Source organism: Psychrobacter sp. ASPA161_6 (assembly GCF_051970285.1).
In the GTDB taxonomy this organism is placed as follows: Bacteria; Pseudomonadota; Gammaproteobacteria; order Pseudomonadales; family Moraxellaceae; genus Psychrobacter; species Psychrobacter glaciei.
This window is the reverse complement of record NZ_JBEFNJ010000005.1, coordinates 57,672-113,740: the sequence shown is the minus strand read 5'-3', so window position 1 is coordinate 113,740 and position 56,069 is coordinate 57,672. Positions and strand designations below refer to the sequence as shown.

General features: G+C 43.0%; 66 protein-coding genes and 1 tRNA gene (1 of these 67 only partly in view). 56 read left to right on the top strand and 11 right to left on the bottom strand.

The genetic code is table 11. From position 1 onward, the window contains the following. Positions 1 to 162: 162 nt before the first annotated feature. The 8 genes from ACTQ9T_RS13315 to ACTQ9T_RS13280 all read left to right on the top strand — a co-directional run bounded on the left by ACTQ9T_RS13315 (position 163) and on the right by ACTQ9T_RS13280 (position 7,159). Positions 163 to 843, top strand: a complete 681-nt coding sequence (locus ACTQ9T_RS13315) for a c-type cytochrome (RefSeq protein ID WP_194621045.1) — start codon at positions 163 to 165, stop codon at positions 841 to 843. 426 nt (positions 844 to 1,269) lie between these two features. After that, on the top strand, positions 1,270 to 2,232 hold the full coding sequence (locus ACTQ9T_RS13310) for an ABC transporter ATP-binding protein (RefSeq protein WP_189586204.1): 963 nt from the start codon (positions 1,270 to 1,272) through the stop codon (positions 2,230 to 2,232). Positions 2,233 to 2,264: 32 nt separating this feature from the next. Next, positions 2,265 to 3,038 carry an ABC transporter permease gene (locus tag ACTQ9T_RS13305; protein ID WP_189586377.1) on the top strand — a complete coding sequence of 258 codons (774 nt, stop codon included), beginning with the start codon at positions 2,265 to 2,267 and terminating at the stop codon, positions 3,036 to 3,038. 90 nt (positions 3,039 to 3,128) lie between these two features. Next, on the top strand, positions 3,129 to 4,004 hold the full coding sequence (locus ACTQ9T_RS13300) for a hypothetical protein (protein ID WP_440465372.1): 876 nt from the start codon (positions 3,129 to 3,131) through the stop codon (positions 4,002 to 4,004). Between the two features lie 279 nt (positions 4,005 to 4,283). Next, complete coding sequence (locus ACTQ9T_RS13295; RefSeq protein ID WP_440465371.1) at positions 4,284 to 4,604, top strand: hypothetical protein; 321 nt, start codon at positions 4,284 to 4,286, stop codon at positions 4,602 to 4,604. Positions 4,605 to 4,901: 297 nt separating this feature from the next. After that, positions 4,902 to 5,732 (top strand): hypothetical protein, encoded by an 831-nt coding sequence (locus ACTQ9T_RS13290; protein WP_440465370.1) that lies wholly within the window; start codon positions 4,902 to 4,904, stop codon positions 5,730 to 5,732. A gap of 63 nt (positions 5,733 to 5,795) precedes the next feature. Continuing rightward, entirely contained in the window at positions 5,796 to 6,671 is an 876-nt protein-coding gene (queF, locus tag ACTQ9T_RS13285; protein ID WP_440465369.1) for an NADPH-dependent 7-cyano-7-deazaguanine reductase QueF, read from the top strand. Between the two features lie 86 nt (positions 6,672 to 6,757). Beyond that, entirely contained in the window at positions 6,758 to 7,159 is a 402-nt protein-coding gene (locus tag ACTQ9T_RS13280; protein WP_440465368.1) for a lysozyme inhibitor LprI family protein, read from the top strand. 87 nt (positions 7,160 to 7,246) lie between these two features. Here the strand turns inward: ACTQ9T_RS13280 and ACTQ9T_RS13275 are convergent, their stop codons facing one another. Continuing rightward, on the bottom strand, positions 7,247 to 8,965 hold the full coding sequence (locus tag ACTQ9T_RS13275; RefSeq protein WP_010196605.1) for a proline--tRNA ligase: 1,719 nt from the start codon (positions 8,963 to 8,965) through the stop codon (positions 7,247 to 7,249). A 613-nt stretch (positions 8,966 to 9,578) separates the two neighbouring features. Here ACTQ9T_RS13275 and ACTQ9T_RS13270 point away from each other — a divergent pair. Together ACTQ9T_RS13270 and ACTQ9T_RS13265 are read left to right on the top strand one after the other, a co-directional pair. Further along, positions 9,579 to 10,346 carry a DUF4230 domain-containing protein gene (locus ACTQ9T_RS13270; protein ID WP_201592946.1) on the top strand — a complete coding sequence of 256 codons (768 nt, stop codon included), beginning with the start codon at positions 9,579 to 9,581 and terminating at the stop codon, positions 10,344 to 10,346. A 295-nt stretch (positions 10,347 to 10,641) separates the two neighbouring features. After that, the gene (locus ACTQ9T_RS13265; protein WP_010196611.1) at positions 10,642 to 10,866 is read left to right on the top strand and encodes a hypothetical protein; all 225 of its coding nucleotides are present in this window, start codon (positions 10,642 to 10,644) and stop codon (positions 10,864 to 10,866) included. 82 nt (positions 10,867 to 10,948) lie between these two features. Here the strand turns inward: ACTQ9T_RS13265 and ACTQ9T_RS13260 are convergent, their stop codons facing one another. Next, a complete protein-coding gene (locus tag ACTQ9T_RS13260; protein WP_440465367.1) occupies positions 10,949 to 12,571 on the bottom strand; it encodes a cryptochrome/photolyase family protein in 1,623 nt (540 codons plus the stop codon). A gap of 171 nt (positions 12,572 to 12,742) precedes the next feature. Between ACTQ9T_RS13260 and ACTQ9T_RS13255 the strand changes: the two genes are divergently transcribed. The 10 genes from ACTQ9T_RS13255 to ACTQ9T_RS13210 all read left to right on the top strand — a co-directional run bounded on the left by ACTQ9T_RS13255 (position 12,743) and on the right by ACTQ9T_RS13210 (position 24,970). Further along, positions 12,743 to 13,414 (top strand): phosphoribosylanthranilate isomerase, encoded by a 672-nt coding sequence (locus ACTQ9T_RS13255; RefSeq protein WP_440465366.1) that lies wholly within the window; start codon positions 12,743 to 12,745, stop codon positions 13,412 to 13,414. 192 nt (positions 13,415 to 13,606) lie between these two features. After that, a complete protein-coding gene (gene trpB, locus ACTQ9T_RS13250) occupies positions 13,607 to 14,809 on the top strand; it encodes a tryptophan synthase subunit beta (protein WP_025652166.1) in 1,203 nt (400 codons plus the stop codon). A gap of 84 nt (positions 14,810 to 14,893) precedes the next feature. Beyond that, the gene (locus tag ACTQ9T_RS13245; protein WP_189586233.1) at positions 14,894 to 15,595 is read left to right on the top strand and encodes a hypothetical protein; all 702 of its coding nucleotides are present in this window, start codon (positions 14,894 to 14,896) and stop codon (positions 15,593 to 15,595) included. 117 nt (positions 15,596 to 15,712) lie between these two features. Further along, positions 15,713 to 16,537, top strand: a complete 825-nt coding sequence (trpA, locus tag ACTQ9T_RS13240) for a tryptophan synthase subunit alpha (protein ID WP_440465365.1) — start codon at positions 15,713 to 15,715, stop codon at positions 16,535 to 16,537. A 500-nt stretch (positions 16,538 to 17,037) separates the two neighbouring features. Further along, entirely contained in the window at positions 17,038 to 18,000 is a 963-nt protein-coding gene (accD, locus tag ACTQ9T_RS13235) for an acetyl-CoA carboxylase, carboxyltransferase subunit beta (protein ID WP_440465377.1), read from the top strand. 182 nt (positions 18,001 to 18,182) lie between these two features. Beyond that, entirely contained in the window at positions 18,183 to 19,538 is a 1,356-nt protein-coding gene (gene folC, locus ACTQ9T_RS13230) for a bifunctional tetrahydrofolate synthase/dihydrofolate synthase (protein ID WP_440465364.1), read from the top strand. Positions 19,539 to 19,873: 335 nt separating this feature from the next. Beyond that, positions 19,874 to 21,049: a LysM peptidoglycan-binding domain-containing protein gene (locus tag ACTQ9T_RS13225; protein ID WP_440465363.1), complete on the top strand. Its 1,176-nt coding sequence runs from the start codon at positions 19,874 to 19,876 to the stop codon at positions 21,047 to 21,049. Between the two features lie 295 nt (positions 21,050 to 21,344). Next, positions 21,345 to 21,875, top strand: a complete 531-nt coding sequence (locus ACTQ9T_RS13220; RefSeq protein WP_194621033.1) for a DUF2726 domain-containing protein — start codon at positions 21,345 to 21,347, stop codon at positions 21,873 to 21,875. A gap of 262 nt (positions 21,876 to 22,137) precedes the next feature. Continuing rightward, positions 22,138 to 23,598, top strand: a complete 1,461-nt coding sequence (locus ACTQ9T_RS13215; protein WP_440465362.1) for a hypothetical protein — start codon at positions 22,138 to 22,140, stop codon at positions 23,596 to 23,598. Between the two features lie 118 nt (positions 23,599 to 23,716). Further along, positions 23,717 to 24,970 (top strand): hypothetical protein, encoded by a 1,254-nt coding sequence (locus ACTQ9T_RS13210; RefSeq protein WP_440465361.1) that lies wholly within the window; start codon positions 23,717 to 23,719, stop codon positions 24,968 to 24,970. A 75-nt stretch (positions 24,971 to 25,045) separates the two neighbouring features. On the opposite strand, the gene ACTQ9T_RS13205 is transcribed toward ACTQ9T_RS13210, so the two are convergent. From ACTQ9T_RS13205 to gatC, 7 genes are all read right to left on the bottom strand, one after another. Further along, positions 25,046 to 26,002, bottom strand: coding sequence for a DUF1853 family protein (locus ACTQ9T_RS13205; RefSeq protein WP_440465360.1), 957 nt, complete (start codon positions 26,000 to 26,002; stop codon positions 25,046 to 25,048). A gap of 102 nt (positions 26,003 to 26,104) precedes the next feature. Next, entirely contained in the window at positions 26,105 to 26,263 is a 159-nt protein-coding gene (locus ACTQ9T_RS13200; RefSeq protein ID WP_440465359.1) for a hypothetical protein, read from the bottom strand. A gap of 127 nt (positions 26,264 to 26,390) precedes the next feature. Further along, a complete protein-coding gene (locus ACTQ9T_RS13195) occupies positions 26,391 to 27,431 on the bottom strand; it encodes a hypothetical protein (protein WP_144061743.1) in 1,041 nt (346 codons plus the stop codon). Between the two features lie 215 nt (positions 27,432 to 27,646). Further along, positions 27,647 to 27,723 (bottom strand) — tRNA-Pro (locus tag ACTQ9T_RS13190). A 114-nt stretch (positions 27,724 to 27,837) separates the two neighbouring features. Then, positions 27,838 to 29,364, bottom strand: a complete 1,527-nt coding sequence (gatB, locus tag ACTQ9T_RS13185; protein ID WP_189586262.1) for an Asp-tRNA(Asn)/Glu-tRNA(Gln) amidotransferase subunit GatB — start codon at positions 29,362 to 29,364, stop codon at positions 27,838 to 27,840. Beyond that, the gene (gene gatA, locus ACTQ9T_RS13180; RefSeq protein ID WP_440465358.1) at positions 29,364 to 30,860 is read right to left on the bottom strand and encodes an Asp-tRNA(Asn)/Glu-tRNA(Gln) amidotransferase subunit GatA; all 1,497 of its coding nucleotides are present in this window, start codon (positions 30,858 to 30,860) and stop codon (positions 29,364 to 29,366) included. Before gatA ends, gatB begins: the two co-directional genes overlap by 1 nt. Positions 30,861 to 30,930: 70 nt before the next feature. Next, positions 30,931 to 31,245, bottom strand: a complete 315-nt coding sequence (gene gatC, locus ACTQ9T_RS13175) for an Asp-tRNA(Asn)/Glu-tRNA(Gln) amidotransferase subunit GatC (protein WP_440465357.1) — start codon at positions 31,243 to 31,245, stop codon at positions 30,931 to 30,933. 662 nt (positions 31,246 to 31,907) lie between these two features. On the opposite strand from gatC, the gene ACTQ9T_RS13170 reads away from it, so the two are divergent. From ACTQ9T_RS13170 to rplQ, 33 genes are all read left to right on the top strand, one after another. Continuing rightward, complete coding sequence (locus ACTQ9T_RS13170) at positions 31,908 to 32,945, top strand: rod shape-determining protein (protein WP_026037076.1); 1,038 nt, start codon at positions 31,908 to 31,910, stop codon at positions 32,943 to 32,945. Between the two features lie 284 nt (positions 32,946 to 33,229). Then, positions 33,230 to 34,096: a rod shape-determining protein MreC gene (gene mreC / locus ACTQ9T_RS13165; protein ID WP_440465356.1), complete on the top strand. Its 867-nt coding sequence runs from the start codon at positions 33,230 to 33,232 to the stop codon at positions 34,094 to 34,096. A gap of 136 nt (positions 34,097 to 34,232) precedes the next feature. After that, complete coding sequence (gene mreD / locus ACTQ9T_RS13160) at positions 34,233 to 34,718, top strand: rod shape-determining protein MreD (RefSeq protein ID WP_440465355.1); 486 nt, start codon at positions 34,233 to 34,235, stop codon at positions 34,716 to 34,718. Between the two features lie 159 nt (positions 34,719 to 34,877). Beyond that, entirely contained in the window at positions 34,878 to 35,543 is a 666-nt protein-coding gene (locus ACTQ9T_RS13155; protein ID WP_440465354.1) for a Maf family protein, read from the top strand. Between the two features lie 171 nt (positions 35,544 to 35,714). Next, a complete protein-coding gene (locus ACTQ9T_RS13150) occupies positions 35,715 to 37,325 on the top strand; it encodes an Rne/Rng family ribonuclease (protein WP_440465353.1) in 1,611 nt (536 codons plus the stop codon). A gap of 407 nt (positions 37,326 to 37,732) precedes the next feature. Next, positions 37,733 to 38,044: a 30S ribosomal protein S10 gene (gene rpsJ / locus ACTQ9T_RS13145; RefSeq protein ID WP_010196670.1), complete on the top strand. Its 312-nt coding sequence runs from the start codon at positions 37,733 to 37,735 to the stop codon at positions 38,042 to 38,044. A gap of 48 nt (positions 38,045 to 38,092) precedes the next feature. Continuing rightward, positions 38,093 to 38,731, top strand: coding sequence for a 50S ribosomal protein L3 (gene rplC / locus ACTQ9T_RS13140; RefSeq protein ID WP_010196672.1), 639 nt, complete (start codon positions 38,093 to 38,095; stop codon positions 38,729 to 38,731). Between the two features lie 14 nt (positions 38,732 to 38,745). Then, a complete protein-coding gene (gene rplD, locus ACTQ9T_RS13135) occupies positions 38,746 to 39,348 on the top strand; it encodes a 50S ribosomal protein L4 (protein ID WP_010196673.1) in 603 nt (200 codons plus the stop codon). After that, complete coding sequence (gene rplW, locus ACTQ9T_RS13130) at positions 39,345 to 39,695, top strand: 50S ribosomal protein L23 (protein ID WP_010196677.1); 351 nt, start codon at positions 39,345 to 39,347, stop codon at positions 39,693 to 39,695. Before rplD ends, rplW begins: the two co-directional genes overlap by 4 nt. Before the next feature lie 11 nt (positions 39,696 to 39,706). Next, on the top strand, positions 39,707 to 40,534 hold the full coding sequence (gene rplB, locus ACTQ9T_RS13125; protein WP_010196679.1) for a 50S ribosomal protein L2: 828 nt from the start codon (positions 39,707 to 39,709) through the stop codon (positions 40,532 to 40,534). Between the two features lie 12 nt (positions 40,535 to 40,546). Next, positions 40,547 to 40,822 carry a 30S ribosomal protein S19 gene (rpsS, locus tag ACTQ9T_RS13120; protein WP_010196682.1) on the top strand — a complete coding sequence of 92 codons (276 nt, stop codon included), beginning with the start codon at positions 40,547 to 40,549 and terminating at the stop codon, positions 40,820 to 40,822. 10 nt (positions 40,823 to 40,832) lie between these two features. Continuing rightward, complete coding sequence (gene rplV / locus ACTQ9T_RS13115; RefSeq protein ID WP_010196689.1) at positions 40,833 to 41,162, top strand: 50S ribosomal protein L22; 330 nt, start codon at positions 40,833 to 40,835, stop codon at positions 41,160 to 41,162. A gap of 3 nt (positions 41,163 to 41,165) precedes the next feature. Next, entirely contained in the window at positions 41,166 to 41,894 is a 729-nt protein-coding gene (rpsC, locus tag ACTQ9T_RS13110) for a 30S ribosomal protein S3 (protein ID WP_010196691.1), read from the top strand. A 3-nt stretch (positions 41,895 to 41,897) separates the two neighbouring features. Beyond that, on the top strand, positions 41,898 to 42,311 hold the full coding sequence (gene rplP, locus ACTQ9T_RS13105) for a 50S ribosomal protein L16 (RefSeq protein WP_010196693.1): 414 nt from the start codon (positions 41,898 to 41,900) through the stop codon (positions 42,309 to 42,311). Further along, complete coding sequence (rpmC, locus tag ACTQ9T_RS13100) at positions 42,311 to 42,508, top strand: 50S ribosomal protein L29 (RefSeq protein WP_010196696.1); 198 nt, start codon at positions 42,311 to 42,313, stop codon at positions 42,506 to 42,508. The genes rplP and rpmC overlap by 1 nt, the downstream gene beginning before the upstream one ends. Continuing rightward, the gene (gene rpsQ / locus ACTQ9T_RS13095; RefSeq protein WP_010196699.1) at positions 42,505 to 42,777 is read left to right on the top strand and encodes a 30S ribosomal protein S17; all 273 of its coding nucleotides are present in this window, start codon (positions 42,505 to 42,507) and stop codon (positions 42,775 to 42,777) included. Before rpmC ends, rpsQ begins: the two co-directional genes overlap by 4 nt. Positions 42,778 to 42,958: 181 nt before the next feature. After that, on the top strand, positions 42,959 to 43,327 hold the full coding sequence (gene rplN / locus ACTQ9T_RS13090; protein ID WP_010196702.1) for a 50S ribosomal protein L14: 369 nt from the start codon (positions 42,959 to 42,961) through the stop codon (positions 43,325 to 43,327). An 8-nt stretch (positions 43,328 to 43,335) separates the two neighbouring features. Beyond that, positions 43,336 to 43,653: a 50S ribosomal protein L24 gene (gene rplX, locus ACTQ9T_RS13085; protein ID WP_010196703.1), complete on the top strand. Its 318-nt coding sequence runs from the start codon at positions 43,336 to 43,338 to the stop codon at positions 43,651 to 43,653. Positions 43,654 to 43,674: 21 nt separating this feature from the next. Next, positions 43,675 to 44,211: a 50S ribosomal protein L5 gene (gene rplE, locus ACTQ9T_RS13080; protein ID WP_010196704.1), complete on the top strand. Its 537-nt coding sequence runs from the start codon at positions 43,675 to 43,677 to the stop codon at positions 44,209 to 44,211. Positions 44,212 to 44,223: 12 nt separating this feature from the next. Then, on the top strand, positions 44,224 to 44,529 hold the full coding sequence (gene rpsN, locus ACTQ9T_RS13075; RefSeq protein WP_010196705.1) for a 30S ribosomal protein S14: 306 nt from the start codon (positions 44,224 to 44,226) through the stop codon (positions 44,527 to 44,529). Positions 44,530 to 44,540: 11 nt separating this feature from the next. After that, entirely contained in the window at positions 44,541 to 44,939 is a 399-nt protein-coding gene (gene rpsH / locus ACTQ9T_RS13070; RefSeq protein ID WP_010196706.1) for a 30S ribosomal protein S8, read from the top strand. Between the two features lie 223 nt (positions 44,940 to 45,162). After that, a complete protein-coding gene (rplF, locus tag ACTQ9T_RS13065) occupies positions 45,163 to 45,696 on the top strand; it encodes a 50S ribosomal protein L6 (protein ID WP_010196707.1) in 534 nt (177 codons plus the stop codon). A gap of 11 nt (positions 45,697 to 45,707) precedes the next feature. After that, positions 45,708 to 46,058 (top strand): 50S ribosomal protein L18, encoded by a 351-nt coding sequence (rplR, locus tag ACTQ9T_RS13060; protein ID WP_010196708.1) that lies wholly within the window; start codon positions 45,708 to 45,710, stop codon positions 46,056 to 46,058. Between the two features lie 2 nt (positions 46,059 to 46,060). Beyond that, a complete protein-coding gene (gene rpsE, locus ACTQ9T_RS13055) occupies positions 46,061 to 46,576 on the top strand; it encodes a 30S ribosomal protein S5 (protein WP_010196711.1) in 516 nt (171 codons plus the stop codon). 20 nt (positions 46,577 to 46,596) lie between these two features. After that, complete coding sequence (gene rpmD, locus ACTQ9T_RS13050) at positions 46,597 to 46,776, top strand: 50S ribosomal protein L30 (protein WP_010196714.1); 180 nt, start codon at positions 46,597 to 46,599, stop codon at positions 46,774 to 46,776. Beyond that, complete coding sequence (gene rplO / locus ACTQ9T_RS13045) at positions 46,776 to 47,216, top strand: 50S ribosomal protein L15 (RefSeq protein ID WP_010196716.1); 441 nt, start codon at positions 46,776 to 46,778, stop codon at positions 47,214 to 47,216. Before rpmD ends, rplO begins: the two co-directional genes overlap by 1 nt. Positions 47,217 to 47,235: 19 nt before the next feature. Next, the gene (secY, locus tag ACTQ9T_RS13040; protein WP_173240232.1) at positions 47,236 to 48,567 is read left to right on the top strand and encodes a preprotein translocase subunit SecY; all 1,332 of its coding nucleotides are present in this window, start codon (positions 47,236 to 47,238) and stop codon (positions 48,565 to 48,567) included. 31 nt (positions 48,568 to 48,598) lie between these two features. Next, positions 48,599 to 48,715, top strand: a complete 117-nt coding sequence (gene rpmJ / locus ACTQ9T_RS13035) for a 50S ribosomal protein L36 (RefSeq protein WP_010196721.1) — start codon at positions 48,599 to 48,601, stop codon at positions 48,713 to 48,715. Positions 48,716 to 48,967: 252 nt separating this feature from the next. Further along, on the top strand, positions 48,968 to 49,324 hold the full coding sequence (gene rpsM, locus ACTQ9T_RS13030) for a 30S ribosomal protein S13 (RefSeq protein WP_010196723.1): 357 nt from the start codon (positions 48,968 to 48,970) through the stop codon (positions 49,322 to 49,324). A gap of 20 nt (positions 49,325 to 49,344) precedes the next feature. Next, entirely contained in the window at positions 49,345 to 49,734 is a 390-nt protein-coding gene (gene rpsK, locus ACTQ9T_RS13025; protein WP_010196728.1) for a 30S ribosomal protein S11, read from the top strand. A gap of 48 nt (positions 49,735 to 49,782) precedes the next feature. Next, positions 49,783 to 50,424: a 30S ribosomal protein S4 gene (rpsD, locus tag ACTQ9T_RS13020; protein WP_010196731.1), complete on the top strand. Its 642-nt coding sequence runs from the start codon at positions 49,783 to 49,785 to the stop codon at positions 50,422 to 50,424. 81 nt (positions 50,425 to 50,505) lie between these two features. Further along, complete coding sequence (locus ACTQ9T_RS13015) at positions 50,506 to 51,513, top strand: DNA-directed RNA polymerase subunit alpha (RefSeq protein WP_021813386.1); 1,008 nt, start codon at positions 50,506 to 50,508, stop codon at positions 51,511 to 51,513. A gap of 19 nt (positions 51,514 to 51,532) precedes the next feature. Continuing rightward, entirely contained in the window at positions 51,533 to 51,892 is a 360-nt protein-coding gene (gene rplQ / locus ACTQ9T_RS13010; RefSeq protein ID WP_010196736.1) for a 50S ribosomal protein L17, read from the top strand. Between the two features lie 74 nt (positions 51,893 to 51,966). Here rplQ and ACTQ9T_RS13005 read toward each other — a convergent pair whose 3' ends face one another. After that, positions 51,967 to 52,587: an L-threonylcarbamoyladenylate synthase gene (locus tag ACTQ9T_RS13005; protein ID WP_010196739.1), complete on the bottom strand. Its 621-nt coding sequence runs from the start codon at positions 52,585 to 52,587 to the stop codon at positions 51,967 to 51,969. A 269-nt stretch (positions 52,588 to 52,856) separates the two neighbouring features. Further along, on the bottom strand, positions 52,857 to 53,480 hold the full coding sequence (locus tag ACTQ9T_RS13000; protein ID WP_440465352.1) for an elongation factor P hydroxylase: 624 nt from the start codon (positions 53,478 to 53,480) through the stop codon (positions 52,857 to 52,859). 296 nt (positions 53,481 to 53,776) lie between these two features. Here ACTQ9T_RS13000 and ACTQ9T_RS12995 point away from each other — a divergent pair, with 296 nt between their 5' ends. The 3 genes from ACTQ9T_RS12995 to fabD all read left to right on the top strand — a co-directional run. Then, complete coding sequence (locus ACTQ9T_RS12995) at positions 53,777 to 54,370, top strand: YceD family protein (protein ID WP_440465351.1); 594 nt, start codon at positions 53,777 to 53,779, stop codon at positions 54,368 to 54,370. Positions 54,371 to 54,689: 319 nt separating this feature from the next. Next, entirely contained in the window at positions 54,690 to 54,872 is a 183-nt protein-coding gene (gene rpmF / locus ACTQ9T_RS12990) for a 50S ribosomal protein L32 (RefSeq protein WP_010196743.1), read from the top strand. Positions 54,873 to 55,300: 428 nt separating this feature from the next. Then, on the top strand, positions 55,301 to 56,069 hold the 5' portion of the coding sequence (gene fabD, locus ACTQ9T_RS12985; protein WP_210541393.1) for an ACP S-malonyltransferase. The gene runs 200 nt beyond the window's last position; the window shows 769 of its 969 coding nt (coding positions 1-769); it begins with the start codon at positions 55,301 to 55,303; its stop codon lies off the right edge, out of view.

The window sequence follows — 56,069 nt, the reverse complement described above, 5'->3', positions numbered from 1 at the left end:
ATAATGTCAGGGAAAATTCATATTTATAATCACCGATTACAAGTGCGCGCGCTGACGGGATGGCTGTTTGCTATTGATGACGAAATGTTTGTCGTCGAAGGAGGATAAACAGAATGTCCAAATCATGCGAGCCCTTGTATCTGTAATAAGAGAACGTGACGAATGAGAAAAGTAGTGATGTTATCGGCAGCTGCCATTCTAGGAATTGCTAGTATCGCGGTGAGCCAAGCGGAAGATGTTGCAGGCACACCTGTAACTGTCTCTGATGTAGCAGAAGCGCAAGATGTGGTCGAAAACGCGCCACAACAGTTAGGTGATGATACCCAAGCTGCCGCCGATACTACAGATGACACTGCTGCGGTCGATGCGAGCGGGCAAGCAGACGGTACTACAGATGACGCTGCGGCAACGGAAGAAGTGGCAGCAGCAGCGCCTGCGGCGGATGAAGAACCCATTCCACAAGATACGCCGCAAGTACAAAAGCTCATTGCTTTGTATCCTAACTTGATTGCTCGTATTCAGCCTGTCGCTACAGTATGTTTCGAAGACGATGAGGTTTGTGATGTAACGGCACGCTCATCAGGTCCTTCGGCAGGTGATGGCCCTCGCGATGGCAAAGCAGTATACAATGCCGTATGTCAGACTTGTCATGCTTCAGGTTTACTTGGTTCACCTATGTTAGGGGATGCAGGGGCTTGGGGACCACGTATAGCAAAAGGTAAAGATACTCTATATACCCATGCGATCAATGGCTTCAACGCGATGCCTGCTAAAGGTGGTGCGGATATCCCTGATGAAGAAGTTCAGAATGCGGTAGATTATATGGTTGGTGAAGCCAGCTAATTATTGCTGAGCCATTACTGACCGTGATGAATAGCTTACTAAGCTTTTAAGATACGCATTGACTAAGCGCTTATTTCATTTAATGAGGTAGGCGCTTTTTTAATGATGAGTATTATTAATATGGTGCTTCTAATAGAACACAGTTGAAATTCGTTGCTAATAGCCTCACCTTAAGACATTAGATTGTCTCTGCCAAATATTAGGGCCTGTCATCAATTAGCGTATTTATACATTTGCTGGTCTTAAAATAACTAAAGCCTGTTAAATTCTATCAGAAATCTTGTCAATATATTTATATCTACGGCGATTTCCTCCTTATTTAGCAGCAGTACTTCTCATTTTAAGCCGCACGATCTAAGTGATGCCACGCCCTAGTATTTTAATAGTCAATTTTCACATAAATTTATAACAAATAAAGAGGTTTGCATGTCTGAGGCACCAGCGCTTACGATAAAAAATTTATCCAAGACTTATGACAATGGCTTTTCGGCATTGAAGGGAGTAGATCTCACAGTACCACAAGGGGGATTCTTTGCGTTACTTGGTCCCAATGGGGCGGGTAAATCAACAATGATTGGCATCATCAGCTCACTTTTTAAGCCCACAACAGGCAGTGTGCATATTTTTGGCAATGACTTGTTAGAGAACCCTTCGGTTGCTAAGCAATATCTTGGCGTAGTACCGCAAGAGTTTAACTTTAATATGTTCGAAAAAGTCGAAGATATTCTGATTACACAAGCAGGCTATTTTGGTATTTCTGCCAAAGAAGCAAAACCTCGGGCCGAGAGGTTATTGACCGCCCTTGGTTTATGGGACAAGCGCGACAGTATGTCACGCGAGCTGTCAGGTGGTATGAAACGTCGTTTGATGATTGCCCGAGCGTTGATCCACAAGCCTAAGCTATTGATTCTCGATGAACCAACCGCAGGGGTAGATATTGAGCTGCGCCGTTCTATGTGGGAATTCATGCAGCAGATTAATATCGAAGAGAACACCACGATTATTCTGACCACTCATTATCTTGAAGAGGCAGAGCAGCTTTGTAAGCGTATCGCTATTTTAGACCATGGTGAGATTCGAATTAATACGGATATGAAGGATTTGCTTGCACAGTTATCGGTTGAGACTTTTGTCTTCGATATCTCTACTCCGCTTGAGCATCCGTTACAATTAACAGGTGTCACCGAAGTGACGCAGCCAGACGATTTTACGCTTGAAGTGACCTTGACAGAAGGTGAGTCATTGAATGGCGTATTTGCGCAATTGTCTGAGCAAGGTATTACGATTGCTAGTATGCGCAATAAATCCAATCGGTTAGAAGAATTGTTTATGCGCCTTGTCGACAAAAATATCCAGAATGGAGACAGTATGAAGGAGTCAGGACTATGAATCAGAAAATAGTAGTAGACCCTAGTGACAGCATGTCATGGTCCAAAAAATGGATTGCTTTTCAGACGATTTTGCTAAAAGAAGTGCGCCGTATTTTACGTATTTGGCCACAGACTTTATTGCCACCCGTGATTACTATGACGCTATACTTCGTTATCTTCGGTAGGATGATAGGCGACAGAGTGGGCGAGATGGGCGGTGTGCCTTATATGCAATTCATCGTTCCTGGTCTTATTATGATGGCGGTGATTACCAATAGTTACTCTAATGTGGTCTCCAGCTTTTTTAGTGCCAAGTTTACTTCGAGTATTGAGGAGCTGTTGGTTTCTCCTGTCTCTAAGCACGCTATCTTGATGGGTTATGTCAGCGGTGGTATCTTCCGCGGCTTGGCCATCGCTATTATCGTCTCCATCGTCGCGCTGTTTTTTACGGATCTTGGCATTGAGCATTTATTTGTGACAGTATTTACTGTGCTTGGCACTTCGATACTCTTTTCGCTTGGCGGCTTTATTAACGCCGTCTTTGCCCGCTCATTTGATGATATTTCTATTATTCCGAGCTTTGTATTAACCCCTTTGACTTTTTTGGGTGGGGTATTTTACTCAATGGAAGGGTTATCAACATTTTGGCAAACCGTCTCCTTACTCAATCCCATTGTCTATATGGTAAACTCGTTTCGCTACGGGATTTTAGGATATTCTGATGTCAATGTCTGGTATTCAATGGCCGCGATTTTTGTATTCTGCGTGGTGTTTTATATCATCTCGTATCGTCTGCTCAGTGATGGCTCGCGTGTGCGATTGTAAATATGATAGCCATCATTTGTCATAGATAGCTTGTAATCAATAGACTGATAACCTTATCATAAGAGCCTAATATTGTTGGGCTCTTTTTTTATGCTTAAAATTTCTGTAAGAAGTATGAGTAAGGCTTTTACAGCCACGTTATTGAGTACAATTACAAGCATTGCCATCGCAGCCCCATTTGCGACAATGGATGATTATGATTGGGTCGTCATGAAGACGCCTTTAGACCCTGCATCGTATAAGTATAATTGCCATAATGACTACAACTATAAAACTTATGATGCTTTACAAAACTGCCTGTATAACTTGAGGGAAGATGCAGATAATGCGCTTAGTAAGCAATGGGGTATCAGCGATAAAGTAATTAGAGAGCGAAATGCAATTTATATTAAAGTCGCTAATCGTAAAAATCCACTAGTATTTGTTGACTATTCCAGTCCTTATGAGGAGGATTTTAATCCTTATTATTCTCTACAAGACTACGATAAATCACGGAAATTACTAACAATACATCAAAGCTTTTATGAAGGAGAGAGCTTGACAGTAGTTAATTTGGCTACTGGGTTTTGGCAAGATTTTAGTCTCAGAAAGCTAAGTGTCTTTCCTGATATGAGATACATAGTCGGTTTTGAAAGTGAAATGGGAGCGACGGAACATGTCAACATTTTGGAGCGACAAGATAGTGGTTACTATGAGGGCTACTATAAACAAGTCTATAGCAGTAGTGAAGATTCAAAAAACTACGACAGTCATAAAAATTTTTATCAAGCAGATAAAGCGCAGCAGGTTTATGATAGCGAAACCTTTACTTGGGTAGATGATACTGAGTTTAATGGTGACAAGCTCTATGTGGATTCTTTTTATAAGTTAAATGAAGCAGATTCAGCGGCTTTTCGAGTACGCTATACCTTTGTACGCGATGACAAAACAGGTACGTGGCAAATGCGCAAAGGTAGCGTCTATTGATTTATATCTCTTTTAATGTAAGGACAACGTTGATTATCACAGGGCTATTTGTCTTGATCATAATAGCGCCCTTAAATGCCCAAGCAGCATCTTCAGCCTTGCCTTCAGCGTTAACGCCATCGACCAACGATGATTTTTGGATAAAAGTTGCTACGCTTGTGGCAGCAGAAAGGTAGTTGTCGATACGGTTACACTGACTATCAAACTTTGACAGATTATAAAAACTGTATTTTTAACTTGTTGGAGCACAATGACAACTTACAAAGTCAAAAGTGGGGCTTGAGTAACCGCGTTATTCGAGAAAAAGATACTATTTATATCAGTACACCCCATCATAAGCAGCCATTGGTATTTAAGGATTACCTTGAACCATTTGAAGAAAATCATAGAATTCATTATGAATTGCAGGATTATGATAAATCACATCATCTGTTACAGTTACTACGTACCTTGTATGAGACACAGTCCACCATTATCGTCGATTTAAATACAGGACATTGGCAAGAGCTCTACGCTACTGACCTTATGTTTTCAGACGATATGACTCATATTGTGGGGTTTAATGGTAGGCAAAGTATGACTAAAGACATCGTAATATGAGAACCTCAAAAAAATAACAATGATAGACGCTATACAACGGTACTTGGTAGCAATGAACTATATGAGCAAAATTATGATAACAGTAAAAAGCATGAAGTATACGAAGCACGAGATATTAGTTGGACAGCCGATAATAAAATCAATGTTGATTTCTTTGATAGGGTGAATCCAACAGATACCGTAGCGTCTAGAGCGCGTTATATTTATGCAACCGATGATAAAGAGGGTACATGGCAGAGAGTTTTACCGAATAGCGATATTAATGATTAAGCAATGATAAAAAGGTCTGATTTTCATATGCAAGTAGCTCAAAAAGTCGTTAAATTAACCCGTGTCTGCATGGTGAGTACATTATTTTTAGTGCTATCAGTGTCAGCGCAAGCAAACCTACCCACAGCAACAATGGATGATTATGTTTGGAAAACGCTAGATCCAATAAGAGGTTCAGGTTATTTTAAGAATGAATGTGAATACGATAGTCTGCCCTCTTATAAGAAATGCCTTGGGGAAAGTTTGGATAAACATGATAACGAGCTTAGTAAAAAATGGGGACTGAGTGATCGCGTCACTAGAGAAAAGGATACTGTATATATCCAAGTACCCAATAGATCCTTGCCGTTAGTTTTTCGTGATGAACTGTTTGCTCCTAATGCTCAGTCTCACTCTTATTTTTCACTTTATGATTATGATAAAAAGAGACAGCTATTATACTTGTTGAGAAGTTTCCCTGAAGGGGAAGGTATTATACTTGTTAATCTCAGAACTGGTTTTAGTCAAGAGTTTGATGGTATCGACTTAAATGTATCACCAGATCAATCATACGTTACTACAGTAGATCGTTATATAGGTGAAGAAAATATTACGATTTGGCAAAAGCAGAAGAAAGGTGACTATAAAATTGTTTACGAGAGTAATCTTAGCGAATTAAAAGCGCATTTGGATTTTTACCAAAATAGAGACCAAAGGCATGATCTTGAAGATATTGATATTGAGTGGGAAGATAAGGATAGCGTTTTGGTCGATTTTTATTATCTTATTAATGGAACCGATGATATAGGCTATCGAGTACGATTTAATTATGTGAAGACAGATCCTACTTCAGGTTGGCAAATGATTCCCATAAAATAACCCATTGCTGTAAAATAACGTGTTTCTGTTTCATTATATTTAAGTATGAAAGGTAAGTGATTTATGAGTATCCACGGTATTTTAGGTGAGCAAACCACCAACTATCCAACTGAGTATAGTCCAGAAACCTTGTATCCTATTGCCCGCAGTATGGGGCGCGCTGCTATTGGCTGGCAAGACGATAAGTTGATGGTTGGCGTCGATTGGTGGCAGGCATTCGAGATGTCTTGGCTTAACCAGCAAGGTATTTCACAGGTTGCCATCGCGCGCTTTAGTATACCCGCTAGTTCTCCATTTATCGTCGAGTCAAAATCACTCAAGCTGTATCTAAACAGTATAAACTTTGCTGAATTTACTAATTGGGTAGAGGTGCAAACGCTAATTGCTAAAGACTTGTCAGCATGTGTGCAAGCAGAAGTAACCGTTGAGTTGTTTGGTCTAAATGATGACCTGAATGATAAAGCAACAGGCTTATTGATTGCTCAGCCTGAAGGTGTTTGTATCGATGATGCCTTAGCAGGTAGTAGTGATAAAGTCGCATTATGCGAGCATCCCGATGCCTCGTTATTGAGTGAGGCTAAAATGCATACTAATCTAGAAATAGACAGCGCTCAGCCTTATAATTTTTATTCAAATCTATTGCGTAGTAATTGTCCGGTGACCAATCAGCCCGATTGGGGCACGCTTGCGGTTTCGATTATCAGTGATAAGACAGTCGACGAAGCTGCAATGCTGCGCTATATTTTAAGTTTCCGTCAGCATAATGGCTTTCATGAGCAATGTGTCGAGCAGATATTTGCTGATCTGAGTCGATATTATGAGCCAAGCGTATTGATGGTTCGCGCATGGTACACGCGCCGAGGCGGTATCGATATCAACCCTTGTCGCGTGAGTGATATAACTCTCCTGCCACAGCCAAGCCGTTTAATTCGTCAGTAGACTATAAGAGTACTTGCTAATATTCATCAAATCCGTTTATATACTTATATAGGCAAATGTTATTTTGCTTTGCTTGGGAGGTCGAGATGAAAGATGCAACTGGTTTTTTGACGGCGCTAGCGGCAGCTGCTTTGTCTGTTTCTCTCATGCAATCGGCACAAGCGGAGTTTATCGAAAATCAATATAACTGTGAAGACGCTTATATGGAAGTGGCTTATGATTGTGGTAACGATGCGATTATAGTCGAAAAAAATCGTCTTAATAAAATTTATATGAGTGCTTATCGTACTTTGAATACGACACAAAAAGAGCAGTTGGATAAAGAGCAGCGTATATGGTTAAAGGATCGTAATGATAAGTGTGACTTTGAATACGAAGGTCCAATGAATAATTCTGTGGTGTACGCCCAGATTTACGCTCATGTCTGTACTGCTAATGAGAGTCAGAAACGTAGTAAGGCGATTGCTAAAAAATATAATATCAAATAACAATTTTCATTTTTTTATAAGTAAAAAAAGCGCCTATCTCATTAATTGAGATAGGCGCTTTTTATGGCACAGTCTGTGCTAATCAGACTATTTGCCGCTTACTTTTGCTATGACTTCTTCACGGCTAAGCATTTGCTTTTCTGCTTCACGGCGATTGACGTACTCGTATTTGTCTTCAGCAAGATTGCGGTCAGAAACCACAATACGATGCGGAATACCAATCAATTCAAGATCAGCAAATTTGACGCCTGGACGCTCGTTACGATCGTCGAGCAACACATTGACACCTTGAGACTTTAGCTCTTCATACAGCGCAGTAGCGGTTTGCATGACGGTTTCTTCTTTTGACTTCATCGGTATGATAGCGACTTCAAAAGGCGCAATCGAGTCAGAAACAGTCGGCGTTTTTGGCCACATGATACCGTTTTCATCGTTGTTCTGTTCGATTGCAGCGGCGATGATGCGACTAACACCAATACCGTAGCAACCCATCATTAGGGTAACTGGCTTGCCATCTTCACCTGAAACCTTGCAGTTCATCGCTTGTGAATACTTATCACCCAGTTGGAAGATATGACCAACTTCGATGCCGCGTTTGATTTTTAGGCTACCTTTACCGTCAGGAGAAGGGTCGCCCTCTTGCACATTTCGAACATCGACGATGCGGGTGAGACGGGTATCTCGTGCCCAATTCATACCAATAGTGTGCTTGTTAACTTCATTCGCACCAGTGACAAAGTCTGACAAGGCTGCTGCCGAGCGATCGACAAACACAGGCATATCTAAGTCAACACCAATATAACCTTTATGCAGACCAGCTGCTTTCAGTTCTTCATCAGAAGCTAGCGTCAACGGCACGTTTGCTTCTTCGATTTTTTCTGCTTTGATGGTGTTTAATTGATGATCACCGCGCAGCACAATCGCAATCAGCTGTGGCTCATCGTCTTCGGTATGACCATGGACGATTAAGGTTTTGACTGTGGTGGAGAGCGGAATGTCTAAGTGTTCTGCAACCATTTTACAGCTGGTCATATCTTCGGTTAAGACGTCTTCGCGTGCCATCTTGGGCGGCTGACGCTCAGCAGTGCTGACAGATTCTGCTAGTTCAACGTTGGCTGCATAGTCAGATGAGTCTGAGAATGCAATATCATCTTCGCCACTGTCTGCCAAGACATGGAATTCATGCGAGGCAAAACCACCGATAGAGCCTGTGTCCGCTTGTACTGCACGGAAATCTAAGCCCAAGCGGGTAAAGATACGCGTATAAGCGTCATACATATCATGATAAGTTTTAGCCAATGAGGCCTGATCAACATGAAATGAATAAGCATCTTTCATGGTGAACTCACGCGCACGCATCACGCCAAAACGTGGACGAATCTCATCACGAAACTTACCTTGAATCTGAAAGAAGGTAATCGGTAGCTGTTTATAACTACGTAGCTCGCCCTGAGCAAGATTGGTGATGACTTCTTCATGGGTTGGACCAAGCACAAAATCGCGATCATGACGGTCTTTAAAGCGCAACAGCTCAGGACCATAATCATCAAAACGTCCGGTCGTTTGCCAGAGTTCTGCTGGCTGAGTCATTGGCATGAGCACTTCTTGTGCACCGACATTTTGCATCTCTTCACGAACAATACGTTCGACTTTTTGTAAGATGCGCAGCCCCATGGGCAACCAAATATATAGTCCAGAAGCGATTTTGCGAATAAGACCGGCGCGCACCATCAATTGGCTAGAGGCGATATCAGCATCACTAGGGGTTTCTTTTAGAGTGGCAAACAAAAATTGACTGGCTTTCATAAATAAAGCGTAACCTTATCAACGATAAAAAAAATAAGAAATAGTAGGATGTTGAGCGTGTGGCTGAGAGTTTCAGAACCGCCGCAAGCTTACCTTTATTACTTGGTAATAGGCTAGGACATCGCCTAGCTAAAGGATGATTTCACAAAAAATACTTCAGTAACTACTTCCTGCATACAGCAGGGGAGTTTTTAATTTATGCATCAATATATCGGGCTATTCAAACACCAATTTTCAGGCTAGAAGCCCGAAAAATAAATATATGCTGACATTTTTGTTCATGCAATCTGACTATGTTAGGTAAAGTTTGCCTAAGACGCAATGACTTTTTGTTTTTTCAGGCCGAACGTGACGTAAACAGGTAAATATCACGACAGTAACCCGATGATTTACTGATTTTAAAGGCATTTGTGTGGAAATGTGCGGAAAGATATCGTGCTTTACATAGAGGTATTCATTAAAAATTATGTAGAGGATTGGTAGTTATTACTTGAAGTCGTTGCTCAAAAATAGCATTTATCATTTAGGACGTAATCTTTTGTATGGTCCTGACTGTGTAGTCCTAAAAGTATGTAGTTATAAAAATAAACGATGAAACTTTAAAGGTGCTTATATGAACCGTCCTGATAATCGCTCTCCTGTTGATAACCGTTCGACTAACACACAAGCGAAAAAACCCATTGCTTTGATGTCGTGGCTGGTGTTACTTATTGGGTTGGTCGCCATCGTTTTTGCTATTTATACTGCGCAAAATATAACTGAAGAAGCGCCGATAGAGACCATCACTCGTGAGGGTGTGGTCACGAAGATTCAGCAGCTCAATCGCCTACAAACGGTCGCCTTTAGCGTAGATACTGTCATCACAAGCCAGCGTCCAGGGAGCTGGATGAAGTTATGGCAAGATGAGCAAAAGGGCTTGTTTATCGCCCGTGGTCGCGTAGAGGCAGGGATTGATCTGAGTGCATTGACGCCTGGAATGGTGCAAGTGATACCACCTACTACAGCGCAAATTAATGCCAGACTAGAGGAGGCGCAGGAAGGCGATAATAATACATCAGCTACTCCGGCTTCTATAATGCCGCAGATTAATATTACTTTGCCGCCTTCAGAGATATTTTCAGTCTATTTGGATGATATCGAGATTTATGATTGGCAGACAGGGGCTTTTGGCATGATGCAAGTGGATCCTAAGATATTTGACCAAGCTCAAAGCATGGCGAAAAAAGAAGTGCTTGAACGTGCCTGCCGTGGTGATGTCATGAATATGGCATTACAGAACGCCCAGACGCAGTTGCAGCAACTGTTTGCGTTGACAGGTGCAATTGTGACGGTTACTACTCAAGGTGCAGGCGCGTGTCAATTGCCAGTAAGTACGTCGTAGATTTTGAGACCTAAATGCTTATTGAGGGCTCTAATCAGGGCGTCTCTTCATTTTTAGCCCACTTAGTCGCTTCCATTCAGATTGAGGACACACCCTAATATTTTTAGTTTAAAATTATCGATAACCACGCTATTATAGTGGTATATAATGAATTTATTCTAAAAAAAGAATAAAGTACTGCTGAAACCAATTTTTCAAAGCCTACGTCTAAATGATGACACGCCCTAGAAAAATTTATACCAGTCTTATAAATATTGATGATAAGAAAACTCATATAATATAAGAGGTGATGCATATGACAATTTTCAATAATCAACCTGCTACTAATGATAAGCGCGATAAATCGAATAAAAACCTCAAGCTGACAGAAAGACTTCCGTTTGCGACATGGATATTGTTAATTATCAGCTTCACCTTATTAGCATTTGCTTTATATAGCATTCTAATAAAAACATTAGAGACGCCAAATAACACTCACAATGTTGATGTTCCCGAAAGCACTATGACGGAAGTTAAGTAGCGAAGCGGTTAGTCAGTCATGTGTTTTTTAGCCAATAGACCTTATTCTATGAATATTCGTCTCCCTATGATGCCGTGCTTCATTATTTTTTAAATTCAGCAATCGCCAGTTGCCGTACTGCTTTGTGTTCGACCATTGGTGCGGGGTAATCTACCTTCCCAAACATATCGTCGGTGTTGATAGCTTTACGTATTTTGTCTTCGCTATGTAAGGTGCTGGCAGGCATATCCTTTAATTCAGGTAACCACTCCTTTATAAATTCCCCATCAGGGTCATGCGTTTTGGCTTGGCTAAAGGGATTCATAATACGGAAGTAGGGTGCAGAGTCCGTACCGGTCGAGGCGCTCCATTGCCAGCCGCCATTATTAGAAGCAAAGTCGCCGTCTATCAGCTGCTGCATGAAATAGCGCTCGCCCCACCGCCAATCAATCAATAAGTCTTTGGTCAAAAACATCGCGGTGACCATGCGCAAGCGATTGTGCATAAACCCCGTGGCATTTAAGCACCGCATCGCGGCATCGACTAAGGGCACACCAGTCCTGCCCGTACACCACGCATCAAAATCATCCTCATTGTATGACCAATTAATCTTAATATCGGTCTCGTGTTTATAAGCCTGATGCTGAATAAGCTTTGGTTTATCCGCTAATACATGACGATAAAAGTCTCGCCACGCCAGCTCACTGATCCAGCGGTTAATATCTTCATTGTCGCCATCATTACCATGCAGTTGTTCTTGTGCTTTAGCCGCTTGCAAGTAGCAAAGTCTGGGACTGATGACCCCAATCGTCAGATATGCTGACAACTGGCTGGTGGCGTGCAAGCTTGGTACATCGCGGCTCACATCGTAGTTATGAATGTCATCCGCAACGAATTGATCTAAGCGGTGACAAGCCGCCACTTCTCCAGCAGGATAGGCGTCACGTGCGTTAGTAAGCTGTGCCTCACTATCAATATGACTGAGCTGGGTATTATCTGCTAATGACTGTTGGTAGTCTTCAACCACTTTTTGGCTTAACGCTTCTATCGCGTCAACGGTGTTTGCTGCCTTTTTTGAGATTTTCAAAGCAGCCTTGTTGCTATCGATAGCTAAAGCTTTATGCATTTGTATGTTGCTAACTTCCAAGGTATGCCGCCACTTTTTATAAAATGGGGTAAATACCTGATACATACTATCGTCATTGGTGGTGATGCTTTTCGGTGGTAAAATGCATTGATCATGCCAGCGTATAAACTCGATGTCATTTTTTGCAAGCAGCTTATTCACTTGTTCATCGCGTTCAATCTCATTGCCCTCGTATTCATGATTGGCCATGACGCCGCTAATATTATTGGCTGCACATAAGGCGCTTAATGAATCCGCACAATCAGAGAAACTATCGCAAACTTGTACATGCAAGGTGATATTTAATTGTTTGTGCAAGTCATTTGTCAATATAGGCAAGGTACGGGCGATATGATCAAGTTGAACCAATGACATATCGTGCGTTTGCCATTGCTCAGGCGTGAGGAAAAATACAGCGCTTACTGATGCGTCATTATCATGGGCACGCTCACAAAGCGCTGCTAAAGCGGTGTTGTCATGTAGGCGTAGATCACGGCGAAACCACATCAAATAATGGGCGGGGCTATTGCTGGTATTATCATTGTTATTGTCAGTGTTGTTATCAATGGTATTGGTAGTTGCCGACGCAGTGTTAGACATTAAGTATCCTCATATTAATCAATCGCAATCATAAACAAAACTATGAATAAAAGTATGCTAGGATAAGTTTTTGGATGCAATTGATTTACTCATTGAGTAACAAATCCTCATCATTTTATGCTCAATCGCTATGACAGCCAATCTATGGCTGCTGTATTTTAAGGTCACACCATGCACGTGAAGTTTTGCGGGTTTACCGACGTAGCTGATATTCATACTGCCACCCAATTGGGTGTAGATGCGGTCGGCTTGGTATTCTATCCGCCCAGTCCACGCGCTGTGACCATGGAACAAGCCAAAACCTTAATCACTGCCGTTCCTGCCTTTGTCAGCGTCGTCGCCTTGGTGGTTAATATGTCACACGAAGCGCTGGTTGAACTGGCGGACAATGTCGCATTTGATATCATTCAATTCCACGGTGATGAAAGCCCTGAGCAATGCCAACAATTGGCAAACGCGGTCAATAAACGCTGGATAAAAGCCTTACGTATCAATGCGGAGCAAGACACCCTTGCTAGCGTGAGCGCGTGTATTGATAGCTTTGCAGCGGCAGGGGCGAGTAGTATTTTGCTCGATGCCTATCATCAGCATAAATATGGCGGTACAGGTGCGCGCTTTGATTGGAGCCTTATCCCACATAATAACTCGTTACCGATTGTCTTAGCGGGCGGTCTTGATGCCCAAAACGTCGCTGCGACGACAACGCTACCCATTTATGCCGTTGATGTCAGCGGTGGCATCGAGGCAGCTAAAGGTAAAAAAGATGCTGCCAAAATGCGCGCCTTTATGAAAGCGGTCAAACGCGATCGATGGCAAAGCGTGACGGTCACTGACGCCATCTAAGCGATTCATAAAGCACCTTTATCCTTATTTGGTCGTTATTCCGATTTTCTGCTCAAATCTTATTTTTTCGTTCTCCACTATTTATATTAAAAAATACCACTTATTACAGTAGGAATTATCATGAGTCATGTCGCTAACAAAGATTTATCAGCCACGGCACAAGCCGTCAATACTTTTACCAATCCAACTGATGTGCAAGACTTCAATCAGTATCCCGATGCCCGTGGGCACTTTGGTGTGCATGGCGGTCGTTTTGTCTCTGAAACCTTGATGGCAGCACTAGAAGAGCTAGAAGCGTTATATACCAAAGTCAAAGCCGATCCTGCATTCTGGGAAGAGTATCACAACGATTTGGTCAATTATGTCGGTCGTCCAACACCCCTTTATCATGCCAAACGTCTCAGTGACGAGATTGGCGGCGCGCAAATTTACTTTAAGCGTGAAGACCTTAACCATACTGGTGCGCATAAGGTAAATAATACCATCGGACAAGCCTTGCTTGCCAAAATGAGCGGCAAGCAACGTATCATCGCTGAGACGGGCGCAGGGCAACATGGCGTAGCGACGGCGACGATTGCCGCACGTTTAGGGTTAGAATGTATCGTCTATATGGGTGCCGACGATGTTGAGCGTCAAAAAATGAACGTCTATCGTATGCGCTTGCTTGGTGCGACGGTGGTGCCAGTCACTTCTGGCTCACGTACCCTTAAAGATGCGATGAATGAAGCGATGCGTGATTGGGTCACCAATGTCGATAGCACTTATTACATTATTGGTACGGTCGCTGGCCCGCATCCTTATCCTCTACTCGTGCGTGATTTCCAAGCGATTATCGGTAAAGAAGCGCGCATTCAGCATTTGCAAATGACTGGCAAATTACCAGACGCCCTAGTCGCCTGTGTCGGTGGTGGCTCAAATGCGATTGGTCTGTTCTTTGACTTCTTAAATGATACCGATGTCAAAATGTATGGCGTCGAAGCGACGGGTGATGGCATCGAAACGGGTCGTCATTCAGCGCCACTAGCTGCTGGTCGTATCGGCGTATTACACGGCAATCGTACTTATCTCATGGCAGACGATGACGGGCAGATTCAAGAAACCCATTCAATCTCAGCGGGTCTTGATTATCCGGGCGTTGGCCCTGAACACAGCTTCCTAAAAGACATGAAGCGCGTTGAATATGTGGGCTGTACCGATAAAGAGTCGTTAGAAGGCTTTCATGAAGTGACGCGCAAAGAAGGTATCATCCCAGCACTTGAATCTGCGCATGCCGTCGCTTATGCATTGAAGCTAGCTAAAACGATGACGCCTGATCAAACGATTATCGTCAATATGTCGGGTCGTGGTGATAAAGATTTGCACTCAGTAATGAAAGCAGAAGGGATTGAGCTTTAGATTACTACGATTTTAGAGTTCCTATCATTCGAATCTACTTTAGTTCCATTATTAACTTGAGAGTTATCTGATGTTGAGGGTACGGTGAATCATAATTTATTTGAGCTAAATAGCTTTCCAGATAAGCTAACACTTAGCCTGCCCTTGAGCATTAATACGCTACTGCCTAAGAAAGAACTAAAGTTTTTTCAAAGTGAAAAGTTTGTTGATAGTATGCAACTAGCTTTGCTCTCGGTAGCGATCGGCTTTATTTTGTATCTAGCAGAGAAGTTCTTAGGTAGTAATGATTTATTAAAATTTCAATCCATTTTTGTTATATGTAGTATGTTCATGTTATGGCACATATTTTCTCATTACTTAGCATTTCGTAAAGAAAAAGGCCAAAACTTACCTAGTAAATATGTGGCAAAAAATATTGATTGGCATTTAGAACCTATTCTGTCTATTACCTCTGATAAATTAAGAGTCCTCTCAAATAGTCGCCGTAAAGAGAAAGTGATTTGTTTTGATAATATAGATGAAATTGTTTATAACATTGAAAAAGATGATAGTGGTATTTCAGTACTCTACAAGCCTAATACCAGTGAAAGGTTCGAGGATAATATTATTCCTGACTCACTTGATGGGGATGGGTTATCAGAATTTGTACTATTAAAGTCAACGCTTGGAAGTTATGTTTTAAACGATAATTTAGACAATCATTATCAGATTCATAGAATACAAGTAGCGTTATTATTAACTCATATACTCTATAACCGTACCGAACAGCTAAATATCGACTGGTAAGGTTATTAGGTTATTAGGTTATTAGGTTATTAGGTTATTAGGTTATTAGTAGAGAGACTATGTGTGTTACGCGACTCAATAATAAAAGATTAACTTTAAATTAATTAAGAGAACACTATGACCCGAATTGAAAGTACTTTTAAAACGTTAAAAGCACAAAATAAAAAAGCCCTTATTCCTTATGTAATGGCAGGCGATCCCAATCCAGAGACGACAGTAGGCCTGCTTCATGACTTAGTGAAGCATGGTGCAGATATGATCGAATTGGGCTTACCTTTCTCTGATCCAATGGCTGACGGTCCAGTCGTTGCCTTGGCAGGCGAGCGTGCATTAGCCGCAGGTACCAGTACACGCGATGCATTAAAAATGGTCGCTGAGTTTCGTCAAACAGATACGCAAACGCCAATCATTTTGATGGGTTATCTCAATCCTGTTGAAATCATTGGTTATGATAACTTTGTTGCGCTGTGTGAGCAGTCTGGCGTCGATGGTATCTTGATGGTTGATTTGCCACCAGCAGAGGCGGGTAGCTTTACCCAGCATTTGACTGACAACTCGATAAATGAGATTTTCTTACTATCACCAACCACTTTGCCTGAGCGCCGTAAGCAAGTACTAACCCATTGTGGCGGTTATATCTATTATGTGTCATTGAAAGGCGTGACAGGTTCAGCAACGCTAGATACAGCTGCTGTGGCGACCCAAGTACAAGCCATTAAAGCCGCGACAGACCTTCCAGTATGTGTCGGGTTTGGTATCCGTGATGGGGCTTCTGCAAAAGCGATTGGTACTTATGCGGATGGTGTCATCGTTGGCAGTGCGTTGGTACAGAATTTTGCTGATATAGACGCGAGCGATGCTACAGCTGTTGCGGCGGCTCAGCAAAAAATCATGGCTAAGATGGACGAGTTACGCAGCGCGTTGGATAGCTTGAGCGTTTAGATTTATATAGTCATTGCCTTATATGGCGATCGCTATAGAAATCATCGATATAGCAGAATGGGTCGCGTTTGCTGATGGCAGGCGACTCATTAGCACTCATCATCGACATTATATAAGTTCCGCTGTATGAACCTGAGAAATAGTCTATAGCGTAGCCACGTTGATTTACGGTTTATAAAGACTTAATATTTATAAGCACTTAATATTTATGAGCGCTTAATATTTATGAGCGCTTAGTATTTATAAACACAAGATCAAATGACTTTGCTAAATTTAGTTTACGAGTGTAAACTAATATAATTATGATAGTGGTTTTTAAAATAGCATTTGTTGATACTCCTATCGCTGATCTTTATCCATAAGTACGATAGACTGCGATATGGATATGTAAACGTGTCCCATAACTGCTCATGTTATGCTGGTATCTGACACTTTGTTTAGACAACCATTAAACTCTCAAGGACAAGGGAATGAGCCAACTTGTCGATAAGCCTTTGATGATGGCAAATAATATGACTGATACAATAACAAAACCTGATATGACTAATCCTAATAATACTGAAAAAAACAACGTCGAGCCGAACGGTAACACCGCTGGGCAATCGTGGTTTAATCGCTCGGTACCAGGTATCAAGCAGCAATTGACGGCGCCTTTGACAGCAGTAGAGACCGAACCGTCAACCAAGTGCAGTAATTGCCATTCGATGATTACCAACACGGCACTGATTTTTAACTGCTATGTATGCCCGCATTGTGATCATCATTTACCGATGAGTGCTCGCGAGCGTTTGCATTGGATATTGGATCAAGTAGATGGTGAGCTTGGGCAAGAATTTACGGCAAAAGATCCGCTGAGATTCGTCGATAGTAAGTCATATCCAAAGCGTATGAGTGAAGCACAAGAAAAAACGGGCGAATCTGAAGCGCTGATTGTCATGTATGGTAAGCTGCGTAATCTTGACGTCGTCGCTTGTGCTTTTGATTTCCGCTTTATGGGCGGCTCGATGGGGTCAGTCGTCGGCGATCGATTTGTCCAAGCGGCAGAAAAAGCCCTTGAAGATAAAGTACCTCTAGTTTGCTTTGCAGCCTCAGGCGGTGCGCGTATGCAAGAGGGGCTGTTGTCTTTGATGCAGATGGCTCGTACCGCAGCGGCAATTGAACGCTTAAGAATTGCTGGCGTGCCGTATATCGTCGTGCTGACCAATCCCGTTTATGGCGGTGTGACTGCATCGCTCGCTATGCTCGGTGATATTCATCTGGCAGAACCAAAAGCCATGATTGGCTTTGCTGGCAAGCGCGTGATTGAGCAAACCGTCCGTGAGACATTAGAAGAACCATTCCAGCGTGCCGAGTTCTTGTTAGAGCATGGCGTGGTCGATGAAGTGGTACATCGTCATCAGCTTATCGATACCATTTATCGCTTGCTGGCGAAGTTATGTGGCGTTCCTAATGTCAATGCTTAGCACCAAATAAACAGCGGATTAAGTTTATAAGTTTTATAACTGCTTAGCAGCGTGTTAATATCTCTAAAATATGCAAAACTCCTTAATAGCATTTATCGTCATATAACGGTAAATGCTATTTTTGGTTTTAGTTAGCAGATACACGGTTTTTATTTTCATAAAATTATATATAGGTTTGCGCCATGTCTGATTCTCAAGCTTCTAATCCCGCTAGCCCCAATGATAAAGCCGACTTAACGGAATGGCTTGATTATATGCAGCAGATACACGTCTCAGCGATAGATATGGGCTTGTCGCGCGTGTTGCCAGTCGCTGAAGCACTGGGTGTGGTACAGTCAGCGAAAGATGATGCTTATGTATTTACCGTGGCAGGCACCAATGGTAAAGGCTCAACGACGGCAGTGATTGCACAGATGTGCCAAGCAGCAGGTTACAAAACTGCTCTCTATCAATCACCGCATCTCAGCGCCTTTAACGAGCGGGTACGCATTAATGGCGAAATGGTCAGCGATGAGACATTAATCAACGCTTTTAACAAAGTAGAAGCAGCACGGTTACAGTGCGCTTTGACGTTGTCGTTTTTTGAGATGACGACATTGGCTGCTTTATTGATATTTGCCGAAGCCGATTGTGATGTATGGGTATTAGAAGTGGGACTCGGTGGGCGCTTAGATGTCGTCAATATTATCGACCCTGACATGGCGGTGATTACCAATATTGGTATCGATCATGTCGATTGGCTTGGTGACAATGTCGAAGATATTGGTCGCGAAAAAGCAGGAATCTTACGCAATGATATTTCCCTGATTTACGGCGCTACCGACATGCCAACCAGTGTGCGACAGGCTATCGATAAGAATCAAGCAACTTGTTATCAAGTAGGGCAAGACTTCCATTATCGCGAGATCGACGCAATTACTTGGCAATATAGCAATGCCGCTGTTACTCTACAGTTGCCACGACCAGCACTGTCATTGACCAATACTGCCAATGCCTTATCAGCAGTGTTAGCCAGTTCATTAGCTGTCGATACTGCTGCTATTGAGCAGGCGCTACAGACCGTTAAATTGGCAGGTCGCTTTGATTATAGAGAGTTAGAGAATCGTCACTGGCTATTTGATGTGGCACATAACGAGCAAGGGGTTGAGTTTTTATTAGCGCAATTATCACCGCTCTGGCAGCAGCATGTGGCGAAGCAAAATAATGATGAACAAACTGATAGCACACCTGCAACCATTAAAATGCTATTTTCCATGCTGGCGGATAAAGATATCGACAAGGTCGTGCAGCGTTTGACCAAATCAGGCTTGCCGATTAGCGATTGGTTCATCGCTGAAATTGATTATCCACGCGCGGCAAGTACTCAGCAGTTGCAAAGCATCTTAAGCAACTATGTGGATAGTGAGCAGATACATGAGTTTAAACGTTTATCAGAAGCGACGCAGGCCGTTATAAATGGCAGTCAACCACAAGATCTTATTGTCGTTTGTGGCTCCTTCCATACTATTGGTGAGGCATTGGCGGCACTTGAAAAATGAGAAATTAAGTGAAAATATGACGGGTTTAATGTTAATCTTAACAGCAGCGTGAGAGCAGACAGCATAAAAAATATACTTTATAATCAAAGAGCTTTTGCAAACAAAGATACTTTTTATAAGGTATTTTATAAAGTGCTTTATAAAAAGTACTTTTATAAAGAATAGCTTTCATAAAAAAGTGCTGTTATAAATATGACATAATCTTTGAGAGAGGATGGCAGTAACTGGCGGCAGTGGCTATTTATCAAGACGACTGGTAGGATATTAGCTGATAGGGTTTTAACAATAACCGCGCTGACCAATCAACCTTATTACCAACTAAGAGACGTAAACGGATGAACTTTTCGAGACAAGCCTTATTGGGCATTGGGATGATTATTGGCGGTAGCGTGATGCTATATGCCATGGTGCAACAAATCGGTGACGGTAATACATCCGAGCCAGCGACGGCAATGGTCGATAAGCCAAGTGCCGAGCAAGAGGCGCCGCAGCCACTGACCACTGACATCGACACTGAAAAGCGTATCCTGGCGCAAAAGCAAAAAGAACGTGCTGCGCGGGTAGCTGAGCAAGAAAAACGGGCGCAGCAGTTTTTGACGGAGCAAGAGACTGCGGAGGCGCAAGCCTTGGCAAAATCGCGTGCGGAAAATCAGCAGTATATAGCCAATAGTGCACCAATTGCCGACGATGACGACAGTTCAGAAGCTGCAAAAGATGTGGAAAAAAGTGTCAAAAGCAAGGAAGTGCAAGATGCTCAGAAATTAGTTAAAGCAGCCGATGATGCATTGAAAGAGGCTAAAGCAAAAAAGCAGGCAGATGCTGAAAAGCAACAAATGGAAGCAAAACAAGAAAAAGCCGATGCTGAAAAACTAGTAGAAAGTAGAAAAGAGGCAGAAGCAAAGAGTCAGGCAGCAGCTGAGAGGAAAAAAGAGACAGCGGAAATGGCTAAAAATGAGCCACCAAAATCGCCTTCTGACTATCAAGTAAAAAGAGGTGATGGGCTGATAAAACTGGCGCGGCAATACAACATGCCCGTAGAAGTCTTGGCACAAGCGAATAACCTTTCGCCATCGACATCGCTACAACTGGGTCAGAGTATTACCATTCCATCGCGTAAGCAGGTGGATCGTTTAGCACGTGAAGCAGTAGCAGCTGAACAGGCTCGTGAAGAAAAACGCAAAAAAGAAGACGCGCTCGCAAAAAAATCGGCTGATGCCAAACGCGACGCTCAGCAAAAACTCAGTGAAGCCCGTAAAGAAGTCAAAGAAACCGATGCCAAAGGCAGCTTTGGGGTACAAGTTGCCTTGGCGAATGACCAAGCTAAAGCCGATGAGCTGGCCAAAAAATTCAAATCAGCAGGCTATCAAGTGAAGACCAGCGCTACCAGTCGCGGCGTCCGAGTCGTCGTCGGTCCTGAGCGTGGCAAAGTCGCGGCCTTGGCACTAAAAGACAAAATCAATAGCGATCCCAAAGTAAATACGACGAGCGCTTGGGTGCTTTACTGGCGTTAAGATAGAGGCTCGTCTACTATCATTAAATGATTACATCTGAATAGACGAGACATTTTCCAAGATATTGGTTGGGTCTTTATTCACTTCCTATCAAAACACGACAGTTACTGTCGTGTTTTTTGCTTTATAGATTGCCGAGTGGCGCATCCTTAGTTAAGATGAGCGCCATTTTTATTATCTCTTTTTGTATAACCTGTCAGCCTATAAAGGTTGCCCTGCTGTGATCGGCCCGTCATGGATTCAGTGCGAATGATGACACTCAGCCAATCACTTTCATATTGTATAAGGTAAAACCATGTCATTTGGCGTTATATTTTTAATATTGGCTGTTGGGTTTTTAGGGCTGATTACCGTACCAAAGCTATTGAAAAAACCCCCAGTCGTTGAGCCTGATCCAAAGCCAGTACGCGGCGATGAGCTGGCTATTTGGCCATTTGCACCGATGCCCATCATGACCGATACCGAGGTAATATTTTTTAATAAGTTAAAAAATGCATTGCCGGAATATCATATATTTGTCCAAGTTCAGCTGTCACGCATCATCGAAGCCAATAGTGATGAGACCTCTGAGCGTAGCTTTTGGTTCAATCGTATCTGCCGTCAAAGCGTGGATTATGTGATCGTGGATGTCGATGCTCAGACTACATTAGTCGCTATAGAGCTTGATGATTGGACGCATAGTAGCAAAGCACGTCAAAAAGCAGACGATAAAAAAGACAAAGCTCTAGCCAGTGCAGGCATTGCTATGGTTCGCTTTCACGCTGAGCGCATGCCCAGTGCCGATATGCTCAGATATGAGCTGATGCAGGTGATTGAGAGTTATTGATAAAGTATCTTTGCTAGACAATCAAAGGTTACTAGGGCACGCCCTAAAAGAGCGGCATTTATTTTTTGTGTAACATTGCTGTTATATCAGATTACTTTATAGATAAGTTGTTTAAATAAGAGTATTATCATTTTATTTCAAAGCAAACTTAAGTTTTCTAAATTGATATGAGCGTTCTTTAACTATGTGAACTTCTTTTGCTTAGTTGGATCACGTTCTTGCTGTCTTGACTCTTTAAAACATCTCTATAAAGGACTGTGTAATGAAACTTTTTAAATTGACTGCATTAGCACTAGCCAGCACGTTAGCATTAGCAGGCTGTGGCGATGACAATGATAACAACACCTCTTCTGGTAATGGTAACAATACTCCAGAGGTTCCAATTAAACCGCCTGTTGATAATAGTTTGTCTGAGCTTGAGCAAGCAAAAGAGATGATTCGTACTGCCAAGCTGTTTGTCAGTGATAATAAAGCGGTTACAGATGCTTATGAAGATGTAAGTGATATCCTTACAGAAAAGCAAGATACACGACTTGGCTACACCTTCGATATCCCAAGTGATCTGAAATACTATATGGAAGAGGCTGATGTATCACAGCTCACAGCAGCTGATATTAATGCGCTGGCCAATGATGAAGAGTTTGAAACAGCACTAGGCAATATAGCCTTAACCCCAGAAAAAGGGTTTTTAGCGACGCTAAGTACTGACGGGAAGTTTACCTTAACTGGTAGCACCAAAGTCAATATCGAAGAATACGATTACGTATATAATCCGCAAACAGGTTTATATAACCCTGTTATTGATAACAAAGACGTTTTCACCGTAGTGTTTGATGGTTTTGAAGATGCGCTGACTTCTAATACCAGTACGACTAACTTCAATGGTAGCTTGGGTTTCAAAAGTATTAAAATTGGTACTGGTACGGACGCCGTTAGCCTCAGCTCAAATACTAAAGGGGCTACAGTCAGCGGTCAATTCAGTGATAAAGTCGTGGTCAATGATGAGTTTGATATCAATGACGCAAATAGAGAAGGTATTACTCTAGAAAAGGCTGTCATCAAATTAAGCAGTCTAAAGTTGACGGCTAACGATAGTGTAATCGAAGCAAAGGATTTCGAATTTGCTGCACTAGATGTCAGCAAAAAGCTGGCAGACAATAGCTTAGTGGTTAGAACCATTCCTTATAAACTTGCTATAACTGGCAAGATGACAAAGCAAAAACCTGAGACTGATGTAACGATTACCTTGAATGCTACTGCCAACGATGCTGATATAAAGAACTTCTTGATAGTGACTGACACAGGTAATGTGGAAGAGACCGCCAATAAATACATAGGTATGGAAATAGTGTTGGCGATTAAAGGCAAAGTAACCAAAGAGGGTGCAACGACGATTCCGCTGGATTTCCAAGCCAATCTTAAACGTACTGCTCGTAATATTATTGAGCTACAAGGCCTGACTGCTAGCGTAGAGGGTAAGAAGCTATTCGTAACAGGTAAGTCAAGCTTAGACAATAGCTATGATGTGGTTAGTACCCAGTTTACCGTTGAGCAAAATAAAGCGTCGATCAAGTTAAATGTCGATGCTAATGGTGACTTCATAAAAGATAACATGGGTAAGCTCGGCGATATCATGGTTAATGGTAAAGACTACGGTGATTTAATGGATAATGATGGCAAAGTTACGGCCAAATTCACTGATGACAGTTTAATTATTCTATAATCAAACCATGTGTCACATCGACTCTCAAACGTTGTTAGTAGCGATTGAGGTATAGCAACACAAAAAAGAGACAGCTTACTGTCTCTTTTTTATGCTCTCTAATAAACGTGAGAAATTTATGCCATATAACGTTTCAAGTCTCTATGGTTTTTTACCTAAAAGCTTAGCATCGTATCTATCCAGCCGTACAAAGTTAATCACTATGCCAGCGATTACCGCAATGATGGTATCCACCGCTGCTATTGCTGATATGCCAGCTACTAATACGAATCTTTATTTCGATCCCCAAGCGACAGGGTTGCTGGACAGTCATATTACTCGGTCAAATGCACAGATAGAGTGGAGTTTGATGGCAACGGCTCATAGTCCAACACAGCCTATCTCAGCATTTTTGGACGATTGGAATGCACCTTTAGATTCAGGAGATCATGCTTATGCCCAAGGTCGAACATCGCTTGAGATTCGTCCTGCGGGCAGTGCGATTAGCTACGGTCTAGGCTGGCGTTATGATTATTTAATGACGTTTAGCAAAGAGACTGCCGAAGTTTATTGGCAGTATGAAAATAAACAGCCTTCAAGTACCAGTCAAACTTATCCGTTATTTTTAGAAGCCAAGCACAACGAGAGGATCGGCGCTAATGTTGGCTTGACGCAGCAGCTCATGCCCAACTGGCAATTGACGACTCGTGCCAATCTCTGGCAAGGACTGCATGCACTAGAAGGTAAGATAGTTGGCGATTTGAGCACCAGAGTGTTACCAAATAATGAGGTGACAGATATACGAGACAGTTTGGATAAAACCAACGCTTATATAGATTATTACTATGATGAACCAGCCTTAGGGGAAGAAAACCTAAACTGGAATCCCGCGAAACCTTCAGGATATGGTTATTCGCTCGATTTGCAGCTCACAGGTCAGTTGTCTGATAGCACGCAATTGTCTCTGCGCGGCTACGATATCCTTGGACGCATGCATTGGAAAGACATGCCAAGCACTCGCTATGCGTTGGATTATGACGTCAACGGCAGACCTCTCTATACGATTGAAGGGCAGCTTAGAACTGACGATGTCACACAGACATTGCCATGGCGAGTTGAAGGTAGCCTTCAGCATCAGCTAGACAGTCAATGGCAGCTCGGTCTACATGGTCAAGTGAATGACATTCAAGACTTGTATCAATTATCCGCAGGCTACCAAACGTCCAATGATGCTTTTCCCATTACGGTGACGGGCTTAATAGAGCCGCAGACGCAAGCACTGGGTCTCGCTGTAGACAGTCGCTATGCTGGCATAAAATTGCTGACTGACAGTCTCGACTCAGACAAAGCCAAACGCAGTGAGATTAGCTTGTATGGACGCTATGCTTGGTAGCTTCATTGCATTGCATTAATAAAACAGATGGCTAAAGCGTCCATATATATGTCTATGTAATGTCGATGGACGTTACTAAAATTTATCATCTGTCTCATCATGCTGCTTCGGGTAAATGACGATGGGTCTATCACCTTCAAAGTATAATCCTGTTTTTAAGATACCTTTTTCAGAATGGATAAGTGCCGACGGACGCCCATCATAGAACTCGCGCTTAGTAAACCATTCAATATAATGAGCAGCGCGCAAAGCTCTGATATCAAGCATCGCGAGAGTGCTCGTGTCGTACTTATCGCACCATTCGTGCATGGGAAAGCTTGGTACTAGCCAAGACGGATAGACGAAATTAATGATGTTCTTTGGTAAAAAGAACCGTCCTTTTATAACACCATAACGCTTGTCGATTTTGACTTGTCCATGACTTTCGGTATCTACCCATACCGTGCGAAACTGCTTGGTTTGCATATGGGTCATTTTGCGCTGCAAATTGTCATTAGAGTTAATCCCCACCCAATTCTCCGGCTCAAATGGCGCTGATCCCATAAAAAACTTAATCGCCAGCTCCCAATGCTCGACCAGATTTTCCGCATGGTTATACAATATCAAATCCAGCTCACCAGTCGTCTGTTTGCCATTATAGAGCTGCACATTATTAGCCAATGTCTCATACGGATGTAGTTCGCGCGCAAATCCATCCTCTAACCAAAATGACAGCAACCCTTCAAAGTGAAACCCCAGTCGATTGGGACTTGGGCGCTTGAGTAAATAACGGGTCAGCGCTTGGTAGTCATTAGTGGTATCCAGCTCTGTTAATCGCTGCTCATACGCCTCAAACTGTGCTTGCCAAAAGCTAGCGCTATGCACTGCAATAGCATGTGTATTCTCATGCGGTGCAAAATCTAGCCACTGTGTTAAGACGTTAGGACAAGCAAGCGCATAAGCCAAATCACGCACATAAGGTCGGCGGTAACGCTCCCAAGGGGCATCAGCTATAAGGTGGTTAGGTGTGGGCTGAGCGATAGGCTCGGACATAGGGTCAACCAGTGTAAAGGCATAGCATTTACCCTAACGGCTCGCTATATAAAAGTCTATAGGATACGAGTATCGGCTAGGGTAGTGCTTAGTTTTTTGACTTTAAAACATGATATTAATGTGATGGATATGAATACTGATATCAGGCGGTGATAGCAAGTAAGGCAATAGAATACCGAGTGCTGCTTTGAATAAAAATCGAAGCCAGTTTTTTGGTTTGGTAGTTTGGGTTTTAGGTGATTGTTGGTTTGAGTGGGTCATTTGTATAGCTCCATGTTATGCCACAATGATATTCGGCGGGTTACATGGGCTATCGTAAGGGGTGGAGCTGAGTAAGAAAATTCCCCTAACTTAGGTTTATATATATTAACTTAGGTTCGTGTAGGTTTTATGATGATGGTGGTCTGCCTCCTTCTCTAGCGTAATCGGGTGCTACCTCCTTAATCCAAGATTTAATATTTTTTGCTTGGTCGGGTAGTTCATTGTGAAACCCAAGTGAGTAAAGTTTTGAATATATAATTTCTGCCATTTCAGTAATTTTAATTTTATTCTGTTTGTCTGCTTGCCATTCTTTATCGGCTATATGTTTAGCCATATGCTTAGCCAATAGTTTGTGGGGGCTAACCCCTTTCTTTTTTAAAAAATCCGTGTCTAAAGATTTAACTTCTATATTTGGTTCTTCAATACTTGAAATAAGCTCTTCAAGCTTTGCAATGCCACTACTAAGTATTATTAAATCACTTCTATTAAACTCAAAATATGGCGTTATATAAGGTTTTTGACTCTCTCTATTCCCTAAATAATAGTCCACAACTTTTGGAGTACATAACTTAATAGCACTATCAATAGCTAATGTTATATCCTCTTCGTTGTCTGGAAAAATATCAATACTTGGATATAGGGCAAGAGTGAATGCTACACTGTCCTCGAAATCTCGTAATAAATAATCATCTAGATAATCCAGACTAGATGCATTGCCGTTTGGTGTAGCTATTGGTAGAAAACCCCCAAATAACGAGGTTTCATCAATATTATCTGTTGTTATCTTACTATCAAATAAAAATGCCCTTATAGTCTCTAAGCTTAGTTCTAGAAATCCTCCTGTATTTTCCATAACTGCAGATAGCATACTATCTATCCTAGAATAGGCTAATCTGTTAATTTTTAATACTTCTTTAAGAGTATTTCTACGTAGCTCCATATCATCGTTTATAAGCCTTACTGACTTATAAGAGCTCATTACATAATCACCAGTAAGTTGAAAGTTTTTACCATATATAAATAACGGTATTTCATATTGAACAACTTTTTTCAAAAGCTTATGCGCATTAATGTTGTCAGTTTTATATTTTCTATTAAGATATTCGCTTGCCTCTTCTAAGCTATAGTATTCAGCCTTATCAAAATTTAAAGCTATATCATCATTCACATTCATACCTTTACGCACCATTAAACCAAAGTAAATACAAAGCAGCGAAAGTGTAAGAGTACGAATGCCTTCACCTTACCTAATCAATCCTAGCCTTGTCCAAATTCTTATTATTACTCACTTCATTGTCTATCATACAATCCCCAGCTAAATTTAGCACAAAAAAAAGCCAACCATTGAAAACAATGATTGGCTTTTCTCTTTACTACTATGTTTGGTCGGAACGGCAGGATTTGAACCTGCGACCACTACACCCCCAGTGTAGTGCGCTACCAGACTGCGCTACGCCCCGAATGACTGACTATTTTACGCAAAATTAGGCATATTGCAAGGGCTATTTATTTTAGCCAAAATCTATAACCTTAATTTACGTATCACAGTCAGCATAACCAATCAGCAATTAACCTTAACCCAGTAGCTCTTTTAGAATTTGGTTGACTTGCTGCGGGTTGGCACTACCGCGACTGGCTTTCATGACTTGACCGACCAGACCGTTAAAGGCTTTTTCTTTACCGCCACGATACTCGTCAACCATGGCTTCGTTTTTAGCAATGACTTCTTCAACGATGGCTTTGATCGCGCCCGTATCGGTTTCTTGCTTGAGACCTTTTTCTTCGATGATTTTGTCAGCGGCATCATCAGCATCACCGCCCGCGCGTTCATACAGGGCACTAAAGACTTTCTTAGCCAACTTGCCAGATAGGGTATCGTCTTTGATACGCGCTAGCATGCCAGCCAATTGCTTGGCGCTGATAGGGGAGTCGATGATATCTTTGTCATCTTTGTTCAGTGCGCCGAGTAGATCGCCCATGACCCAGTTGCCTGCCATTTTGGCATCTGATTGTCCTACTTCAGCGACGACTGCTTCGAAGTAATCGGCAATTTGACGGCTACCAGTTAAGATACGAGCGTCATACTCTGACAGACCAAGTGCTTCTTCAAAGCGAGCACGACGAGCCACTGGTAGCTCAGGCATCGCCGCTTTGATCGCATCAACCGTATGCTGCTCGATGCGGACAGGCAGTAGGTCAGGATCAGGGAAGTAGCGATAGTCGTTGGCGTCTTCTTTGGTACGCATCGTACGAGTTTCGTCGCGCTCTGGGTCATATAGCATCGTCGCTTGCACGACTTTACCGCCGTCTTCAACGATGTCGATTTGACGCTCGATTTCACGATTGATGGCGCGTTCGATAAAGCGGAACGAGTTTAAGTTCTTTAGCTCAGTACGCGTGCCCAATTCTGCACCCGGCTTACGCACAGAAACGTTACAGTCGCAGCGGAACGAGCCTTCTGCCATGACCGCATCTGAGATACCCAACCACGTGACCAGCTGATGAATGGCTTTAATATAGGCCAGTGCTTCGTGAGCAGAGCGCATATCAGGCTCAGAGACGATTTCGATTAATGGTGTACCAGCACGGTTGAGATCGACACCAGTCATACCATCGACAGCATCATGGACAGATTTACCAGCGTCTTCTTCTAAATGCGCGCGGGTGATACCCATACGTTTCGGATATTCGTTCTTTTCGCCTTCATTAACCACGACATCGATATACCCTTCGCCAACGATCGGGTTGGCCATCTGAGTAATTTGATAGCCTTTAGGCAAATCAGGATAAAAGTAGTTTTTACGGTCAAAGGTATTAAATAGACCCAGCTCAGCATTGACGCCAATGCCGAATTTTAGCGCACGATCGACTACGCCAGCATTTAGCACTGGCAAGACACCAGGCAGACCCAAATCTACAATACTGGCTTGTGTGTTTGGCTCGTGACCGAAGTCAGTGGGCGCGCTGGAGAATATCTTACTTTCAGTATTGAGCTGACAGTGAATCTCGATACCGATGACGACTTCGTAACCATCAACGAACAGCTCTTTACGAACAGCGTGCTCGCGGACGGCATTGTTATCAGTAGTTGCTGTGTTCATTATACCGTCTCCTTTGCGATGGCAGAGTGCTGTAGATGATGATCCGTATGCTGCTGGAACAGGTGCGCGGTCGTGAGTAGTTGACTCTCTTGCCAATGCTTACCGATTAACTGTAAGCCAATAGGTAGGCCTTCTGAGTTTAAACCAACTGGTTGGCTGAGCGCAGGCAGACCGGCTAAGTTAACACCGATGGTATAAACATCGCCCAAATACATGGTGGCAGGATCGAGGTCTTCAGCAAGCTTGTAAGCAGCCGTTGGTGCCGTTGGGCTGGCGATGACATCACAGTTGGAAAAAGCATCTTCGAAGTCTTTAACGATTAAGCGGCGTATTTTTTGTGCTTTAGTATAATAAGCATCGAAATAACCAGCAGATAATGCGTAAGTGCCAGTTAAGATACGGCGCTGTACTTCAGGACCAAAACCTTCAGAGCGTGAGCGTGTATATAGATCGATGAGATCTTTTGGGTTCTCACAGCGATAGCCAAAGCGTACACCATCGAAGCGCGACAGGTTAGATGATGCTTCAGCAGGAGCCAGCATGTAGTAAGTCGCCAACGTGATCTCAGGATCAGTAATGTTCACTTCTACGATGGTTGCACCCAGCTCTTCGTATTTTGTCAAAGCAGCACGTACGGCTGTTTCTACTTCAGCATCAAGCCCTTTACTAAAATACTCTTTAGCGACACCGATACGTAGACCAGCAAAGGGTTTATCACCAGCGGCGGCTTCTGCATCGTTGATGTCTTGTACGTAGTCAGGCATGTCATACTTGATAGACGTTGCATCACGCGCATCGTGTCCGATCATTGGTTGCAATAGATAAGCGCAATCTTTGGCACTACGACCCATACTACCAGCTTGATCCAGACTTGAGGCATAGGCAATCATACCGAAGCGAGAGACGCGACCATAAGTGGGCTTGATACCAGTTAGACCACAAAATGACGCAGGCTGACGAATAGAGCCGCCGGTATCACTACCGGTTGCGACTGGCACAAAACCTGCGGCAACCGCGGCAGCACTACCACCTGATGAACCACCAGGGACGCGCTCTAGATTCCAAGGGTTTTGCACCGTACCATAGTATGAGCTACTATTGTCTGAGCCCATCGCAAACTCATCCATATTGAGCTTGCCCAAGCTAATCATGCCTGCTTTGTCGATGTTTGACACGATAGTAGCATTATAAGGTGACACAAAGTTATGTAGCATTTTTGAGCCACAAGTCGTCAGTACGCCTTGGGTACAAAAAATATCTTTGTGCGCCATCGGTACACCAAGTAATGGGCGCTGATCGCCTTGCGCCCGCATCTCGTCCGCTGCTTGCGCTTGTGCGCGTGCTGTCTCAGACGTATGAGTGATAAAGCTATTAATCTTACTGTCTAGCGCATCGATACGCTTGATATAGTGTTCAGTTAATTCCGCGCTGCTAAATTGTTTTTCTTGCAAGCCCGTAATAAGCTGCTGGGTACTTAATAAATGAAGTTCAGACATAAGGTGTCGTCCGTCAAAATGTTAATAGCATAAAATAAAATGAGATAAAGGCAGAAATAGAGCCGACCAATTATTCAATCACTTGTGGTACCAGATACAAGCCGTCTTCAACTGCTGGCGCGACCGATTGGTTACGTTCACGATTGATATTGTGTTCGGCGACGTCGGCACGCAAGTCTTGGCAAGCCTCATGGATATTCGATAGTGGTTTAACATCAGTCGTGTCCACATTACCAAGCGTATGCATCAGTTTTAATACTTTGCTGATTTCGTTGGCATAGCTATTGGCGGTCGTTTCATCGACACCCAAGCGCGCAAGGCTGGCAACTTCTAGGATTTCTTCACGGCTGACGTTGCTGTCAGACGTTGCTGGTTGCTGTGACATAGTTTCTCCAGTGAAGGACAGTTTTTGTTAGAGTAAGTAGGTTTAAAAGTAGCGCTTAAAATAAGCACTTAAAAAGCCGCTGTTAAAACCAGTAATGAAAATTAAATTGCTGTTAAAAGCAACCACTATAACTGGCTACTAAAATAAGAGTGAGATAGCATAGGCTTATTATAAAGCATCTGACCCAAGTTTACAGAGCCTGACGCTTGATTGCTGCACAATCTCAACCAAGCCACCATGATTCACAAAGATTTGCAAAATTGACCGCATGATTCTCAATTGCTTACCCATTACGTTCTGAAATACGTTACAGTATGCACCTGTGATGCTAGGCAAAACTATCATTTGCCTGTAGAGCCTTGTTAGTTATTGAATTAAATGATGTTTCATTAGGTTGAATGGTATTCACTGCCATTTCAAACTTTGTAACAACTTTTAGCGTTTAAGACCAAAATCCTGCCTTACTGATGCAAATACCTGTGTTTTTTTTGAGCTAAATCGGTATAATTTAGCCCAGTTTTGTCATTTCATCATTATTGCTTAGGTTTGACTTGTTGCGATGCACCAATTTCGCCACAGTTGATGTCTAACGACGACCTGCTCAACACTGACGAGTAACCCTCTCAGTCACTCTCATTCGCCTCATTCGTAAGATGCTGGATATATTAGTCATGAACCTGTTTGGATTTTTATCAAATAATATCGCTATCGACCTTGGTACTGCGAACACTTTAATTTTTATTCCTAATAAAGGCGTGGTGCTCGATGAGCCTACGGTGGTCGCGCTACGAAGCAATCGTACCCATAACCCTACCGTTGCTGCGGTTGGCATCGATGCCAAGCAGATGCTTGGTCGTACGCCTGCCAACATCACGGCGATTCGTCCCCTAAAAGACGGCGTGATTGCTGACTTTGAAGTGACCCAAAAAATGCTCAAGCACTTTATCGGCAAGGTAAAGGCGAAGCGTTTTATGGCACAGCCCAACGTGGTCGTTTGTGTGCCATGCAAATCAACTCTCGTTGAACGCAAAGCCATCCGTGAAGCCGTATCATCAGCGGGCGCAAGCAAAGTGCTATTGCTAGAAGAGCCGATGGCCGCTGCTATTGGTGCTGGCATGCCAGTGCATGAAGCGAGTGGCTCAATGGTGGTCGATATCGGTGGTGGTACAACTGAGATTGCGGTTATCGCTCTATCAGGTTGCGTGTATGCCGAGTCGATTCGTATCGGTGGCGACATATTTGATGAAGCCATCATCACTCATGTACGCCGTACCCACGGTTGTGTGATTGGTGAAACCACTGCTGAGCGTATCAAAAAAGAAGTAGGCTCGGCCCTGAATGAAGACAGTCAATTAGAAGTCGAAGTTCGTGGTCGTAGCATGGCAGAAGGCGTGCCAAAGACCTTTACGGTCAATTCAGAAGAAGTGCAAAAAGCGTTAAGCGACCCACTAAGCGGTATTGTCAGTGCAGTAAAAGCAGCACTTGAGCAAACCCCACCTGAGCTGTCATCAGATATTGCCGAGCGTGGTATTGTTTTGACCGGTGGCGGTGCATTGTTGCGTGATTTAGACAAGCTGATTTCAAGAGAGACGGGTTTGCCAGTGACAGTCGCTGACGATCCATTGACTTGCGTCAGTCGTGGTGGCGGTATCGCCCTCGACTTTATCAATAATAAAAGCTTAAACATGATTTTTGTTTAAGTGACCATTTGTTTAAGTAGCTTTTTATTTAAATGAACATCAGTTGCTGTTAACCGTGATTTTTTACAAGCATGCTTCAGTGATGGTTAACACGATTGTCAAACATTCGATTTAACGATAACAGTAAATAACGATAAAGGTAGCCAGTTGCGCTGCCTTTAATCATATTACTAATTGCCAGCTACAAGCATCGCCACTAAATGCTGATAACGATGAGATCGTTAAACATTGTTATAATTAGCGCTAGGTATTGCTCACATTAGAAAACCTTAATTAGATGACTTATGACGCCAAGTATTTTTGCACGCCAGCCATTAGCACTTCGTAAGGCTGCTATTGTATTGATAGTAGCGTTGATAATGATGTGGTTCGATAGCAAAAATCCGGAATGGTTCAGTCCTGTACGCAATACCAGCCATGCCGCTATGCAGCCTATCTATGAATTGTCACTATTGCCAAGCTATGCTAAGCATTGGGCAAGTGGCAGCTTACAATCAAAAGAAGCGCTACGCCGCGAAAACATGCAATTAAAATCGCAGTTGATTCACGCGCAGGCCAAGCTCCAGCAGCAAGATTATATCTTGGCACAAAATGCGCGCTTGCAAGGCATCTTGTCGACCACCAAACCTGAACAGTTTGAGCTAAATTTGGCACAGGTTATCGGTACAGACACCAATTTACTTCGCCAAATCGTCGTGCTTAATAAAGGCGCGCAAGCTGGCGTGCAAGTTGGTCAAACGGTCATCGACGAAGACGGCATATTGGGTCAGATCATTAATGTTTATCCCAATACCAGTCGCTTACTGCTCATTACTGATGAGCAGCAGTCGGTAGCAGTAACGGTTAAACGTACGGGTCAGCGGGCGATTGTGACGGGTCAGGGAATACCCACTTCTTTAAGCCTCAATTATGTCTTCAAAACCTCAGATGTGCGCGTGGGTGACGAGCTGGTTTCTTCAGGTTTAGGTGGTCGCATTCCAGCAGGCTATCGAGTCGGTCGGATCGCTCATGTCAAAGACACGCAAGCAGATAACTTCAGAAGTATTGAAGTCACGCCAGCGGCAAATTTTATCGATAATGCCTACGTATTAGTGCTTCAAGACAAGCTGATAGATAAAAGTAATGTGGGTTTCGATAGTAATGGTGGCTGATATTCAATTTATACATCGCTAACCACTTTGCCGGGCTCGCTCTATAATATCTTCACCCATACCTTTTTAGTGATGTTTTTTCAGCTAAATAGACGTTCAAATGGCCGCCACCAAACACTCGCTAAGGTAGGTATTCATGACGTATTCTGACTCTAGGCACCCAATCGGGATCTTGCTCATTGCGATTGTTACCAGCTTTGTCGTTGCCTCATCGCTCAATGTCTATCCATTAAGTCCTAGTATGGCTACCTTGCGTCCCATGATTATGATCATGGTGCTGATTTTTTGGCTGCTGTTTCAGCCACGTTACGTTGGTATCTTTACCGCGTTTACCATTGGTTTAGCGGCAGACCTTTTGATGGACACCCACTTAGGTCAGCAAGCCTTTGCTGCTGTGATGGTGGCACTTGTGATCAAGATCAGTAGCATTTATGTCAGAAAGTTAAACACTGTCAATGCTTGGCTTATCGCCTCATTAGGCTTGATGCTGTTTCAACTGAGTTTGTGGATGCTACAGATGTTTATCCAAAACATTTTTGTCGCGCAGTCTGCCTTTTCTTTATTGATGAGTATAGTCAGCTGGCCTCTAGTGCTATTAGTGTTACGAAAATTTGCGCGTTAATCAATTCAGTTACTACCTCAATAATTGCTTTTGAGAGCCTTTCTGTTGTTAGTAGTGTTAATGTGATTGGCAGTAGAATTTATGCTCAACATGAAAGCTGCCAATCCTGAAAGTCTCTGTGCCTTTGATAATTGATATGATCATAATAAGAGAATAGCAATGGATATTATTTTAGCCTCTGGTTCACCGCGTCGTCGGGAGTTGCTCGCTAGAGCGCAGCTGGATTTTACAGTCATGAGCGTCGATATCGATGAAACACCACAAGATAATGAGCTACCAAAAAACTATATTGAGCGTATGGTCGCTGCCAAAGCGACTACCGCAGTACAACAGCTAAATGACACCGTTGAAACAAACAAAGACAACCTCGCTGAGCAGCTTATTATTTTGACTTCTGATACCATTGGTGTGCTACCAGATGGTCAGACAGTACTGGTAAAACCAGCCGATCGCGAGCACGCTTATCGCATGTGGCAGCAAATGTCAGATAATACCCATGAAGTATGGACGGCGGTACAAGCTACCCATGTATCCTTAGTTTCTACGCACACTCATACAGAAAGCCATGAGCCAGTATTCCAAGTCGTCAAGCAACAACAAATCACCGAACGTACGGCAGTCACCTTTATACCTCTTACGACGGAGATGATGAGCTGTTATTGGGAGAGTGGCGAACCTGCTGATAAAGCAGGTGGCTACGGTATTCAAGGTTTGGGTGCTGCATGGGTTAGCCGTATCAATGGTAGCTATACCAATGTCGTCGGCTTGCCGCTTTCGCAAACGCTGGCATTGCTTAAAGATATTCTAGATACTGGCACTCATTAAAAAGCCACAATGGTAGAGCAGCCCTTATCAATGCGCTAAAAGCCCGCTGTTCATTGTCTGCACATAACGACACGCTAGGGTAATGGGCAAGAGCAAGTTGCATTTGTTACACTGTAAATCTAATAGACGATGACTGTCTAACAAGAAAGCTGAAAGATAAGAGAAAACATTATGTCCGAAGAGCTGCTGATTAATATTAGTCCAATGGAGTCGCGTGTCGCCGTACTAGACAACGGCATTTTGGGCGAGATCTATATTGAGCGACATCACAAACTGGGTTTGGTCGGTAATATCTATCTGGGTACTGTTGTGCGTGTCCTGCCGGGTATGCAAGCGGCCTTTGTTGATATCGGTCAGTCACGGACAGCGTTTTTACATGTCAATGATATGCAGCGCGAGCCTCGCCCAATAGTAGAAAGAAAAAATAAAGTACCTGAGGAGAGTAAGAAGGAGGCAGATACGAATACAGACAACACTGTGGTGGAAAACGGTGTTGATAGTTTAGACGTCAGCCCGCCAGTGGTCAGTGCGCAAAGTACCGATGTCGTTCCTGTTTCTAAAACCCTTATCCAGCACCGCTTGCATGAAAGCCAACGTATTCTTGTCCAAGTGACAAAAGATCAATTGGGCAGTAAAGGTGCTCGCCTGACCACCAACGTCTCTCTGCCGTCGCGCTATCTGGTATATTTACCATCGAGTGATCATATCGGTATATCACAGCGTATCGATGGCGAAGAAGAGCGTAACCGTCTCAAGACTGAGCTAAATAGTTTGATGCAAACCGTCAACCTAAAAGGCGGATTGATTGCCCGTACAGCTGCCGAGCGCGTGCCTGTCGATAAACTAGAAGAAGACATTTATTATTTGTTACAGCTTTGGCGGACTATCTGCGCGCGTCGTCAGGAAATCAATCATCATCAAAGCTCAGAGCTTATTTACCAAGAGCTGGCTCTGCCACTACGCTCGATTCGTGACCTAGTACATACCGATACCGCAAAAGTCGTCATTGATAATGCACAAATCTACGAGCAAGTCAGGCAGTTCGCTAAAGAGTTCGTGCCTTTCGTCTATGATCGAATTGTGCATTATACCGCGGAGCAATCTTTATTTGACGTTCATCGGGTTGAAGACGATTTACGTGATGCTTTAAAACGTCGCGTTGACTTAAAGTCAGGTGGCTACTTAATTATTGACCAGACCGAAGCGATGACCACGATTGATGTCAACACAGGCTCTTTTGTTGGTGGACGTTCATTAGAAGATACGGTTTACAAAACCAACTTAGAAGCCACTCATGCCATCGCTCGACAGCTGCGTTTGCGCAATCTTGGCGGTATTATTATCCTAGACTTCATTGATATGTTGGAGCAGCAGCATAAAGATGACGTGCTGGAGAGTTTACAGTCGCAACTGGCACAAGACTATGCCAAGACGAAGATTACCCAAGTCAGTGAACTTGGTTTGGTAGAGATGACTCGTAAACGTACTCGTGAATCGCTAGGGCAGCAGTTGTGTGAGCCGTGTTCAACTTGTCAAGGCCGCGGCTTTGTCAAAACCGCTGAAACCGTCTGCTTTGAGATATTTCGTGAAATCATGCGCTGTGCTCGTACCTATAATTCTCCTAAGAAGTTTACGGTGGTTGCCCATGCCGCAGTCATTGATTTATTACTCACCTCAGAGTCGGATACGGTAGCAGATTTAGAGTATCTGCTGGGTAGAGTGATTACTTTTGATGTCGAAAATCTCTATACCCAAGAGCAGTATGATATCGTTTTAGACTAATGGTTTGCCCATTACTAAAATATTCGGCGCAAATTATTGACTACAAGTGACATTGTTTATAAAGCCTAATATCTTGAAATGCCATAGATATTGCTCTTGCAATGACTGAAATACTATGTATAATATATACCACTGAATTATATATGCGCAGCCAATCAAACAGCTGGCGCTATGACAGCTAGAGCATCGTTTCTAGCACTATTTCATTATGCCTTTGCTGACATCCTATTATGGAAGGGTCGGCGGGGCTTTAAACTATTTTGCTTTTGGCACGCTACAAGTTCGAATAAAGAACTCATTCTGGTTAAGAACAGAAGGCAGCTTTAAGTAAATATTTAACCAAACGGCTTTTGGTCATATCTTTGCAAAGCAAGAATGACGAAAGCACATATTAGGAGCTTGCTGGCATGGCTAACCAGAGAATCCGTATCCGTCTTAAGTCTTTTGATCATCGTCTGATTGATCAATCTGCACAAGAGATTGTTGATACTGCAAAGCGCACCGGTGCGCAAGTTTGTGGTCCTGTACCGTTGCCGACTCGCATTGAGCGCTTCAACGTTCTAACTTCACCACACGTAAACAAAGACGCTCGTGATCAGTACGAAATCCGTACTCATAAGCGTATGGTTGACATTGTTCAACCTACCGATAAAACTGTGGATGCGCTAATGAAGCTTGACTTAGCGGCGGGTGTTGACGTTCAAATTGCTTTGGGTTAATGCACATAAACACCCAACCCATTAATATAAGATATAAAGAGGTCTAAAATGGCGATCGGTTTAGTCGGTAAAAAATGCGGCATGACCCGTGTCTTCACTGAAGCAGGCGCATCTATCCCTGTAACAGTGGTTGAGATCAGTGCTAACCGCATTACTCAAGTAAAAAATACTGATGTAGATGGCTATCAAGCCATCCAAATCACCACAGGCACCCGTCGTGACAGCCGCGTAACAGCAGCTCAAAAAGGTCACTTCGCTAAAGCCGGCGTTGCCGCTGGTCGTGGTGTTTGGGAATTTCGTGCCAATGACAGCGATCTTGAAGGTCGTGAGATTGGTGGTGAGATCCTAGCTGACTTGTTTGAACAAGGTCAGATGGTTGATGTCACAGGAAACAGTAAAGGTAAAGGCTTTCAAGGCGGCGTGAAGCGTCACAACTTCAGCATGCAAGATGCCACTCATGGTAACTCAGTATCTCACCGTGCCATTGGTTCAACTGGTCAAAACCAGTCACCAGGTAAAGTCTTCAAAGGCAAAAAAATGCCAGGTCAGATGGGTAACAAACGCGTTACCGTTCAAGGCCTAGAAGTGATATCGGTTGATGTTGAAAATGGGTTACTTGTCATCAAGGGTGCTATCCCAGGTGCCACCGGTGGCGATGTCATCGTACGTCCGTCAGTCAAAGCCTAAGCAAGGGGATTAACGTGGATTTAAAAACAGTTACAGGGGCGGCAGTTGAGCTTTCTGATACGGCTTTCGGTCGTGAATTCAACGAAGCACTAGTGCATCAAGTCGTCACCGCATATCTTGCTGGTGCTCGCCAAGGTACACGCGCTCAAAAGACCCGTGCCGAAGTTTCTGGCGGTGGCATTAAGCCATGGCGCCAAAAAGGTACTGGTCGTGCTCGTGCAGGCTCTATTCGTAGTCCTATATGGCGTGGGGGCGGACGCACATTTGCGGCCAAACCACAAGATTGGTCACAGAAAGTCAACCGTAAAATGTATCGCGGTGCTATGCAGTGTATCCTAGCCGAATTGATTCGCCAAGAGCGTTTGATCTTGGTTGAAGAGTTGAGCGTTTCTGGACCTAAGACTAAAGAGCTTATCGCAAAGTTAGGTGAGTTAAATGCATCACGTGCATTAATCGTCACCAAAGAAGTTGACGAAAACTTATACTTAGCTGCTCGAAACATCCCACATGTCAATGTACTTGATACAAGTGAAGTGGATCCAGTGAGCTTGATCGCTTTTGATAAAGTGATCATGACAGTCGAAGCTGCGAAACAATTTGAGGAAGCACTAGCATGAATAACGCAAGACTTTATCAGATCCTAAGAGGACCTGTATTCTCAGAGAAATCTCAAATGCTTGGCGACTCACTTGGTGTGCAGGTATTTAAAATTGACTCTAACGCTACTAAGTTAGAAGTTAAAAAAGCAGTTGAGATGATGTTTGAAGGTGTTGAAGTTTTAAAAGTAAACACATTGAACGTTAAAGGTAAGACAAAGCGTTTTGGTAAAAGTATCGGCCGTCGTAATGACTATAAAAAAGCCTATGTTACCTTAAAAGCTGGTCAAGATGTACAAATGGCTGATGCTGGTGAAGAGGTCGCGAATACGACTGCTTCTACTAGTGAAACAGCGAATAACGAATAAGGATTACACTCATGCCTATCGTAAGAGCAAAGCCAACATCACCAGGCCGTCGTTTTGTTGAAAAAGTAGTGCATCCACACCTTTATAAAGGTCGTCCGTTTGCAGCGCTTCTAGAATCAAAAAGCAAGACCGGTGGTCGTAACAATAATGGCCGTATCACTACTCGTCACATCGGCGGTGGTCATAAGCAACATTATCGTATTATTGATTTTAAACGTACTAAAGACAATATCCCAGCTACAGTAGAGCGTATTGAATACGATCCTAACCGTACTGCGCATATTGCTTTACTTAAGTACGCTGACGGCGAACGTCGTTATATTATCGCTGCTAAGAAACAAGTAGTTGGTGATACTGTAATGTCAGGTGAATTATCACCAATTCGTCCAGGTAACTGTTTACCGCTAAAAAACATACCACTAGGTACTGTGATCCATAATATCGAACTTAAAATCGGTAAAGGTGCACAGATGGCTCGTTCTGCGGGTGCTAGTGTTCAGTTGCTAGGTCGTGACGGTATTTATGCTATTCTACGTATGCGCTCTGGCGAAACACGCCGTGTACACGTGAATTGCCGTGCTGTTATTGGTGAAGTTTCTAACACTGAAAACAACTTGAAATCACTTGGTAAAGCTGGTGCTTCACGTTGGCGTGGTGTTCGTCCTTCTGTTCGTGGTGTCGCTATGAACCCGGTTGATCACCCACACGGTGGTGGTGAAGGTCGTAATAAAGGTCGCCATCCAACTAGCCCTTGGGGTCAGAAGTCTAAAGGACTTAAAACGCGTCACAATAAGCGTACTGACAACATGATCATCCGCCGCCGCGCCAAGAAGAAATAAAGGAAGAATTTCATGCCTCGTTCATTGAAAAAAGGTCCATTCATAGACGCGCACTTATTTGCTAAAGTTGAAAATGCATTAGACACCAACTCACGCAAACCAATTAAGACTTGGTCGCGCCGCTCGATGATTCTGCCACAAATGGTTGGCCTAACTTTATCTGTTCACAACGGCCGTACTCACGTACCGGTTATTGTGAGTGAGCAGATGGTTGGTCATAAACTAGGTGAATTTGCCCCGACTCGTACGTATCGTGGTCACGGCATTGACAAAAAAGCTAAGAGATAAGGTGCTTACCATGGAAGTAACTGCAAAATTACGCGGTGCCGCCATATCGGCACAAAAAGTTAGACTCGTTGCTGATGAAGTTCGTGGCAAATCTATCGAGCGTGCTTTGGATATCCTAACGTATAGTAATAAAAAAGGCGCTGTGTTTGTTAAGAAATGTCTTAACTCAGCCATCGCCAATGCCGAAAACAACAACGGTTTAGACATTGATACGCTTAAAGTATCAACCATCTACGTTGATGAAGGCATTACGCTAAAACGTATCCTACCACGTGCCAAAGGTCGCGCTGATCGTATCAGTAAGCGTACCTGTCACATCACTATAAAGGTAGGAGAATAAGTTATGGGTCAAAAAGTACATCCAATCGGAATTCGTCTTGGTGTTGTAAAAAAGCATAATGCAAATTGGTATGCTAACCCTAAACAATACTCAGAATACCTCATTAACGACATTCAAGTTCGTGAGTATCTACGCAAAAAGCTAGATAACGCTATGATCAGCAACATCATGATCGAGCGTCCTACTGGCGCCGCTAAGATTACCATCGCCACTGCGCGTCCTGGTATTGTTATCGGTAAGAAAGGCGAAGATATCGAAAGACTTCAAAAAGAATTGACCAAAATTATGGGCGTACCTGCTCAGGTCAACATTGAAGAAATCACGTCACCTGATCTTGATGCACGTTTGGTAGCAGACGGTATCGGAAGCCAGCTTGAGCGTCGTGTTATGTTCCGTCGTGCGATGAAACGCGCGGTACAGAACAGCATGCGTTCTGGTGCTAAAGGTATTAAAGTTGAGCTGTCTGGTCGTCTTGGCGGTGCTGAGATTGCTCGTAGTGAGTGGTATCGTGAAGGCCGTGTGCCATTACATACACTTCGCGCTGATATTGACTATGCGTCAGTACGTGCAGAGACAACTTACGGCACCATCGGTGTAAAAGTTTGGATCTTCCGCGGAGAGATCCTTGACGGTATGAACAGTGTTTACAATCCCGTCAAAGAAGAGCAGACTCGTGCGCCAAAACGCCGTGGTCGCGGAAACGGAAACCGTCGAAACTCAGACAGAGGTTAAACTATGTTACAGCCAAAACGTACCAAGTTTCGTAAAATGCATAAAGGTCGTAACACTGGGCTAGCTCATCGTGGAAGCACCGTTGCATTCGGACAAATTGGTCTAAAATCATTGACGCGCGGTCGTATGACAGCCCGTCAAATCGAAGCAGCACGTCGTACCATCACTCGTAAAATTAAGCGTGGCGGTAAGATTTGGATTCGTGTATTCCCAGACAAGCCTATTACCAACAAGCCATTAGAAGTACGTATGGGTAAAGGTAAAGGTCCTGTTGAATATTGGGTATGCGAAATCAAACCTGGTAAAGTGCTATATGAAATTGAAGGGGTACCAGAAGAGCTTGCACGTGAAGCTTTCACGCTTGCTGCAGCAAAACTGCCCTTTAAAACTACCATTGTTAAGCGGACGATAATGTAATGAAGATCAGTGAATTACGTGATAAATCATTAGAAGAACTGACCCAGTTACTTGATGAAAAGCAACTTGATGCTTTCCGTATTCGTATGGCTAAAGCAACTGGTCAGTTGGGTAATACCCATGAAGTCAGAGGCAATCGTCGCACGATTGCTCAGATTCAGACTTTGATTAACGAGAAACAACGAGGCGACTCATGAGCGATAACAATCAAACAGCTAATGCTAGCGTATTGACAGGAAGAGTTGTCAGCGACAAGATGGACAAGTCCATCACAGTTTTGATTGAACGTCTTGTACGTCATCCTTTGTATGGCAAGCAGCTTCGTCGTTCTACAAAAATCAAAGCTCATGATGAGAATAACGTTTGCCAACAAGGCGACCTTGTCCGCATCAAAGAAACGCGTCCAATCTCAAAAACCAAGTCTTGGACTTTGGTTGATGTGGTTGAAAAAGTAGAAAAAATCTAAGTAAATTGCATTAAAAGCCAGAAGCTGTTAAAATAGCCGCCTTTTTAAGGATGCTGATTGCGCCGAGCGTATATCACTCACATTAAGAGTAGCAGCGGTTATTTATATTACAATGCCGACTACTCATACTGTGCTAGCGGCAGCAACTGGTTTTTATTGCTCATACGTGTGGAGTAACGCTATGATTCAGGTTGAGTCAATGCTGGAAGTTGCAGACAATAGCGGTGCAAGGCGAGTTCAGTGCATTAAAGTACTGGGTGGCTCTCATCGTCGTTATGCATCAGTTGGCGACATTATTAAAGTAACGGTTAAAGAAGCCATTCCTCGCGGTCGTGTTAAAAAAGGCGACGTGATGAATGCGGTAGTTGTACGTACCAAAAAAGGCGTCCGTCGTCCTGATGGTTCTGTTCTGCGTTTTGATGACAATGCTGCGGTATTGTTGAACCAAAACAAAGCACCGATTGCAACTCGTATTTTTGGACCGGTAACTCGTGAACTACGTGGTGATCAGTTTATGAAAATTGTATCCCTAGCACCAGAAGTATTGTGAGGTAATCCATGTCAAAATTACGTAAAGGCGATACAGTTATCGTGATTGCTGGTAAAGATAAAGGCAAACAAGGTACTGTACAAGCTGTAAAAAACGATCGTATTAAAGTTGAAGGCATTAACATTGTTACTAAACATCAGAAGCCTAATCAGGCAACTGGCGTTGAAGGTGGCATTCTTAAGCAAGAAGCTTTTCTGCATATCTCAAATGTCGCAATATTAAATGCGCAAACCCAAAAAGCTGATCGTATTACTTATCAGTTCGGCGAAGACGGCAACAAACAACGCGTCTATCGTTCGAACGGTGAAGTAGTGGCGACTGCGTAAGACACTAAGGGTGTAATGGTAATGGCAAGATTAAAATCTTTATATAACGATGAACTAAAGCAGCAAATCAAAGAAGACCTTGGTTTAGCGAATGTGATGCAAGTGCCTAAAATCACTAAAATCACACTTAACATGGGTGTAGGCGGCGCATCTCAAGACAAGAAATTGCTTGAAGGTGCTGTAGCTGATATGACCGCGATTGCTGGTCAAAAGCCTGTGGTCACTAAAGCGCGTAAATCAGTTGCTGGCTTTAAGATTCGTGAAGAATGGCCAATTGGCTGTAAAGTAACGCTACGCGGTGAGCAAATGTACGAATTTTTAGATCGTCTCATTGCCATTGCAATTCCTCGTATTCGTGATTTCCGCGGTTTTTCACCTAAAGCCTTCGACGGACGTGGTAACTACTCATTGGGTATCAAAGAACAAATCGTATTCCCAGAAGTAGATTTTGACAAAATTGATCGTATCCGCGGTATGGATGTGACAATCACCACGTCAGCTGGTAATGATGAAGAAGGTCGTGCGTTACTCAAAGCATTCGGCTTCCCATTTAAATAAGGTAAAGACGTTATGGCAAAGAAGAGCATGATTAACCGCGAATTAAAGCGCGAAAAAATGGTTGCTAAATATGCTGAAAAGCGTATCAAGCTAAAAGAAACTATCAGTGATATGACTGCAAGTGACGAAACTCGTATGGAAGCGATGCTAGAGCTACAAGCTCTTCCACGCAATTCATCACCAGTACGTCTGCGCAATCGTTGTGCTATCACCGGTCGTCCTCACGGTTACTTCCGCAAGTTTGGCTTATCACGCAATATGCTGCGTGAGCGTGTCATGCAAGGCGATGTGCCTGGTGTTCGTAAAGCAAGCTGGTAAGGAGTAACTATATGAGTATGCAAGATACCGTTGGGGATATGCTAACCCGTATTCGTAACGCACAAATGGCTAACAAAGTATCGGTAGCAATGCCGAGCTCTAAATTACGTAAATCAATTGCTGATTTACTGGTTAGCGAAGGTTATGTAGCGAACGCTGTTGTTACTGAACAAGACAACAATAAAGCCACATTGACTATTGAACTGAAATACTTCGAAGGCAAAGCTGTCATCGAAACTATCCAACGTTTTAGCCGTCCTGGTTTACGCCAGCATCGCGGTAAAGACGCTATCCCTACTGTTAAGCAAGGTATGGGTGTTGCTATCGTATCGACTAGCCAAGGTATCATGAGCGATCGTGCTGCACGCGCTGCTGGTATCGGTGGTGAAATCGTTGCATTCGTTGCCTAATTAGCATTTATGCTATTGGTGATGAGACGACAAAGTCTACTTGAACCCCTTTAAGCTGTTATAAGTCCATAATGATTTGTAATGAGCTTAAAGAAAGCTAAGCATTTGAAGTTGATAAAATTGAATGGTGCTTAATGGGAACAACTATGCTAAACTAGCAGGCTTTTTAGCCTGTTAGTTTTTTCGCTAATATAAAGAAGTTAATTTTTTAAGGAATATTCCTATGTCTCGTGTGGCTAAAGCCCCAGTGACGCTGCCAAACGGCGTAAGCGTTACTTTGAACGATCGGCAGGTCGAAGTGAAAGGCAAGAACGGCAATTTGTCTTTACGCCTGCATGAATTGGTCGAGCTGAAACAGGAAGATGATGCGATCATTTTCTCACCTACAGTCGATTCAAAAGAAGCCATGATGCACACTGGCACCATGCGCGCCCTGCTTAACAATTATGTTACTGGCGTGAATGAAGGCTTTGAAAGACGTCTTCAGTTAATTGGTGTTGGTTATCGCGCGCAAGCTACTGGTAATAAAGTAACGCTAAACGTTGGTTACTCTCATCCAGTAGAATATACGCTACCTGAAGGTGTGTCAGCTGAAACCCCAACGCAAACTGAAATTGTTTTGAAATCAAACAATAAGCAGCAGCTTGGTCAAGCAGCGGCTAATATCCGTGGTTTCCGCCCACCAGAGCCTTATAAAGGCAAAGGTATTCGTTATAGCGACGAACATGTGGTTCGCAAAGAAGCTAAGAAAAAATAAGGTGAGTTGAAATGTTTGATAAAAAAGCAGCTCGTCTGCGTCGAGCTAAGAAAACCCGCGCGCATATCCGTCATTTAGGCGTACATCGCTTAACGGTTAATCGCACGCCAAAGCACATCTATGCCCAGATTATCTCTCCGAACGGTGGTGAAGTGATTGCTCAGGCATCTACCTTAGACGGCAGCTTGCGCTCAGGCGCGACTGGCAACGCTGATGCAGCGACGTCTGTAGGCCAAATGATCGCAGAACGCGCAAAAGCAGCTGGGGTTACTAAAGTTGCCTTTGACCGTAGTGGTTTTAAATATCATGGTCGAGTTAAAGCTTTAGCTGAAGCAGCTCGCGAAAACGGATTGGAGTTTTAATCATGGCTAGAAATGATAAAAATGATAAAAATGAGCAAACAGACGGTTTAGTAGAACGCTTAGTTACCGTTGACCGCGTCGCAAAAGTAGTTAAAGGTGGTCGTATTTTCTCTTTCACCGCATTAACTGTTGTTGGTGATGGCAATGGTCGTGTTGGTTTTGGTCGTGGTAAAGCACGTGAAGTGCCAGCTGCTATTCAAAAAGCGCTAGAAGCTGCCAAACGCAATATGATTACTGTTGAGCTAAACGATGCAACTTTGTATCATCCGATCAAAGCACGTCATGGTGCTAGTAAAGTCTACATGCAGCCTGCATCTGAAGGTACTGGCGTAATCGCTGGTGGCGCAATGCGTGCTGTATTAGAAGTTGCTGGTGTCAAAGATGTTTTGACTAAATGTTATGGTTCTACCAATACTGCTAACGTGGTTCGCGCTACGTTTAACGGTTTACGTGATATGTCAACTCCAGAGAAGATGGCAGCAAAACGTGGTAAATCTGTAGACGAAATCTTGGGTTAACTTAGACTAGGTGAGTTACGATGAAAAAAATGAAAGTCACTCAATTTAAATCGGGTGCCCATCGCCTAAAGAGCCACAAAGCGAGCTTGAAAGGATTGGGTTTACGCCGTATTAATCATACTGTTGAAGTAGAAGATACTCCTTCAACCCGTGGTATGGTCAATCGCGTCAACTACATGGTAAAAGTGGAGGAAGCGTAATGGGTCTTAGATTAAATGAATTATCACCAGGTGTTGGCGCAAAGAAAACTGCCCAACGTCGTGGTCGTGGTATCGGTTCAGGTCTTGGTAAGACTGGTGGTCGTGGTGTAAAAGGTCAGAAATCTCGTTCAGGTTCTAGCATACGCTCAGGATTTGAAGGTGGTCAAATGCCTTTATATCGCCGTCTACCAAAATTTGGTTTTACCAGTAGAATGGCAATGACGACTGCTGAAGTCCGTCTGTCTGAATTGAATAAAATTGAAGGCGATGTGGTCAGCATTGAAACACTCAAAGCTGCTAATCTTATCCGTCATGATATGAAGCGTGCTCGTGTAATGTTGTCAGGCGAAGTGACTAAAGCTTATACCTTTAAAGGTATTAAAGTGACTAAAGGCGCTAAGCAAGCAATCGAAGCTGCTGGTGGTAGCATCGAGGAGTAGTAACGTGTCAAAACAATCAATGTCATCGGCTGGTATACCGCTTAATCCATTTGCCTTCATACGCAAGTATGACGAATTATGGACGCGTTTATTATTCTTAATCGGCGCATTGATTGTTTATCGTTTAGGGTCACATATTCCAGTTCCGGGTATCAACCCAGTTAACTTGGCTGATCTGTTTTCGCGCAACGAAAACACCATTTTGAGCATGTTTAATATGTTCTCAGGTGGTGCGCTAGAGCGTATGTCTATTATGGCGCTTGGCATTATGCCATATATTTCAGCATCGATTATTGTACAGATGATGTCTGCAGTACTGCCATCGCTTGAAGCCCTCAAAAAAGAAGGTGAAGCGGGACGACGCAAGCTAAACAAGTACACCCGTCAAGGGACACTTGCTTTAGCTCTAGTACAGTCATTAGGAATGTGTGCTGGCTTAATCAGCCAAAATCTTACTTTATCCTCTGGTTTGACTTTTTATATTCCAGCCGTTACTTCATTAGTAGCGGGCGCTATGTTCTTAATGTGGCTTGGTGAGCAGATTACAGAGCGCGGCGTTGGTAATGGTATCTCAATGCTCATTTTTGCGAGCATTGTGGCTGGTACGCCAGGTATGATTTCGCAGTCTATCGAACAGGTCAATCAAGGTCAGATGAACCTGATTGTACTGTTCATTTTTGTACTATTAGGCATCGCGGTTACTGCAGGTATTGTTTATATTGAACGTGCTCAGCGCCGTGTCCCTGTCAACTATGCACAAAAACAGCAACAAGGTCGCAAGATATACGCTCAACAGCAATCACATTTGCCGTTGAAGCTGAACATGGCAGGGGTTATCCCAGCTATTTTTGCCAGTTCTTTGTTGTTATTCCCTGCAAGTTTAGGGCAGTGGGTTGGTCAATCAACTGATCCTACTTTTGTACAAAAAATATTGCAAAATATGGCATTGGTGTTGTCCCCAGGGCAACCGCTATATTTAGTACTATTTGGCGCGATGATTATTTTCTTCTGTTATTTTTATACGGCATTGGTATTTAGCCCGCGTGAAGTAGCAGAAAACCTTAAGCGTAGTGGTGCGTATATCCCTGGTATTCGCCCTGGACAACAAACTCAGCGTTACCTCGATCATGTATTAAACCGACTGACCTTTATTGGCGCGATGTATATGACGGTTATTTGTTTAATGCCGATGGTCGTCCAGTCATCGTTTGGTGTGCCGTTTCAACTCGGTGGTACATCTTTACTGATTATGGTGGTTGTGGTAATGGACTTCATCTCGCAGATTCAAGCGCATTTGATGACCCATCAATATCATGATCAGACGTTAATTCAATCGCCCACTCAACCTTAAATGAGCGGTACGATATTTCAAGGAGTATGCTATGAAAGTTCAAGCATCAGTTAAGAAGATTTGTGGTAGCTGTAAAGTTGTGCGTCGTAAAGGTCGTGTACATATCATCTGTACAGCAGAACCGCGCCACAAGCAACGTCAAGGTTAATATTTAGTATTATAAGGTCTTAGACTTTTGTTACTATTTCAATTAATACTTGAAAAATGACGGCGGATGGGATATCATCCGCCACTTGCCGTGTTTATGCAGAATATTTTGTAATGCTATCAATGGTTAGGCTTTTAACTAAGCTAAAACAGCGATAGTGACCATAATATATTTAGTATTAACAGCAACAATTCTGAAGAATAATGCCTTATTGATAAATAACGCTTATTTTTCTTTAATGGAGAGAAATCAATGGCTCGTATTGCCGGCGTAAACATTCCGGATAATAAGCATGCTGTTATTTCACTAACTTACATCTTTGGTGTAGGTCGTACCACTGCTCAGAAAATATTAGAAGCAGTTGGCATTGCCCCTACTACTAAAGTTAGTCAGTTAGATGATACACAGTTAGATGCTATCCGTGCACAAATTGCAAATTACATGACTGAAGGTGATCTTCGTCGTGAAGTTTCAATGAATATCAAGCGTTTAGTTGATCTTGGTTGTTACCGTGGCATACGCCATCGTCGTAACCTACCAGTTAGAGGTCAGAACACCAAGAACAACGCTCGTACTCGTAAGGGTCCGACACGCCCTCTCAAAAGATAATTAACTTAGGAAGCTAAAAGATGGCAAAAGACACTCGCAGTCGCAAAAAGGTGGCTCGTCGTTCAGTATCGGAGGGCATAGCCCATATCCATGCGTCTTTTAATAACACCATTGTTACGATTACCGATCGTCAGGGTAATGCATTGGCTTGGGCCACTTCAGGTGGACAAGGCTTCCGTGGTTCACGTAAATCTACACCATTTGCAGCTCAGGTTGCAGCTGAAGTCGCTGGTAAAGCGGCTCAGGAATATGGTGTTAAGAATATCGACGTTTTGGTCAAAGGACCAGGACCGGGTCGTGAGTCTGCGGTAAGAGCACTAGGTGCATTGGGTTATAAAGTTAACAGCATCTCTGATGTAACCCCAATCCCACACAATGGTTGCCGTGCGCCGAAAAAGCGCCGCGTCTAATATTAAAGACGAAGCTTTTTATCCCAAAAGCTTATAGGAGACATAACAATGGCCCGCTATATTGGACCAAAACTCAAATTATCACGTCGTGAAGGTACAGACTTAGGCCTTAAGTCTGGTGTTAAACCATACGATGTTAAAACGAAAAAAGCTGGTCGTCCACCAGGTCAACACGGTGTAAGCCGTAACAAGACCTCAGAATATGCTCTACAGCTGCGTGAAAAGCAGAAAGTTAAGCGTATTTATGGTGTACTAGAGCGTCAATTCGCTAACTACTATAAAGAAGCTGCTCGTAAGCGCGGTGCTACCGGTGAAAACCTACTAGCCATGCTTGAGAGCCGTCTAGATAACGTTGTATATCGCATGGGCTTTGGCTCAACTCGCGCAGAAGCACGTCAGCTAGTCAGTCATCGTACTGTTATGGTAAAAAAAGCTGGCCGTGATGAGTTTGTTCGTGTGAACATTCCATCAATTCAGCTTCAAGATGGTGATGTCATCGCTATCCAAGAGAAGTCTCGCGAACAACTACGTATTAAAAACGCTATCGAATTAGCGACACAACGTGGTATTCCAGAATGGCTAGATGTTGATCACAGCAAACTACAAGGCACGTTTAAACAAGCGCCTGATCGTATTGATCTACCTGCTGAAATCAACGAAAGCTTGATCGTTGAGCTATACTCTAAGTAAATGACGTACTGCTCGATGTCATGAAAATGGCATTGAGCAATTAACGTTAATTAAACCAGTTTAATAAATCGAGGTGACATCATGATGCTAAATGCAACTGAGTTTCTAACGCCGAATGCCATTAACGTGGATACGGTTAATGAAACGATTGCGAAAGTCACGCTCGAACCGTTAGAACGCGGCTTTGGGCATACCCTAGGTAATGCCTTACGTCGTATCTTGTTATCTTCATTACCTGGTGCTGCAGTCATTGAAGCTGAGATTGATGGCGTTGACCATGAATACTCTACGCTTGAAGGGCTACAAGAAGATGTACTTGACTTGCTTTTGAACTTAAAAGGCTTGGCAATTACGCTTCATGACCAAAATGAAGTATTTTTGACCTTGGATAAACAAGGTCCAGGCACTATTACTGCTGCAGATATCGCGTTACCACACAATGTTGACATCATCAATCCAGAATTGGTATTGGGTACATTGAGTGATCGTGGTCATCTTAAGATGCGTTTGCGCGTAGTAATGGGTCGTGGATATGAGCCAGCAAACCAGCGCCGTGAAGATGGTGATACTAAGGCAATTGGACGCTTAAAGCTTGATGCAAGTTTTAGTCCTGTGCTTCGTGTTGCCTATCAGGTTGAGAACGCTCGTGTAGAGCAGCGTACTGATCTTGATCGTCTTATCATTGAGCTTGAAACTAATGGCACTATAGATCCAGAAGAAGCAATTCGTAAAGCAGCCACTATTTTACAACAACAGATTTCTATCTTTGTTGACCTAGAAGCTGAAGAAGCGCCTGAGCCTGTGAAAGAGAAAGAAGAGGTTGATCCGGTGCTATTACGCCCTGTGGACGATCTTGAACTAACGGTTCGCTCAGCCAACTGCTTGAAAGCTGAAAACATTTACTATATCGGTGATTTGGTACAACGTTCAGAGACTGAACTTCTAAAAACCCCAAATCTTGGTAAGAAATCATTAACGGAAATCAAAGACGTGTTAGCGTCTAAAGATTTAGAGCTCGGTATGCGCCTAGATAACTGGCCACCAGCTGATTTACGTGTTGATGATCGCTTTTCTTATCGTAGCCGTTAAACTTTAAGGATTTTTGACTATGCGCCATCGTAAGAGTGGAGTCAAGCTGGGTCGTACCGGCAGTCATCGTAAGGCAATGTTTCAGAACATGACTAACTCATTATTTGAGCATGAACTGATCAAAACAACTTTACCAAAAGCTAAAGAACTACGTCGCGTTGCCGAGCCATTGATCACTATGGCTAAAGAAGACAGCGTTGCTAACCGTCGTTTAGCATTCAGCCGTATGCGTAGCAAAGCTATGGTAGGCAAATTATTTGGCACGTTAGGTCCTCGTTACCAGACGCGTCCAGGTGGTTATTTGCGTATCGTAAAATGCGGTCATCGTGATGGTGACAATGCGCCAATGGCATATGTAGAATTAGTTGATCGTGACTAATTTTATACTGAATATATGATTCATAAAAAAGCTCCAATCGATTGGAGCTTTTTTTTATGCGTTTAAATAAGTAGTTATAATAGCAAAGAACTAACGTCAGCAGCACCTTGTCTGATGATTTCAGGCTGGCTACTGGTCATATCAACGATAGTGGTTAGCTTAGTGGTTTTTATACCTGCGTTAATGAGACCGTCTATTTGGTTGCTTAACAGATCTTCTATTTCAAACGGATCATCAAGTATATCATCGCGATTTGGTAATATTAATGAGCTGGTTAAGATAGGCTCGTCCATGGCTGCCAAGAGTGCTTGGGCGATAGGATTACTTGGCACACGAATACCAATGGTTTTTTTCTTCGCATGTGCCAGTTTCTTTGGTACGTCTTTTGTGGCATTAAGAATAAAGGTAATAGGAGCTGGCGTATGAGCCTTAAGCTGCTTGAATTGCACATTATCTACTGCTGCATAGTTGGCAATTTCACTTAAATCCCGGCACAATAACGTAAATTGATGCTTATCATCAAGCTCACGGATTTGTTTTAATTTTTCGAGGGCGTCTTTTGCGCCTAAACGACAACCAAAAGCATAGCTAGTATCAGTAGGATAAATGATTAACTGATCCTTACGTAATAAATCAGCGGCTTGCTCAATAAGACGTGGCTGCGGATTTTCGGGATGAATATAGAGCACTTGCATAATAGTTCCTTGTTTTATAATTATAGGTTATATACTTTTGAGATGGTGGATGAGTTGTTATCAAAGAAATAATGCTAGAAAGAAATAAGAGTAATAATGAGTCAATCTTTTGCTAGCTTCGCTTTATCTTAGCTGCACCACAAAATCTACTCATATATCAGTATAGCTTAAAGCAAATATAAGTTTATTGGCAAGGCGTTACGGTTGGTAGGAAATCGTTAACATCTTACGAGCTTCGCTATCATTAACCTTATATAGGTTTATCGTGGCTAGCTGTTAGTTAATTTATCGTTACAAACACTTAATAATACCCGTAGCAAAGTTTTGGCATCACGTGGCAGCGTTACTGGCTTGGTAATATAAGTTTCAACTTGTAAATAAACGTTATGAGCAAAAGTGCTACCACTGGTATCGAAGTCGGCAAACAGATTGTCCTGTGAGACTCGAAAGTGATATCCACAGGCAAGAGTAAACAAACACTCAAGCGCTTGCGGTTTAATCTCTACGCACTCAAATGCTTGCTGCTGAGAGGCTGAACGCCCATCTGGTGCATACCAGTAGCCAAAGTCGGGTAAGCCTCTACGTTCTTTACCAGCGACACACCAATGGCTCAGCTCATGCAGCGCACTGGCAAAAAATCCGTTAGCAAACTCGATTCGTGCTGGCTGATTGTTCTGAGCAGGGAAATATTCTGGTTCACCATCACCAAATGCTAATATCACTTGATGCTTGGCAAACACAGTATTAAATAAACAGATAAGCCAATTGGTTGCTGCTTTTTCAGTATCTGCTATAGAAGCGCTTTCCTTAGACAGTTTTTGCCATTGATCTGCTAAATCTTTTAGGTTTGTATTTATTTTAGAATTGAGTGCGCAAGTCTTTAGATTGCTCATAGGGCATTCTATAGCTGTATCTTCTAAGTCAGTGAGATGTTGAAGCAAAAGAGCCTTATCAACAGAAGACCACAATGCAGAAAAATCAGGGTTGGCGGTAGGCGATATCATAGATAGAAGATTGACCGAATAAAAAATAAGAGACTGTTGGTACTCTATACATGAAATGAGTAAATAAAAATGTGAGGCAACCCAAAGGTTAGAAAATCTTAACATACTAGCGCTAGCGCTACTCAGTGCTTTCCGCTAGTATGGCAGGCAATATTATACACCGTTTTTGATGAATGAGGCCGCGTATGTCAAGCACTCCAGTAAGCAAGCCTTCAGCGGCTCAAGCTGATAATATGCAGAATCCTATATCGAGTAATATGCCCGAACACCTTTCCTTAAATAAATGGGAAGATACTGGCTTTGAGTGGGCAGGAGAGATAGAACCTACCTCTTTTGAGCGTCTTTCCGCTATACTGACGACAGAACATGAACAAGAAAAAATCCAGCTCACTGCCAATCTTTATCGTCGTAATAATGTCTTACATCTGTCATTTAAATTGGTGGGTGATGTATGGCTAACTTGCCAGCGCTGCTTGCAACCCGTAGCCACTGACTTAACTGATGATTATGATATTGCATTACTCGATGACGAGAGCCAAGTGCGCCTAGTCAATGAAGAGCAGGACTATTTATTGCTTGATGAAGTCATTACTGAGCAGTCGCCAGAGCGCTTATTGCCTTTGAAAAAATTGGTTGAAGATGAAATATTGCTTAAAACACCGATGGCACCGAAGCACGATGACTGTGAAATGACGATTGAGCAGTTTGGTGAGATACCTGAAGAAGAAGAAAATGAAAATCCTTTTGCCGCTTTAGCATCGTTGAAAGGCAAGTTATAAAAGAAAAAATGCTGTATTCAATTGATTTAGAATGCCTTTTATCGGCTTTGTGCAGAAGAGTCGTACGCAGGGCTTTATTAATCGATGAAACATGCGTATAATGTCCCGTTTATTGCATTCTAGCAACAGGTTACTTGCAGATAAAAACTGACTAGGCAAATTGACTATAGATTTTAGACGTAGTTAGCATTTTAATGCACGTGGCAATCTATTTAACTAATGATGCGTAAGACTTAGGTTGTTGTGATTATATAGCCTCTGTCAGTATCGACTAAAGCTGAATTTTAAGCTTATCCCTTTTAAGTATAGGAGCTATATCATGGCTGTTCAAAAAAGTCGTAAAAGCCGTTCTCGTCGTGACATGCGCCGTTCACACCATCGTATGGAAGTGGCTGAGCTAAGCGTAGATGCTACCACTGGTGAAAAACATCGTCGTCATCACATGACTAAAGATGGTTTTTATCGTGGTCGTCAGTTGTTCAAGGTCAGTCAAGACGCTTAATTGACTATTTAATCAGTGATGCAACAATACGATGGTGCTGATGGCACTTTACGGCTTTTTGTACCGCTATTATTAGGCAATAAGTTTTGAGCTAAAGAAAGCCAAGTTATTTCGCTACCATATATTATGTGGTGGGATAACTTGGCTTTTTGCTATGAATTTTTTATGACGTAGTTTCCTATCATTGGTTTTTATCACGTAATTTTTTATCAAATGCTGTGCCTAAAAAACTGTCAAAAGCTAAATATTATCTTACCTTAACGCCTCATTTTTTCATCAGCTATGATAATAGTATCTGTCAGTGTATAGTTTACTTATAATCAGCTGTCTGAGTGATCAGTTAAAAATATAACTCTAGACCGCCCCTAATTTTACAATACTCCCGATTATCTTTAGGGATGTTTTCAATTACATAAGGAATATTGGTTATGGCCTCTGTACCCGATATGATAAAAAAACAGCCAACCCGCATTGCGGTGCTTTTCCCTGGTCAAGGCTCACAAATTGTCGGTATGACCAGCGAGCTCGCTGAAGCTTATCCAGAGATTCGTGATACTTTTGCTGAAGCAAGCGAAGCACTAAGTGAAGACTTATGGGCAATTTGTCAGGATGAAGAAAAGCTCAATCAAACGCAATATACTCAGCCAGCCTTATTGACGGCTAGTATCGCCATTTGGCGTATTCTACAACCAAAATTCAAAAAAGCGCCGTGCTATCTAGCGGGTCATTCTCTAGGTGAGTACAGCGCCCTTTGTGCCGCTGGAGTGATATCGCTTGCTGATGCGGTGAGATTGGTACATACGCGCGGTCAGTTGATGCAGGAGGCGGTAGTAGGTATCGATACAGCGATGGCAGCAGTGCTAGGGCTCGAAGATCATCGTGTGGAAAACTTGTGCGAGCAGGCAACCGAGCATGTTGATGGCGCTATTGTCGGAGCAGCAAATTTCAATAGTCCAGGACAAGTTGTGGTCTCAGGAAATGCGGCAGGCGTCACAGCTGTCATTGATAAAGTAAAAAATACTGGCAAAAAAGCCATCCCACTAAAGGTGAGCGTACCATCACATTGTGCGCTTATGGCGCCAGCAAGTAGTGCTTTAGCGGAAGCCTTAGCAGCTATTAAGTTTGATCAAGCAACCATTCCGGTTATTCAAAACCGTCATGCGCGTGTTGAGAGTAGTGCGGCAGGTATTAAGCAAG

Coding starts and splice junctions, on each gene's coding strand:
- ACTQ9T_RS13315 (WP_194621045.1), top strand. CDS start 163: ATGAGAAAAGTAGTGATGTTATCGGCAGCTGCCATTCTAGGAATTGCT.
- ACTQ9T_RS13310 (WP_189586204.1), top strand. CDS start 1,270: ATGTCTGAGGCACCAGCGCTTACGATAAAAAATTTATCCAAGACTTAT.
- ACTQ9T_RS13305 (WP_189586377.1), top strand. CDS start 2,265: ATGTCATGGTCCAAAAAATGGATTGCTTTTCAGACGATTTTGCTAAAA.
- ACTQ9T_RS13300 (WP_440465372.1), top strand. CDS start 3,129: ATGCTTAAAATTTCTGTAAGAAGTATGAGTAAGGCTTTTACAGCCACG.
- ACTQ9T_RS13290 (WP_440465370.1), top strand. CDS start 4,902: ATGCAAGTAGCTCAAAAAGTCGTTAAATTAACCCGTGTCTGCATGGTG.
- queF (WP_440465369.1), top strand. CDS start 5,796: ATGAGTATCCACGGTATTTTAGGTGAGCAAACCACCAACTATCCAACT.
- ACTQ9T_RS13280 (WP_440465368.1), top strand. CDS start 6,758: ATGAAAGATGCAACTGGTTTTTTGACGGCGCTAGCGGCAGCTGCTTTG.
- ACTQ9T_RS13275 (WP_010196605.1), bottom strand. CDS start 8,965: ATGAAAGCCAGTCAATTTTTGTTTGCCACTCTAAAAGAAACCCCTAGT.
- ACTQ9T_RS13270 (WP_201592946.1), top strand. CDS start 9,579: ATGAACCGTCCTGATAATCGCTCTCCTGTTGATAACCGTTCGACTAAC.
- ACTQ9T_RS13265 (WP_010196611.1), top strand. CDS start 10,642: ATGACAATTTTCAATAATCAACCTGCTACTAATGATAAGCGCGATAAA.
- ACTQ9T_RS13260 (WP_440465367.1), bottom strand. CDS start 12,571: ATGTCTAACACTGCGTCGGCAACTACCAATACCATTGATAACAACACT.
- ACTQ9T_RS13255 (WP_440465366.1), top strand. CDS start 12,743: ATGCACGTGAAGTTTTGCGGGTTTACCGACGTAGCTGATATTCATACT.
- trpA (WP_440465365.1), top strand. CDS start 15,713: ATGACCCGAATTGAAAGTACTTTTAAAACGTTAAAAGCACAAAATAAA.
- accD (WP_440465377.1), top strand. CDS start 17,038: ATGGCAAATAATATGACTGATACAATAACAAAACCTGATATGACTAAT.
- folC (WP_440465364.1), top strand. CDS start 18,183: ATGTCTGATTCTCAAGCTTCTAATCCCGCTAGCCCCAATGATAAAGCC.
- ACTQ9T_RS13225 (WP_440465363.1), top strand. CDS start 19,874: ATGAACTTTTCGAGACAAGCCTTATTGGGCATTGGGATGATTATTGGC.
- ACTQ9T_RS13220 (WP_194621033.1), top strand. CDS start 21,345: ATGTCATTTGGCGTTATATTTTTAATATTGGCTGTTGGGTTTTTAGGG.
- ACTQ9T_RS13215 (WP_440465362.1), top strand. CDS start 22,138: ATGAAACTTTTTAAATTGACTGCATTAGCACTAGCCAGCACGTTAGCA.
- ACTQ9T_RS13210 (WP_440465361.1), top strand. CDS start 23,717: ATGCCATATAACGTTTCAAGTCTCTATGGTTTTTTACCTAAAAGCTTA.
- ACTQ9T_RS13205 (WP_440465360.1), bottom strand. CDS start 26,002: ATGTCCGAGCCTATCGCTCAGCCCACACCTAACCACCTTATAGCTGAT.
- ACTQ9T_RS13200 (WP_440465359.1), bottom strand. CDS start 26,263: ATGACCCACTCAAACCAACAATCACCTAAAACCCAAACTACCAAACCA.
- gatB (WP_189586262.1), bottom strand. CDS start 29,364: ATGAACACAGCAACTACTGATAACAATGCCGTCCGCGAGCACGCTGTT.
- gatA (WP_440465358.1), bottom strand. CDS start 30,860: ATGTCTGAACTTCATTTATTAAGTACCCAGCAGCTTATTACGGGCTTG.
- gatC (WP_440465357.1), bottom strand. CDS start 31,245: ATGTCACAGCAACCAGCAACGTCTGACAGCAACGTCAGCCGTGAAGAA.
- mreC (WP_440465356.1), top strand. CDS start 33,230: ATGACGCCAAGTATTTTTGCACGCCAGCCATTAGCACTTCGTAAGGCT.
- mreD (WP_440465355.1), top strand. CDS start 34,233: ATGACGTATTCTGACTCTAGGCACCCAATCGGGATCTTGCTCATTGCG.
- ACTQ9T_RS13155 (WP_440465354.1), top strand. CDS start 34,878: ATGGATATTATTTTAGCCTCTGGTTCACCGCGTCGTCGGGAGTTGCTC.
- ACTQ9T_RS13150 (WP_440465353.1), top strand. CDS start 35,715: ATGTCCGAAGAGCTGCTGATTAATATTAGTCCAATGGAGTCGCGTGTC.
- rpsJ (WP_010196670.1), top strand. CDS start 37,733: ATGGCTAACCAGAGAATCCGTATCCGTCTTAAGTCTTTTGATCATCGT.
- rplC (WP_010196672.1), top strand. CDS start 38,093: ATGGCGATCGGTTTAGTCGGTAAAAAATGCGGCATGACCCGTGTCTTC.
- rplW (WP_010196677.1), top strand. CDS start 39,345: ATGAATAACGCAAGACTTTATCAGATCCTAAGAGGACCTGTATTCTCA.
- rplB (WP_010196679.1), top strand. CDS start 39,707: ATGCCTATCGTAAGAGCAAAGCCAACATCACCAGGCCGTCGTTTTGTT.
- rpsS (WP_010196682.1), top strand. CDS start 40,547: ATGCCTCGTTCATTGAAAAAAGGTCCATTCATAGACGCGCACTTATTT.
- rplV (WP_010196689.1), top strand. CDS start 40,833: ATGGAAGTAACTGCAAAATTACGCGGTGCCGCCATATCGGCACAAAAA.
- rpsC (WP_010196691.1), top strand. CDS start 41,166: ATGGGTCAAAAAGTACATCCAATCGGAATTCGTCTTGGTGTTGTAAAA.
- rplP (WP_010196693.1), top strand. CDS start 41,898: ATGTTACAGCCAAAACGTACCAAGTTTCGTAAAATGCATAAAGGTCGT.
- rpmC (WP_010196696.1), top strand. CDS start 42,311: ATGAAGATCAGTGAATTACGTGATAAATCATTAGAAGAACTGACCCAG.
- rpsQ (WP_010196699.1), top strand. CDS start 42,505: ATGAGCGATAACAATCAAACAGCTAATGCTAGCGTATTGACAGGAAGA.
- rplN (WP_010196702.1), top strand. CDS start 42,959: ATGATTCAGGTTGAGTCAATGCTGGAAGTTGCAGACAATAGCGGTGCA.
- rplX (WP_010196703.1), top strand. CDS start 43,336: ATGTCAAAATTACGTAAAGGCGATACAGTTATCGTGATTGCTGGTAAA.
- rplE (WP_010196704.1), top strand. CDS start 43,675: ATGGCAAGATTAAAATCTTTATATAACGATGAACTAAAGCAGCAAATC.
- rpsN (WP_010196705.1), top strand. CDS start 44,224: ATGGCAAAGAAGAGCATGATTAACCGCGAATTAAAGCGCGAAAAAATG.
- rpsH (WP_010196706.1), top strand. CDS start 44,541: ATGAGTATGCAAGATACCGTTGGGGATATGCTAACCCGTATTCGTAAC.
- rplF (WP_010196707.1), top strand. CDS start 45,163: ATGTCTCGTGTGGCTAAAGCCCCAGTGACGCTGCCAAACGGCGTAAGC.
- rplR (WP_010196708.1), top strand. CDS start 45,708: ATGTTTGATAAAAAAGCAGCTCGTCTGCGTCGAGCTAAGAAAACCCGC.
- rpsE (WP_010196711.1), top strand. CDS start 46,061: ATGGCTAGAAATGATAAAAATGATAAAAATGAGCAAACAGACGGTTTA.
- rpmD (WP_010196714.1), top strand. CDS start 46,597: ATGAAAAAAATGAAAGTCACTCAATTTAAATCGGGTGCCCATCGCCTA.
- rplO (WP_010196716.1), top strand. CDS start 46,776: ATGGGTCTTAGATTAAATGAATTATCACCAGGTGTTGGCGCAAAGAAA.
- secY (WP_173240232.1), top strand. CDS start 47,236: ATGTCATCGGCTGGTATACCGCTTAATCCATTTGCCTTCATACGCAAG.
- rpmJ (WP_010196721.1), top strand. CDS start 48,599: ATGAAAGTTCAAGCATCAGTTAAGAAGATTTGTGGTAGCTGTAAAGTT.
- rpsM (WP_010196723.1), top strand. CDS start 48,968: ATGGCTCGTATTGCCGGCGTAAACATTCCGGATAATAAGCATGCTGTT.
- rpsK (WP_010196728.1), top strand. CDS start 49,345: ATGGCAAAAGACACTCGCAGTCGCAAAAAGGTGGCTCGTCGTTCAGTA.
- rpsD (WP_010196731.1), top strand. CDS start 49,783: ATGGCCCGCTATATTGGACCAAAACTCAAATTATCACGTCGTGAAGGT.
- ACTQ9T_RS13015 (WP_021813386.1), top strand. CDS start 50,506: ATGATGCTAAATGCAACTGAGTTTCTAACGCCGAATGCCATTAACGTG.
- rplQ (WP_010196736.1), top strand. CDS start 51,533: ATGCGCCATCGTAAGAGTGGAGTCAAGCTGGGTCGTACCGGCAGTCAT.
- ACTQ9T_RS13005 (WP_010196739.1), bottom strand. CDS start 52,587: ATGCAAGTGCTCTATATTCATCCCGAAAATCCGCAGCCACGTCTTATT.
- ACTQ9T_RS13000 (WP_440465352.1), bottom strand. CDS start 53,480: ATGAGCAATCTAAAGACTTGCGCACTCAATTCTAAAATAAATACAAAC.
- ACTQ9T_RS12995 (WP_440465351.1), top strand. CDS start 53,777: ATGTCAAGCACTCCAGTAAGCAAGCCTTCAGCGGCTCAAGCTGATAAT.
- rpmF (WP_010196743.1), top strand. CDS start 54,690: ATGGCTGTTCAAAAAAGTCGTAAAAGCCGTTCTCGTCGTGACATGCGC.